Annotated in this window: 51 protein-coding genes, 5 tRNA genes and 1 pseudogene (1 of these 57 running past the window's edge); 16 read left to right on the top strand and 41 right to left on the bottom strand. The window is 73.7% G+C overall.

Features of this window, described 5'->3' with window-relative positions:
• From ACF053_RS28095 to ACF053_RS28085, 3 genes are all read right to left on the bottom strand, one after another.
• On the bottom strand, positions 1-65 hold the 5' end (the start) of the coding sequence (locus tag ACF053_RS28095) for an RNA-binding protein (RefSeq protein WP_003980229.1). 175 nt of this gene lie to the left of the window's left edge; only the first 65 of its 240 coding nucleotides appear in the window; the start codon lies at positions 63-65; its stop codon lies beyond the left edge, outside the window.
• A 2-nt stretch (positions 66-67) separates the two neighbouring features.
• Complete coding sequence (rpsP, locus tag ACF053_RS28090) at positions 68-511, bottom strand: 30S ribosomal protein S16 (protein WP_257375478.1); 444 nt, start codon at positions 509-511, stop codon at positions 68-70.
• Positions 512-694: 183 nt separating this feature from the next.
• A complete protein-coding gene (locus tag ACF053_RS28085; RefSeq protein ID WP_391956565.1) occupies positions 695-1288 on the bottom strand; it encodes a hypothetical protein in 594 nt (197 codons plus the stop codon).
• A gap of 522 nt (positions 1289-1810) precedes the next feature.
• On the opposite strand from ACF053_RS28085, the gene ACF053_RS28080 reads away from it, so the two are divergent.
• Positions 1811-2683, top strand: a complete 873-nt coding sequence (locus ACF053_RS28080; protein ID WP_391956564.1) for a methyltransferase domain-containing protein — start codon at positions 1811-1813, stop codon at positions 2681-2683.
• 374 nt (positions 2684-3057) lie between these two features.
• Here ACF053_RS28080 and ffh read toward each other — a convergent pair whose 3' ends face one another.
• The 5 genes from ffh to nsdA all read right to left on the bottom strand — a co-directional run bounded on the left by ffh (position 3058) and on the right by nsdA (position 10941).
• Positions 3058-4611 (bottom strand): signal recognition particle protein, encoded by a 1554-nt coding sequence (gene ffh, locus ACF053_RS28075; RefSeq protein ID WP_391956563.1) that lies wholly within the window; start codon positions 4609-4611, stop codon positions 3058-3060.
• Between the two features lie 289 nt (positions 4612-4900).
• A complete protein-coding gene (locus tag ACF053_RS28070; RefSeq protein WP_391956562.1) occupies positions 4901-7450 on the bottom strand; it encodes a [protein-PII] uridylyltransferase in 2550 nt (849 codons plus the stop codon).
• A gap of 12 nt (positions 7451-7462) precedes the next feature.
• The gene (locus tag ACF053_RS28065; protein ID WP_058944845.1) at positions 7463-7801 is read right to left on the bottom strand and encodes a P-II family nitrogen regulator; all 339 of its coding nucleotides are present in this window, start codon (positions 7799-7801) and stop codon (positions 7463-7465) included.
• Positions 7798-9159: an ammonium transporter gene (locus tag ACF053_RS28060; RefSeq protein WP_391956561.1), complete on the bottom strand. Its 1362-nt coding sequence runs from the start codon at positions 9157-9159 to the stop codon at positions 7798-7800. Before ACF053_RS28060 ends, ACF053_RS28065 begins: the two co-directional genes overlap by 4 nt.
• Before the next feature lie 306 nt (positions 9160-9465).
• On the bottom strand, positions 9466-10941 hold the full coding sequence (gene nsdA, locus ACF053_RS28055) for a transcriptional repressor NsdA (RefSeq protein ID WP_391956560.1): 1476 nt from the start codon (positions 10939-10941) through the stop codon (positions 9466-9468).
• A gap of 431 nt (positions 10942-11372) precedes the next feature.
• Here nsdA and ACF053_RS28050 point away from each other — a divergent pair, with 431 nt between their 5' ends.
• Positions 11373-12077, top strand: a complete 705-nt coding sequence (locus ACF053_RS28050) for a bifunctional DNA primase/polymerase (RefSeq protein WP_391956559.1) — start codon at positions 11373-11375, stop codon at positions 12075-12077.
• A 246-nt stretch (positions 12078-12323) separates the two neighbouring features.
• Here ACF053_RS28050 and ftsY read toward each other — a convergent pair whose 3' ends face one another.
• Positions 12324-13556 (bottom strand): signal recognition particle-docking protein FtsY, encoded by a 1233-nt coding sequence (gene ftsY / locus ACF053_RS28045; protein ID WP_391956558.1) that lies wholly within the window; start codon positions 13554-13556, stop codon positions 12324-12326.
• A gap of 73 nt (positions 13557-13629) precedes the next feature.
• Here ftsY and ACF053_RS28040 point away from each other — a divergent pair, with 73 nt between their 5' ends.
• Complete coding sequence (locus ACF053_RS28040) at positions 13630-15057, top strand: purine-cytosine permease family protein (RefSeq protein ID WP_391956557.1); 1428 nt, start codon at positions 13630-13632, stop codon at positions 15055-15057.
• On the opposite strand, the gene ACF053_RS28035 is transcribed toward ACF053_RS28040, so the two are convergent.
• From ACF053_RS28035 to ACF053_RS28020, 4 genes are all read right to left on the bottom strand, one after another.
• Positions 15054-16472 carry a sugar porter family MFS transporter gene (locus ACF053_RS28035; RefSeq protein ID WP_391956556.1) on the bottom strand — a complete coding sequence of 473 codons (1419 nt, stop codon included), beginning with the start codon at positions 16470-16472 and terminating at the stop codon, positions 15054-15056. The genes ACF053_RS28040 and ACF053_RS28035 overlap by 4 nt on opposite strands.
• Before the next feature lie 210 nt (positions 16473-16682).
• Entirely contained in the window at positions 16683-20522 is a 3840-nt protein-coding gene (locus tag ACF053_RS28030) for an AAA family ATPase (protein ID WP_391956555.1), read from the bottom strand.
• 244 nt (positions 20523-20766) lie between these two features.
• Positions 20767-20979 carry a hypothetical protein gene (locus ACF053_RS28025; protein ID WP_058942311.1) on the bottom strand — a complete coding sequence of 71 codons (213 nt, stop codon included), beginning with the start codon at positions 20977-20979 and terminating at the stop codon, positions 20767-20769.
• A 403-nt stretch (positions 20980-21382) separates the two neighbouring features.
• Entirely contained in the window at positions 21383-21664 is a 282-nt protein-coding gene (locus ACF053_RS28020; protein ID WP_058942310.1) for an acylphosphatase, read from the bottom strand.
• A gap of 174 nt (positions 21665-21838) precedes the next feature.
• Here ACF053_RS28020 and ACF053_RS28015 point away from each other — a divergent pair, with 174 nt between their 5' ends.
• The gene (locus ACF053_RS28015; RefSeq protein WP_391956554.1) at positions 21839-22801 is read left to right on the top strand and encodes a CAP domain-containing protein; all 963 of its coding nucleotides are present in this window, start codon (positions 21839-21841) and stop codon (positions 22799-22801) included.
• A 151-nt stretch (positions 22802-22952) separates the two neighbouring features.
• Positions 22953-23690 (top strand): hypothetical protein, encoded by a 738-nt coding sequence (locus ACF053_RS28010; protein ID WP_391956553.1) that lies wholly within the window; start codon positions 22953-22955, stop codon positions 23688-23690.
• Positions 23691-23928: 238 nt separating this feature from the next.
• Here ACF053_RS28010 and ACF053_RS28005 read toward each other — a convergent pair whose 3' ends face one another.
• The 10 genes from ACF053_RS28005 to ACF053_RS27960 form a co-directional block, all read right to left on the bottom strand.
• Positions 23929-24519 carry a flavodoxin family protein gene (locus ACF053_RS28005; protein ID WP_391956552.1) on the bottom strand — a complete coding sequence of 197 codons (591 nt, stop codon included), beginning with the start codon at positions 24517-24519 and terminating at the stop codon, positions 23929-23931.
• Between the two features lie 208 nt (positions 24520-24727).
• Complete coding sequence (gene mutM / locus ACF053_RS28000; protein ID WP_391956551.1) at positions 24728-25594, bottom strand: bifunctional DNA-formamidopyrimidine glycosylase/DNA-(apurinic or apyrimidinic site) lyase; 867 nt, start codon at positions 25592-25594, stop codon at positions 24728-24730.
• 146 nt (positions 25595-25740) lie between these two features.
• Positions 25741-26610, bottom strand: coding sequence for a ribonuclease III (gene rnc / locus ACF053_RS27995; RefSeq protein ID WP_391956550.1), 870 nt, complete (start codon positions 26608-26610; stop codon positions 25741-25743).
• A gap of 20 nt (positions 26611-26630) precedes the next feature.
• The gene (gene rpmF, locus ACF053_RS27990; RefSeq protein WP_015036448.1) at positions 26631-26804 is read right to left on the bottom strand and encodes a 50S ribosomal protein L32; all 174 of its coding nucleotides are present in this window, start codon (positions 26802-26804) and stop codon (positions 26631-26633) included.
• 2 nt (positions 26805-26806) lie between these two features.
• Positions 26807-27421 carry a YceD family protein gene (locus ACF053_RS27985; protein ID WP_391956549.1) on the bottom strand — a complete coding sequence of 205 codons (615 nt, stop codon included), beginning with the start codon at positions 27419-27421 and terminating at the stop codon, positions 26807-26809.
• 217 nt (positions 27422-27638) lie between these two features.
• Entirely contained in the window at positions 27639-28838 is a 1200-nt protein-coding gene (locus tag ACF053_RS27980; protein ID WP_391956548.1) for an ATP synthase F0 subunit B, read from the bottom strand.
• A 111-nt stretch (positions 28839-28949) separates the two neighbouring features.
• Positions 28950-29429: a pantetheine-phosphate adenylyltransferase gene (coaD, locus tag ACF053_RS27975; protein WP_391956592.1), complete on the bottom strand. Its 480-nt coding sequence runs from the start codon at positions 29427-29429 to the stop codon at positions 28950-28952.
• A gap of 26 nt (positions 29430-29455) precedes the next feature.
• Positions 29456-30040, bottom strand: coding sequence for a 16S rRNA (guanine(966)-N(2))-methyltransferase RsmD (gene rsmD / locus ACF053_RS27970; protein WP_391956547.1), 585 nt, complete (start codon positions 30038-30040; stop codon positions 29456-29458).
• Between the two features lie 213 nt (positions 30041-30253).
• On the bottom strand, positions 30254-32380 hold the full coding sequence (gene recG / locus ACF053_RS27965) for an ATP-dependent DNA helicase RecG (RefSeq protein WP_391956591.1): 2127 nt from the start codon (positions 32378-32380) through the stop codon (positions 30254-30256).
• 158 nt (positions 32381-32538) lie between these two features.
• Positions 32539-34230 carry a DAK2 domain-containing protein gene (locus ACF053_RS27960; RefSeq protein ID WP_391956546.1) on the bottom strand — a complete coding sequence of 564 codons (1692 nt, stop codon included), beginning with the start codon at positions 34228-34230 and terminating at the stop codon, positions 32539-32541.
• Positions 34231-34507: 277 nt separating this feature from the next.
• Between ACF053_RS27960 and rpmB the strand changes: the two genes are divergently transcribed.
• The gene (gene rpmB, locus ACF053_RS27955) at positions 34508-34693 is read left to right on the top strand and encodes a 50S ribosomal protein L28 (protein WP_003957616.1); all 186 of its coding nucleotides are present in this window, start codon (positions 34508-34510) and stop codon (positions 34691-34693) included.
• Between the two features lie 240 nt (positions 34694-34933).
• Here rpmB and thiD read toward each other — a convergent pair whose 3' ends face one another.
• Both thiD and ACF053_RS27945 read right to left on the bottom strand, forming a co-directional pair.
• Positions 34934-35743: a bifunctional hydroxymethylpyrimidine kinase/phosphomethylpyrimidine kinase gene (gene thiD / locus ACF053_RS27950; RefSeq protein ID WP_391956545.1), complete on the bottom strand. Its 810-nt coding sequence runs from the start codon at positions 35741-35743 to the stop codon at positions 34934-34936.
• Entirely contained in the window at positions 35740-36714 is a 975-nt protein-coding gene (locus tag ACF053_RS27945; protein ID WP_391956544.1) for a thiamine-phosphate kinase, read from the bottom strand. The genes thiD and ACF053_RS27945 overlap by 4 nt, the downstream gene beginning before the upstream one ends.
• A gap of 263 nt (positions 36715-36977) precedes the next feature.
• Between ACF053_RS27945 and ACF053_RS27940 the strand changes: the two genes are divergently transcribed.
• Together ACF053_RS27940 and ACF053_RS27935 are read left to right on the top strand one after the other, a co-directional pair.
• Positions 36978-37211, top strand: coding sequence for an Lrp/AsnC family transcriptional regulator (locus tag ACF053_RS27940; RefSeq protein ID WP_058942300.1), 234 nt, complete (start codon positions 36978-36980; stop codon positions 37209-37211).
• Positions 37212-37231: 20 nt separating this feature from the next.
• Positions 37232-37717: a DUF3515 domain-containing protein gene (locus ACF053_RS27935; protein WP_391956543.1), complete on the top strand. Its 486-nt coding sequence runs from the start codon at positions 37232-37234 to the stop codon at positions 37715-37717.
• 97 nt (positions 37718-37814) lie between these two features.
• On the opposite strand, the gene ACF053_RS27930 is transcribed toward ACF053_RS27935, so the two are convergent.
• The 3 genes from ACF053_RS27930 to ACF053_RS27920 are packed head-to-tail and all read right to left on the bottom strand — an operon-like array spanning position 37815 to position 40757.
• Positions 37815-38963, bottom strand: a complete 1149-nt coding sequence (locus tag ACF053_RS27930; protein WP_391956542.1) for a D-alanine--D-alanine ligase family protein — start codon at positions 38961-38963, stop codon at positions 37815-37817.
• Positions 38964-38997: 34 nt separating this feature from the next.
• Positions 38998-40008, bottom strand: a complete 1011-nt coding sequence (locus tag ACF053_RS27925) for an NAD(P)H-dependent glycerol-3-phosphate dehydrogenase (protein ID WP_391956541.1) — start codon at positions 40006-40008, stop codon at positions 38998-39000.
• Positions 40005-40757: a lysophospholipid acyltransferase family protein gene (locus ACF053_RS27920; RefSeq protein WP_391956540.1), complete on the bottom strand. Its 753-nt coding sequence runs from the start codon at positions 40755-40757 to the stop codon at positions 40005-40007. Before ACF053_RS27920 ends, ACF053_RS27925 begins: the two co-directional genes overlap by 4 nt.
• Positions 40758-40904: 147 nt before the next feature.
• On the opposite strand from ACF053_RS27920, the gene cofC reads away from it, so the two are divergent.
• Together cofC and ACF053_RS27910 are read left to right on the top strand one after the other, a co-directional pair.
• Entirely contained in the window at positions 40905-41639 is a 735-nt protein-coding gene (cofC, locus tag ACF053_RS27915; protein WP_391956539.1) for a 2-phospho-L-lactate guanylyltransferase, read from the top strand.
• A gap of 291 nt (positions 41640-41930) precedes the next feature.
• A complete protein-coding gene (locus tag ACF053_RS27910; protein ID WP_391956538.1) occupies positions 41931-42134 on the top strand; it encodes a hypothetical protein in 204 nt (67 codons plus the stop codon).
• A gap of 207 nt (positions 42135-42341) precedes the next feature.
• Here ACF053_RS27910 and ACF053_RS27905 read toward each other — a convergent pair whose 3' ends face one another.
• From ACF053_RS27905 to leuC, 4 genes are all read right to left on the bottom strand, one after another.
• Positions 42342-43019 (bottom strand): HU family DNA-binding protein, encoded by a 678-nt coding sequence (locus ACF053_RS27905; RefSeq protein WP_391956537.1) that lies wholly within the window; start codon positions 43017-43019, stop codon positions 42342-42344.
• Between the two features lie 142 nt (positions 43020-43161).
• Positions 43162-43389 carry an SCO5555 family protein gene (locus ACF053_RS27900; RefSeq protein ID WP_058942294.1) on the bottom strand — a complete coding sequence of 76 codons (228 nt, stop codon included), beginning with the start codon at positions 43387-43389 and terminating at the stop codon, positions 43162-43164.
• 478 nt (positions 43390-43867) lie between these two features.
• Positions 43868-44461: a 3-isopropylmalate dehydratase small subunit gene (gene leuD / locus ACF053_RS27895; protein ID WP_391956536.1), complete on the bottom strand. Its 594-nt coding sequence runs from the start codon at positions 44459-44461 to the stop codon at positions 43868-43870.
• Positions 44462-44467: 6 nt separating this feature from the next.
• Positions 44468-45898 carry a 3-isopropylmalate dehydratase large subunit gene (leuC, locus tag ACF053_RS27890; protein ID WP_058942292.1) on the bottom strand — a complete coding sequence of 477 codons (1431 nt, stop codon included), beginning with the start codon at positions 45896-45898 and terminating at the stop codon, positions 44468-44470.
• A 188-nt stretch (positions 45899-46086) separates the two neighbouring features.
• Between leuC and ndgR the strand changes: the two genes are divergently transcribed.
• Positions 46087-46803 (top strand): IclR family transcriptional regulator NdgR, encoded by a 717-nt coding sequence (ndgR, locus tag ACF053_RS27885; RefSeq protein ID WP_058942291.1) that lies wholly within the window; start codon positions 46087-46089, stop codon positions 46801-46803.
• A gap of 110 nt (positions 46804-46913) precedes the next feature.
• Complete coding sequence (locus tag ACF053_RS27880; RefSeq protein WP_391956535.1) at positions 46914-47207, top strand: hypothetical protein; 294 nt, start codon at positions 46914-46916, stop codon at positions 47205-47207.
• 412 nt (positions 47208-47619) lie between these two features.
• Here the strand turns inward: ACF053_RS27880 and ACF053_RS27875 are convergent.
• From ACF053_RS27875 to ACF053_RS27835, 9 genes are all read right to left on the bottom strand, one after another.
• Positions 47620-47692 (bottom strand) — tRNA-Glu (locus ACF053_RS27875).
• Positions 47693-47714: 22 nt separating this feature from the next.
• A tRNA-Gln gene (locus tag ACF053_RS27870) sits at positions 47715-47786 on the bottom strand.
• An 18-nt stretch (positions 47787-47804) separates the two neighbouring features.
• A tRNA-Glu gene (locus tag ACF053_RS27865) sits at positions 47805-47880 on the bottom strand.
• A gap of 61 nt (positions 47881-47941) precedes the next feature.
• Positions 47942-48014 (bottom strand) — tRNA-Glu (locus ACF053_RS27860).
• Positions 48015-48035: 21 nt separating this feature from the next.
• Positions 48036-48107, bottom strand: a tRNA-Gln gene (locus tag ACF053_RS27855).
• A gap of 89 nt (positions 48108-48196) precedes the next feature.
• On the bottom strand, positions 48197-48916 hold the full coding sequence (locus tag ACF053_RS27850) for an HAD family hydrolase (RefSeq protein ID WP_391956534.1): 720 nt from the start codon (positions 48914-48916) through the stop codon (positions 48197-48199).
• 483 nt (positions 48917-49399) lie between these two features.
• Positions 49400-50878: a glutamate--tRNA ligase gene (gltX, locus tag ACF053_RS27845; RefSeq protein WP_391956533.1), complete on the bottom strand. Its 1479-nt coding sequence runs from the start codon at positions 50876-50878 to the stop codon at positions 49400-49402.
• Positions 50871-51659, bottom strand: coding sequence for a fumarylacetoacetate hydrolase family protein (locus ACF053_RS27840; RefSeq protein ID WP_391956532.1), 789 nt, complete (start codon positions 51657-51659; stop codon positions 50871-50873). The genes gltX and ACF053_RS27840 overlap by 8 nt, the downstream gene beginning before the upstream one ends.
• Before the next feature lie 120 nt (positions 51660-51779).
• Entirely contained in the window at positions 51780-51962 is a 183-nt protein-coding gene (locus tag ACF053_RS27835) for a hypothetical protein (protein ID WP_391956531.1), read from the bottom strand.
• Positions 51963-52553: 591 nt separating this feature from the next.
• On the opposite strand from ACF053_RS27835, the gene ACF053_RS27830 reads away from it, so the two are divergent.
• The 4 genes and pseudogenes from ACF053_RS27830 to ACF053_RS27815 form a co-directional block, all read left to right on the top strand.
• Positions 52554-56516, top strand: a complete 3963-nt coding sequence (locus tag ACF053_RS27830) for a sensor histidine kinase (protein WP_391956530.1) — start codon at positions 52554-52556, stop codon at positions 56514-56516.
• A 5-nt stretch (positions 56517-56521) separates the two neighbouring features.
• Positions 56522-56935: a roadblock/LC7 domain-containing protein gene (locus ACF053_RS27825; protein ID WP_138057401.1), complete on the top strand. Its 414-nt coding sequence runs from the start codon at positions 56522-56524 to the stop codon at positions 56933-56935.
• Between the two features lie 132 nt (positions 56936-57067).
• Complete coding sequence (locus ACF053_RS27820) at positions 57068-57478, top strand: DUF742 domain-containing protein (protein WP_058942284.1); 411 nt, start codon at positions 57068-57070, stop codon at positions 57476-57478.
• Positions 57459-57671 (top strand): annotated as a pseudogene (locus ACF053_RS27815) (ATP-binding protein); the annotation flags it as partial. The gene ACF053_RS27820 and the pseudogene ACF053_RS27815, both read left to right, overlap by 20 nt.

Raw genomic sequence — 57671 nt, 5'->3', positions numbered from 1 at the left:
ACCTGCACGTCGTCGGGGTTGTCGACGATGCCCTTCACGAGGTGCTCGAGAGCCTCCTCGAGCATGCTCAGGCCTCGGTCGACTCGGTGGACGCGGCCTCGGCCTCGTCCGCCTTCTTGTCGGCCTTCTTCGCCTTCGGGGTGATGGCCTCACCCTTGTTGTCGTCGCCCTCGAGCGCCTTGGCGAAATCGTCGAAGGAACGACGCTTGTCTTCCTTCGTCGCCGGGGCGAGCAGCGGCTTCTCCGGGGCCGGGAGGCCCTTGACCTTCTGCCAGTCGCCGGTGAGCTTCAGGATGGCGAGGACCGGCTCGGTCGGCTGGGCGCCGACGGACAGCCAGTACTGCGCACGCTCCGAGTTGACCTCGATGCGCGAGGGGTTCTGCACCGGGTGGTACAGGCCGATCTCCTCGATCGCACGGCCGTCACGGCGGGTGCGGGAGTCGGCGACGACGATGCGGTAGTGAGGCGAACGGATCTTGCCCAGACGCTTCAGCTTGATCTTGACTGCCACGGGTGTGGTGTCTCCTGGTCTTGACGTGGTTGGGCACGACGACATGCCGCGTGGGGTTGCGGTACTCGAGTGCCCGATGGACGCGTCAGCCGTAGGAGAGAGGGGTCCTGTTCGACTGTCGAGTACAGCTAGCCATTGTGCCACACCCCGTACGGCCGTCGTGCCCCAGGTCCGCCCGGTGGATCACCGGGCGGCGCCCACCGCTTCCGGGATGCGGAAGGGCTTGCCGCAGCCGCCGCAGACGATCGGCGCCTGGGCGAGGACGGACGGGACGACCCGGACGTTGCGGCCGCAGTCGCACACCGCCTTGACCCGGACACCACCGCCCGACGAGCCGTGCCTGGCGGCGGGCCCGCGGAAGGAGCGCTTGGTGTCGGCCGCGGTGGCGGCGGTGTGCGCCTTGAGGGCGCGCTGCAGCCGCTCGATCGTCTGCCGGTATCGGCGCTTCGCCTCGGGGTTGAGCGTGACCAGGGAGAAGCCGCTGCTCGGGTGCGGCTCCTCGGAGTGGTCCAGGCCCATCTCCTCGGCGATCGCCAGGAACCGGCGGTTGTGGTACCGGCCGGCGCGCGAGGTGTCGCGAACACCCCGGGCGGCGGCGATGCCGTGGACTGCCTCATGCAGCAGTCGCTCGAAGGAGAGCTCGGCGCCGCAGGCGGACGACGACTCTCCGATCAGGGACTCGGGCGCAGCGAGATCGGGCAGCTCGGGGTGGTGCCGCTGAATGTCGGCCCACGCCTGTGCCAGTTCCGCGGCGAGGACAGGTGGTGTCGTGCTCACGTCGTGAACAACGAGCCGGGAAGCCGTCGGGTTCCATTCCGGGGCATCCCAAATATTTTGCACGTACCCGTCAGTTGCCATTGATGTGTCCTCACGAGGCCAGTGCGCTGATCTGCGGAGAAGCCACACAGCTCGCATCAAGGTGGTACGTAGTGGCGCGGTCCGCGGAGCTCCCCCCGCTGTGCGCGCCCCGGCGCTCGCACGTGCTCGTGCGCCGGTCGTGCTCACCGTGCGGCGGCGAAGGCGCATCGCCGCGGGCGACAGTACCCCCACGGCCGGGGCCGCGTGGCACCGACCCCGTTGCCATGGCGGGATTCGCACGGCGGCCCCACTATGGGAGTGGTTCGTGCCGGGCCAGGGGGCGCACGACCGGGGCACGCAAGCATTGCGGCCCAACCCCCTGGACGCCGGGGCGGAAGCGGTATTCCCTGGCTTACGGAACGTGCCGGCGCACGTACACGGGGGCTGTCCTTCAGGGCACGGACGCAGAGTTGAACCTCTCGGCTGATTGGGGCGCTTTCGATGACACCTATGCTCGTCCAGCACCACCCCCACCCGGCCTCGGCCCCTCCGGCCACGGACGCGCCACGGCGTGCCCGTGACTGGGCGGAGATCCAGGAGCGGATGCTGGTACCGCTCTACGAAGCGGTGTACGAGCACCTGGAGGTCGGAACCGGGACACGGCTCCTCGGTCTCGGCTGCGGCTCGGGGCTCGCCCTGCTCATGGCCGCCACACGCGGGGCCCGGGTGACGGGTGTCGACACCGACCGCGCGCGCGTGGACCTGGCGCGGGAGCGGCTCACGCCCGAGCCGCCCGGTCACGGACCGGGCGGGCACGGCGCGGCGCGCCCGGAGCCCAGACTCCTGTGCGGCTCCCCCGACATCGCCGCGGACCCGGCGGGCACGGCGTACAACCTGGTCACGGCGTTGCAGCCGATCGGTTGTACCGCGGGTGACTCCGACGGGCTCGTCCCCTCCCTGACCGCCGCCGTCCGGATGGCGGAGCGGGGCGGCGCCGTGGTCCTCACCGGCTGGGGTCCGCCCGAGCGGTGCGCGACGACGGCCGTGTTCCGCGTCGCGGGCCGGCTGACCGAGCGGTTGCGGGGCCGGGACGCCTGGCGGCCCGCCCTCCGCGACGACCTGGAGGAGGTGGCCGCGCGGGCCGGGCTGCGCCCGGACGGCTCCGGCCGCGTCTCCTGCCCGTTCGGGTACGCGGACACGGACAGCGCGGTGCGCGGACTGCTCTCCACCGGCCTGTTCGACGCGGCCGTGCGGGCCGCCGACCAGGCCACCGTGGAGAAGGAGATCACCGAGGCCCTGCACCCGTACGTCCGCCCGGACGGGACGGTGTGGATGCCGAACGTCTTCCGGTACCTGGTGGCCAGGATCCCCTAGCCGCCCCGCATCGCCGGAACGGTTCCGCCCGAGAAGGCACGCGGCATGAGGGAGGGGCACCCACCGCCCTGGTGGGTGCCCCTCGCCCCGTTCTCAGCACAGGCCCGCACGCAGTACACACCGGGCACGCCTCGGCGTTCAGACCGCGTACGGTCCGGGAGGGGCCGTGCGGGGGGGGCGCCCCCGCAGGGGTCGGCGGCGGCGGTCGGGCGCCGTTGTCCAGGACCCGAGGCCGCCGACCCCGAGGGGCGACCCCGCGCGGCACCGACCCCACCCACCGAGCTCCGGCCCCCGCCGCGGCGTTCAGGCCGCATACTCCGGGAGGGGCTCGGCCCGCACGGCAGCCCGCAGGGGCGCCCAGCCCCTGGGCCTGCTCAGCCCATGAACTTCTTGAACTCGTCCGGCAGCTCGAAGTCCTGGCCCGGCTGCCCGGCCGGGAGGCCGAACGCGCCGCCCTGCTGGGCCTGCTCCTCGCGGCGTGCGGCGGCGGCCTCCTCCTCGGCCTTCCGCTTCAGCGGGTTGCCGCTGCGCCGCTTGCCCTTGGCCTGCTTCTGCTGCTTCTTCTGGCGGCCCGCGCCGCCCCCCATGCCCGGGATCCCCGGCATGCCCGGCATGCCGCCGCCCTGCGCCATCCGCGACATCATCTTGCGGGCCTCGAAGAAGCGCTCCACCAGCGACTTCACCGCGCTGACGTCGACGCCCGAACCGCGCGCGATGCGGGCCCGGCGCGAGCCGTTGATGATCGTGGGGTCCTGGCGCTCGGCCGGGGTCATCGACTTGATGATGGCCGCCGTGCGGTCGACGTCCCGCTCGTCGATGTTGTTGATCTGGTCCCGCATCTGCGCCATGCCCGGCAGCATGCCGAGGAGCTTGGAGATGGAGCCCATCTTGCGGACCTGCTCCATCTGGGCCAGGAAGTCGTCGAGCGTGAAGTCCTTGCCCTTGCTGCTCGCCAGCTTGGAGGCCATCTTGGCGGCCTCTTCCTGGCTGAAGGTCTGCTCTGCCTTCTCGATCAGCGACATCACGTCGCCCATGCCGAGGATGCGCGACGCCATGCGGTCCGGGTGGAAGGCGTCGAAGTCGTCCAGCTTCTCGCCGTTGGAGGCGAACATGATCTGGCGGCCGGTGACGTGCGCGATGGACAGGGCGGCACCACCGCGGGCGTCGCCGTCGAGCTTCGACAGCACGACGCCGTCGAAGCCGACGCCGTCGCGGAACGCCTCGGCCGTGTTGACGGCGTCCTGGCCGATCATCGCGTCGACGACGAAGAGGATCTCGTCCGGGCGGACGGCGTCCCGGATGTCGGCGGCCTGCTGCATCATCTCCTGGTCGATGCCCAGGCGGCCGGCGGTGTCGACGATGACGATGTCGTACTGCTTGGTCCGCGCGTACTCGATCGAGTCCCTGGCGACCTGGACCGGGTCGCCGACGCCGTTGCCCGGCTCGGGCGCGTAGACGCCGACGCCGGCGCGCTCGGCGACGACGGAGAGCTGGTTGACGGCGTTGGGGCGCTGGAGGTCGCAGGCGACGAGCAGCGGGGCGTGGCCCTGGCCCTTGAGCCAGCGGCCGAGCTTGCCGGCGAGGGTGGTCTTGCCCGCACCCTGCAGACCGGCCAGCATGATCACGGTCGGGGCGGTCTTGGCGAAGCGCAGGCGGCGGGTCTCACCACCGAGGATGGAGACCAGCTCGTCATTGACGATCTTGATGACCTGCTGCGAGGGGTTGAGCGCCTTGGACACCTCGGCCCCGGACGCCCTCTCCTTCACGTTCTTGATGAACGCCCGGACCACCGGCAGGGCGACGTCCGCTTCCAGCAGGGCGATGCGGATCTCGCGGGCGGTGGCGTCGATGTCCGCCTCGGACAACCTGCCTTTGCCTCGCAGAGTCTTGAAAGTCGCGGAGAGGCGGTCGGAGAGGGTATCGAACACGGCGCTCGTCGGTCCTCGGGTCTCGGAAGCAGGCGGACAGTCGGAGTCAAGGGTATCCGCCCGCGCGACGGGGGCGCCCTCCCCTGCCGCATCCCGGCGGACGGGGACGCCGGACCACGCGCGCACCACGACCCGGGCACGGATGACACACCGGCACCGCCCCACCGCAGACGGCGGACGACGCGCCCACCCCCGACCCGCGCCCGACCCACCCCCCGACCGCGCTCGATGCGACCGGCACACGGTCGCGCGCGGTACCAGCCCGGTGCACCCGCGGCCATGCGGCGGGTCACGCCCGCAGGGCCTCCTCCAGCGCCCGCGCCACCTCCGCAGCCGCCCCGTCCGACAGCGGGGCGCCCCCGGTGTCCGTGACGTAGACCGTGTCCACAGCGTTCGCGCCGAGGGTGCTGACGTGGGCGCTGCGCACCCGTACGTCCGCGCCCTCCAGGGCCCGGCCGATGCGGTGGAGCAGGCCCGGGGCGTCCTGGGCGCGGACCTCCAGGACCGTGGCGCGCGCCGCCGAGCCCGCCGGGGCGACGGTGACGCGCGGCGGCGGGGCCTGGACACCGCGGCGCCGGGGGTAGGCGGCGTCGCGCTCGGCGAGCCGGGCGGCGACGTCGAGGGAGCCGTCCAGGGCCCGTACCAGGTCGGCGCGGAGCCGCGCGGCCTGCGGGAGGGAGCCGTACTCGGCCGCGACGCGCCAGTTGAGGACCAGGACCGGACCGGGCCCCCCCGGACCCGGCCCGCCGGACGGGTCGTGGGACCTGCCGACCGGCGGGTCGATGGGCGGGTCGATCGGCAGGTCGACGGCGCGCAGGTCGGCGGAGCGCACGGTGAGCCGGTGCAGGGCGAGGACCCCGGCGACGGCGGGCAGGACGCCCGACCGGTCCGGCAGGGCGACCAGCAGCTCGACGCCGACCGGCTCCGGCTCCCCGGCCGCGTCCTGCCCGTCGCCCCCGCCACTGCCTCCGCCCCCGCCGGCGTCGTCCTCGTGCTGAGCGTGGAGGGCCAGGACCGGTTCACCGGTGCGCAGCGCCTCGACGGCGAGGCGTTCCTCCTGCGCGCCGGGCGCGGCCGGTTCGGGCGCCACCGGGGCGTCGCCGGAGAGGGCGGCCGCCACCCGCGCGACGAGGTCCGCGACCAGCGCGGCCCGCCAGGACGACCAGGCGGCGGGCCCGGTGGCGAGGGCGTCGGCCTCGGTGAGGGCGTGCAGGAGCTCCAGGGTGGAGACGCTGCCGACGGCCTCGGCGACGGCGGTGACGGTGGCCGGGTCGTCGAGGTCGCGCCGGGTCGCGGTCTCGACGAGGAGCAGGTGGTGGCGGACGAGGGTGGCGAGGACGGCGGTGTCGGCCCGGTCGAAGCCGATGCGGGTGGCGACGTCGCGGGCGATGGTCCCGCCGGCGACGGAGTGGTCGCCGGGCCGGCCCTTGCCGAGGTCGTGCAGGAGCGCGGCGACGAGGAGCAGGTCGGGGCGGCCGACGCGGCGGGTGAGCGAGGAGGCGCGCACGGCGGTCTCGACGAGGTGCCGGTCGACGGTCCAGGTGTGGACGGGGTTGCGCTGCGGGCGGCAGCGGACGCGCTCCCAGTCCGGTACGAGGCGGGTGACGAGCCCCTCGGCCTCCAGCGCCTCCCACACGGCGACGGTGGGTTCGCCCGCGCCGAGGAGCGTGACGAGCTGTTCGCGGGCCTCGGCTGGCCAGGGCACGGGGAGGGGTTTCGCCGTGGCGGCGAGACGGCGCACGGCGTGCCGGGAGAGGGGGAGCCCGGCCTGGGCGGCGGCCGCGGCGGCGCGCAGCGGGAGGACCGGGTCGCGTTCGGGGCGGGCGGTGCGCGCGAGGACGGCCTCGCCGTCCATCTCGACGACGCCCTCGGCGAGCGGGGTGCGTTCCGGCTGGGTCCGGGGGGTCCTGCCGCCGCCGAGGAGGGCGCGCAGCCGCGGCCGGGCGGAGCGGGCGCGGAGCACGCGCTGGACCTCGCGCCAGGTGACGTCGGAGGCGTAGGCGATGGTGCGGGCGGCCTCGGAGACCTGGCGGAGCAGGGCGTCGGCGTCGGCCAGGCCGAGGGTGGCGGCGACCTGGTCCTGTTCCTGGAGGGCGAGCCGGTCTGTGGCGCGTCCGGTGGTGAGGTGGAGCGCGTCGCGGACGTCGAGGAGGGTGCGGGCCGCGTCGGCGAGGCCCTCGCGGGGGGCGTCGGCGAGCCAGGAGGCGGCGACGGCGCGCAGGGCGGTGGCGTCGCGCAGTCCGCCGCGGGCCTCCTTGAGGTCGCCTTCGAGCAGGTGGGGCAGCTCGCCCTGGCGCTCGGCCCGCTCCCGGCACAGCTCGTGCAGGGCGGGGAGGCGCGCGGGGGCCTGGTTGCGCCAGTCGGCGAGGACGGTGGTGCGCAGGGCGGCGACGAGCCCGACGTCCCCGGCGAGCGGGCGGGCGTCGAGGAGGCCGAGGTGGACCTTGAGGTCCTCGCCGGCGGTCCTGCGCGCCTCCCCGGGCGTGCGTACGGAGTGGTCGAGCGCGAGCCCGAGGTCCCACACGGGGTACCAGAGGCGGTCGGCGAGGGCGGCGACGGCGCCGGGCGCGGCCGAGCCGTCGTGGAGCAGGAGCAGGTCGAGGTCGCTGCGCGGGGAGAGTTCGCCGCGTCCGTAGCCGCCGACGGCGACGAGCGCGGTGCCGCGGGGCGGGTCGGCCGCCGCGTACAGGGCGGCGAGCCAGTCGTCGGTGAGCCGGGCCAGCGCGGCGCGGCGCGGCGGCCCGGGCCGGCCCTCCTGCCGGAGGAGGGCCAGCCGGGCCGCCGCGTAGCCGCCGGGTCCCGAGTCGTCGTCCTTCTCGTGCGTCGCGAGGCTCGTCACCCGGCAGCTCCCTTACAGCGCGTCGGGTCCGCGTTCGCCCGTGCGGACGCGGACGGCGGTCTCGACGGGGACGCTCCACACCTTGCCGTCACCGATCTTGCCGGTGCGGGCGGCCTTCACGACGACGTCGATGAGTTGTTCGGCGTCGTCGTCCTCGACGAGGACCTCGATGCGGATCTTCGGGACGAGGTCGACGGTGTACTCGGCGCCCCGGTAGACCTCGGTGTGGCCGCGCTGGCGCCCGTAGCCGCTGGCCTCCGTGACGGTCAGGCCGTGGACTCCGAAGGCCTGGAGGGCCTCCTTGATCTCGTCCAGCCGGTGCGGCTTGACGATCGCGGTGATGAGCTTCATGCGTCGACCTTCCTGGTGTGCTGGGCTGCTGCCGCGGTGTCGCCGGTGGCGGGCACGGACCTGCGGGGGGCGGTGCCGCCGCCGGCACCGCTGAAGTCGTAGGCGGTCTCGGCGTGCTCGCCCTGGTCGATGCCGACGACCTCGTCGTCCTCCGTGACGCGCATGCCGATCGTCCGGTGGATGACGAGGGCGAGGACCGCGGAGACGACGAAGGAGTAGGCGAGGACCGCGACGACCCCGGTGACCTGCTTGACCAGCTGTTCGGCGTCGCCGCCGTAGAAGAGGCCCCGGGCCTCGGACTGGACGCCACCGGTGGCGAAGAAGCCGACGAGGACGGAGCCGACGACACCGCCGACGAGGTGGACGCCGACGACGTCGAGGGAGTCGTCGTAGCCGAACTTGTACTTGAGGCCGACGGCCATGGCGCAGAGCAGACCGGCGACGGCGCCGATCGCGAGGGCGCCCAGCGGGGAGCAGGAGCCGCCGGAGGGGGTGATGGCGACGAGGCCGGCGACGGCGCCGGAGGCGGCACCGAGGGTGGTGCAGGCGCCGTGGCGGACCTTCTCGTACGCGAGCCAGGCGAGCAGCGCGGCGGCGGTGGCGACCTGCGTGTTGACGAACATCACGGCGCCGACGCCGTCGTCGTTGCCGAGCCAGGAGCCGGCGTTGAAGCCGAACCAGCCGAACCACAGCAGTCCGGCGCCGAGCATGACGAGGGGCAGGCTGTGCGGGCGCATCGGGTCCTTCTTGAAGCCGACGCGCTTGCCGATGACGAGGATCACGCCGAGGGCCGCGGCGCCGGCGTTGATGTGGACCGCGGTGCCGCCGGCGAAGTCGATGACGCCCATCTCGAAGAGCCAGCCGCCCGACCCCCACACCCAGTGGGCGACGGGGAAGTACACGATGGTGGCCCACAGGGTGATGAAGAGCACCCAGGCGCCGAACTTGACGCGGTCCGCGAGCGCGCCGCTGATCAGGGCGGGCGTGATGACCGCGAACATCAGCTGGAAGACGGCGAAGACGTAGACGGGGATGGTGTAGCCGTCCCACAGCTGGTCGCGGCCGATGCCGCTCAGGCCGACGTACTCGGAGGACCAGCCGACGACCGATCCGATGTCGCTGCCGAAGGCGATGCTGAAGCCGTAGAGCACCCAGAGGACCGTGACGATCCCGAGGCTGACGAAGCTCATCATCAACATGTTGAGCGTGCTCTTGACGCGGACCATGCCTCCGTAGAAGAAGGCCAGGCCCGGGGTCATGAGCATCACGAGGGCGGAGCAGATGAGCATGAAGCCGGTGTTGGCGGCAGAGAGCGTGGGTGCTTCCTCTGCGGCGAGCGTCAGGATGCCTGGGGGCATCGGCGTCTCCTCGTCGTCGGTCGGCCTGTGCGGGGTGCGGAGCCGGGGCTGCGCGGCTGTGAGAAGTGGCCGGTTATGACGCAGGAGATTCGCGCAGCGCCGTTTCCGCGGATGCCGCCCGATGTTTCGGCGCAGTGACGAAGGGGTGGGGTGTGTTACGTCGCCGTGAACCGTCGGATCACGGACGGGTCACGGCGGCGGTCGTCCCCGTCCGTCGAGGACCGGCCGCGGCGGCCGCGCCCGTCACCTGCGGTGGGGGAACCGAGTCGGGCTGTCGTGGGCGGCCGCCGCGACCGGGGTCCGCGGTCAGACGGCCTCGGCGGTCTCGGGGAGCTGTTCGGCGAGGAGCTCGGCGATCCGGGTGACCTCGGGTACGTCGCCGAAGTCGCGTACGGCGGTGTCGACGGTCTTGCGGAGCCGGGTGTTGACCCGCTCGGAGCGGACCCGCCGGGCCACCGCGAGGGCGTCCTCCGCGCGGGCGCCGGCCTGCTCGGGTTCGCGCTTGAGCAGGTGGACGGTGGCCATGCCCACGAGGTTGAGGGCGTAGGAGCGCTGGTGCTCCCGGTCCTCGGAGAAGAGGTCGACGGCGCGCCGCATCACGGGTTCGGCGAGGGAGGCGTAGGTGGGGCTGCGGCCGGCGACGTAGGCCAGGTCGCGGAAGGAATGGGAGTTCTCGCCGTTCAGCTCGGCCTCGGTGAAGAAGCGGATCCAGTCGGGCTCCGGCTCGTCGTCGAGGCCGGCGTCGACGAAGGTGTCCTCGGCCATCCGGACGGCCCGCTTGCACTTGCCCGGCTGGCCCATGTTGGCGTACGCCCGCGCCTCCATCGCATACAGCATGGCCTGGGTGCGGGCGGTCGCGCAGTCGCGGCTGCCGTACTGCGCGAGGTGGATGAGTTCAAGGGCGTCGTCCGGCCGTCCGAGGTGGATCATCTGACGGCTCATCGAGGACAGGACGTACGAGCCGAGCGGTTTGTCGCCCGCCTCCTTGGCGGCGTGCAGGGCGAGAACGAAGTACTTCTGGGCGGTGGGTTGGAGACCGACGTCGTAGCTCATCCATCCGGCGAGCTGGGCCAGTTCGGCCGCGCAGCGGAAGAGGCGGCGGCTGGTGTCGGCGGGCTGCGCCTCCTGGAGGAGGTCGGTCACCTCGTGCAGCTGCCCCACGACGGCCTTGCGGCGCAGTCCCCCGCCGCACTGCGCGTCCCACTTGCGGAACATCGCCGTGGTGGACTCCAGCATCTCCAGCTCCGCCCGGGAGAGCCGGTACGGGCGGCGGCCGGGCGCCGGCGGTTCCCCGCGGTCGGACCCGGAGGCCGGGGTGGGGACCAGCCAGCGCTGCATCGGCTCGATGAGGGAGGGGCCGGCGGCGAGGGAGAGCGACGTACCGAGGAAGCCGCGCCGGGCGAGCATGAGGTCGCTGCGGGAGAACTCGCTGAGCAGCGAGACGGTCTGGGGACCGGCCCAGGGCAGGTCCACGCCGGACACCGAGGGTGACTGGTGGGCGGTGCGCAGGCCGAGGTCCTCGACGGCGACGACGGAGCCGAAGCGCTCGGAGAACAGCTCGGAGAGGATGCGCGGGATGGGCTCGCGCGGCTGCTCGCCGTCGAGCCAACGGCGTACGCGGGAGGTGTCGGTGCTGATGTGGTGCGCGCCCATCTGGCGGGCCCGCCGGTTGACCTGGCGCGCCAGCTCGCCCTTCGACCAGCCACTGCGGACGAACCACGAGCCGAGCTGCTCGTTCGGGCGCTTGCCGGCATTCGTGCCGTCTGTGCCGCTGCCGCCCACTGGAAGGCCCCCATCCGCCGAATCACCGTGTTGCCCGAACCCTTGCCAGGATGCCGTCGGTCGCGGTCCGGCGTCCGGGGTTCGCATCCCTCCGGACGGGACGCCGCGTGCCTCCGGCATACCCATGGGCGGAGACGCTACCCGGGGTTCGTGCACCGAAAGTAATCCTACGATCACCGCCACCGCGAGGCCGATTCCTCAAACGCCACCATTCGCCACCCCTTCGAATGAACTCCCCCGGCGCCGGGCGCGATTCACTGGACGCATGACGATCGGGAGCCCGGCGCACTGAAGTGCAAGGCAGCGCGCGGACAGCACACGCACCACCCCACAGGCTGTCGAGCGCCACCCGAACGAGGGGCGAGACGACACAGCGTCACGACGGAACTCCAGGTCGTAACCACCGGCGAGTTCGGCGCGTTGGAGGAGACATGGGCTTCACGATCGGCGGCACGCGCATCCGCGAAATGCGGTCCGGATGGACGGGGTTCACCGGGCTCGCCGGGTTGACGCTGTCGGGCTCGCGCCGCCGCGCGACCCGCGCGGCGGAGTGGACGGCGGTGGCGGAGTACACCGGTCTGTGGGGCTGGGACGTGGTGCCGGGGGCACGGGCCGCGGCCGGCGCCTGCTCCTGTGGTGACGCGGCCTGCCCGGCGCCGGGCGCCCATCCGCTGGGCTTCGCGCCCGAGGTGCCCGCGGGTTCGTCGATGGACGCGGCGGCCGAGGCGTGGTCGCGGTGCCCGGGCGCCTCGATGCTGCTGCCCGTGGGGCGGTCCTTCGACGTGCTGGACGTCGCCGAGGCGGCGGGGCGACGGGCGCTGGTGCGGCTGGAGCGGATGGGGCTGCCGCTGGGGCCGGTCTGCGTGACGCCGACCGGCCGGGCGCAGTTCTTCGTGGCGACGGGGGCGTCGGCCGAGCTGCCGCGGCTGCTGTACCGGATGGGGTGGGATGACGCCCACCTCGACCTGCGGTGCCTGGGGCCGGGCTCCTGGATCACGGCGCCGCCGTCGGACCACGGCGGCCTCGGCCCGGTGCGGTGGCTGCGGGCGCCGTCCCTCGACGCGGGCCACGCGGCGCCCCAGGCGCGGCTGCTGCTCGGCACCCTGGCGTACATCTGCCACCGCTCGGCGGCCTGACCCCCGGCGTACGGAGGGGCACGGGCGCGTCGGCCACGGCGGCGCGCGCCGTACCTCGGTCCTGGCCCGCGCGTACGTCGGGTCCCGGCGCGCGCGTACGTCGGTGGTGGCCCGCGACGGGCGGCGGGTGGGCCGACCGTCCGGGGGTGTCCTGTCCGACGGCGGGCGCGCCGGCGGTGGGCGGGCGCGGTCGGGCCGGCCGGCGGGGTCAGGGCCCCGCGGGCGGCCGGCCCGGGAGCGTCACGGTCAGGCCGGTTCGCCGATCAGGGCGTCCACGAACGCCTCCGGCTCGAAGGGCGCCAGGTCGTCCGGGCCCTCGCCGAGGCCGACGAGCTTCACCGGGACGCCCAGTTCCCGCTGGACGGCGATGACGATGCCGCCCTTGGCGGTGCCGTCGAGCTTGGTGAGGACGATGCCCGTGATGTCGACGACCTCCGCGAAGACGCGCGCCTGCACCAGCCCGTTCTGACCCGTGGTGGCGTCCAGGACGAGGAGGACCTCGTCCAGGGGGCCGTGCTTCTCGACGACGCGCTTGACCTTGCCGAGCTCGTCCATGAGGCCGGTCTTGGTGTGCAGGCGGCCGGCGGTGTCGATGAGCACCACGTCGGCGCCCTCGGCGATGCCCTCCTTCACCGCGTCGAACGCGATGGACGCCGGGTCGCCGCCCTCGGGGCCGCGCACCGTGCGGGCGCCGACGCGCTCGCCCCAGGTCTGGAGCTGGTCGGCGGCGGCGGCGCGGAAGGTGTCGGCGGCGCCGAGCACCACGGAGCGGCCGTCGGCCACCAGGACGCGGGCGAGCTTGCCGGTCGTCGTGGTCTTGCCGGTGCCGTTGACGCCGACGACCATGACGACGCCGGGCGTCTCCACGCCGCCGTCCGTCTTCACGGAGCGGTCGAAGTCGCTGCCCAGCAGGGCGAGCAGCTCCTCGCGGAGCAGGGCGCGCAGCTCGTCGGGGGTACGCGTGCCGAGGACGCGGACCCGCTCCCGCAGGCGCTCGACGAGCTCCTGGGTCGGGGCGACGCCGACATCGGCGGTGAGGAGGGTGTCCTCGATCTCCTCCCAGGTGTCCTCGTCGAGGTTGTCGCGCGAGAGCAGCGTGAGCAGGCCCTTGCCGAGGGAGTTCTGGGAGCGGGCGAGCCGGGCGCGCAGCCGCACGAGGCGGCCCGCGGTGGGCTCGGGGACCTCGACCTCGCGGGCCGGGGGCTCCGCGACGACCGGGTCCTCGACGGCGGCCGGCGTCTCGACGGCCTCCTCCGCCGTCGGGAGGTCGACCTCCTCGATGGTCCGGCGCGGCTCTTCACGGGGTTTCTCCGCCTCCTCGCCGACCTGCGGCTCGGCGGGAGGGGCGGTGATGGTCGGCGTGGTCGACGGGGCCGCGGGCGGCGGCAGCTGCTTCTTCCGGCGGCCGCCGACGACGAGGCCGCTGATCACTCCGACCGCGACCAGGGCGATGACTACAGCAAGGATGACGAATTCCATGGTCCGACCAGTATGCGCGACGCCGCCGCCCCGCTCCTTGCCGCTATGCCCCGTTTAGGCAATGGTGCGGGGAATGTACGAGAGTCGGGGCCTTGAGCCCGTCCCCGCGGCCGAGCGGGTCGGCCGTGTCCGCGAGCTGTTCCCGACGTGGGTCACGGCCAACATCACGGTCCTGCTCCTGACCCTGGGCGCCGGCCTCGTGGTGCTGCACGGGCTGAACGTCTGGCAGGTGCTGGTCGTGGCGGTGACGGCGCCCGTCGTCTCGTACGGCGTCGTCGGGCTCGTGTCGGTGGCGGGCAAGCGCGGCGGCGCGCCGGGCATGGCGCTGTCACGGGCGGTCTTCGGGCAGCGCGGCAACCTGCTGCCCGGGGCGCTGATCTGGGCGGCCCGCTGGGGGTGGGAGACGGTCAACGCCGTGACGGGGGCGTACGCGCTGCTCACGCTGGTGGAGCTGGCGGGCGGGGTGCGCGTCGGCACGCCGGTGGCGGCGGTGGCGCTGGTGCTCTTCGTCGGGGCGACGTTCGCCGTGTCGGGGCTCGGCATCGGGGCGCTGCGGGTGTGCTGCCGCTGGGCCGCGTACCTGTTCGGGGCGTTCTCGGTGCTGGTCGGCGGGTACCTCGTGGCGCGGACCGACTGGGGCGCGGTGGCGGGCCGCCCGCCGGGGCCGGCGTCGATGGTGGCGGTGGGGGTCGGGACGCTGGCGGCCGGGGCGATCAGCTGGGCCCCGTCGGCGCCGGACTTCGCACGCTACCTGCCGCGGACGGCACGGGCCGGGGCGATGGTCGCGGTGACCGTGGCGGGGGCGGTGGTCGTGGTGGTGCCACTGGTGCTGATGGGGGCGGTGATGGCCGAGTCGACGCCGGGATTGGCGTCGACGGCGGACCCGGTGGGGTTCATCGGCGCCCGGCTGCCCCCGTGGCTCTCGGCGCCGTACCTGCTGATCGCGCTCATCGGCATGCTCCTGATCAACGCGATGTCGATGTACTCGGCCGGGTTCATGGCGCAGACGCTCGGGGTCGGGCTGCCGCGCGGATGGGCGGTGGGGGCGAACGCGGTCATCAGCCTGGTGCTGGGGCTGTGGCTGCTGGTGGCCGCTGCCGGGTTCCTCGGGACGTTCCTGTCGTTCCTGACGCTGCTCGGGGTGGCGTTCGCCGCGTGGGTCGGGGTGTTCGGCGTGGACCTGGCCCTGCGCGGGTCGTACGACGGGGCGGCGCTGCTGGACCGGGGGCCGTCGAGCGCGTACTGGTACCGGGGCGGGTTCGCGTGGCCGGCCGTGGCGGGGTGGGGCGCGGCGCTGGTGGCGGGGCTGCTGTTCACCCGGGTCGACTGGTTCGCCGGGCCGCTGGCCGGCAGCTGGCCGGGCCGCCACGGGCTGGGCTGGGTGGTGTCAGCGCTGGTGGCGGCCGCGGTGTACGGCGTCCTGCGGCCGACTGCCCCGGCCCGCGCGCTGGGCGCGGGCCGGGGCAGTCGGAAGGTCGAGGAGAGGGGCAGCGGGGATTAGCCCATCTCCTCCAACGCCTTGCCCTTGGTCTCCTTCACGAACTTGAGCACGAAGGGGATGGAGAGCACGGCGAAGACCGTGTAGATGACGTACGTACCGGAGAGGTTCCAGTCCGCCAGGGACGGGAAGCTCGCGGTGATGGCCCAGTTGGCGATCCACTGGGCGGACGCGGCGACACCGAGGGCGGCGGCGCGGATCCGGTTGGGGAACATCTCGCCGAGGAAGACCCAGACCACCACGCCCCAGGAGAGGGCGAAGAAGAGCACGAAGAGGTGGGCGGCGACGAGGGCGACGACGCCCTGCGTCTCGGGCAGCTTGCCGTCGACGAGGTCGGCGGAGAAGGCCCACGCCTCGAAGGCGAGGGCGAGCGCCATGCCGGCGGAGCCGACGAGGGCCAGCGGCCTGCGGCCGACGCGGTCCACGAGGACCATCGCGATCACGGTGCCGACGATGTTGATGATCGACGTGGTGAACGAGTAGAAGAACGAGCTGGACGGGTTGATGCCGACCGACTGCCACAGCGTCGAGGAGTAGTAGAAGGCGACGTTGATGCCGACGAGCTGCTGGAAGACCGACAGGCCGATGCCGACCCAGACGATCGGGAGGAAGCCGAAGCGGCTGCCGAGCAGGTCCCGGAAGGTGGACTTGTGCTCGCGGTGCATGGCGTGCTCGATCTCGGCGACGCGCGCGTCCAGGTCGATGCCCGTGCCCTCGACCTCGGCGAGGACCTCCTTGGCCTTCTCCTTGCGGCCGACGGAGATCAGGAAGCGGGGCGACTCGGGGATGGCGAAGGAGAGCAGGCCGTAGAGCACGGCCGGCAGGACCATGACGCCGAGCATCCACTGCCAGGCCTCCAGGCCGGCGATCTCGCCGCGCTGGTCGCCGCCGGCCATGTTCAGGATGGCCCAGTTGACGAGCTGGGAGACGGCGATGCCCACGACGATGGCGGCCTGCTGGAAGGAGCCGAGCCGGCCGCGGTAGGCGGCGGGCGCGACCTCGGCGATGTACGCGGGGCCGATCACCGAGGCCATGCCGATGGCGAAGCCGCCGACGACCCGCCACAGGGCGAGGTCCCACAGCGCGAACGGCAGGGCGGAGCCGATGGCGCTGATGGTGAACAGGACGGCGGCGATCTGCATGCAGCGGATGCGGCCGATGCGGTCGGCGATCCGCCCCGCGGTGGCGGCGCCGACGGCGCAGCCGATCAGGGCGATGGCGATGACCTGGGCGAGGGTGCCGGAGCCGATCTCGTACCGGTGGCGGATGGCCTCGACGGCGCCGTTGATGACGGAGCTGTCGTAGCCGAAGAGGAATCCGCCCATCGCGGCGGCGGCCGTGATGAAGATGACATGGCCCAGGTGGTCGGGGTGGGCCTGTCGGGCCCCCGACGCCGATGGCTGCGCGGTGCTGGTCACGTGAACTCCTGGTACCCGGCGCCGTCGCCGGGCATGGGGGGCGAGCCCTTCCAGTGGCGCACAACCTCTCGCGGCCCACCACTTGAAGGTAAAAGCAACGCTGCAGACCCTATGCCTTCAAGTTCCGAAGTCAAGAGGTCGAGTCGTGTGACTTGAAGCGCACCACTTGGCCAGATGTGTTCAGTACTTGAAGTCGATCTTGGGGGTCTGTCAGTGCAGCCTCTGACTTACGACCTTCGATACCCCGTCGCCCTGCATCGACACGCCGTACAGCGCGTCCGCGACCTCCATGGTCCGCTTCTGGTGCGTGATGACGATGAGCTGCGAACTCTCCTGGAGTTCGCGCATGATCCGGATGAGTCGTCGGAGGTTGGTGTCGTCCAGCGCCGCCTCCACCTCGTCCATCACGTAGAACGGGCTCGGCCGGGCCTTGAAGATCGCCACCAGCATCGCGACGGCCGTCAGGGAACGCTCGCCACCGGACAGCAGCGACAGCCGCTTGACCTTCTTGCCCGGCGGCCGGGCCTCCACCTCGACGCCCGTGCCGAGCAGATCGCCCGGATCGGTCAGGACCAGCCGCCCCTCACCGCCGGGGAACAGCCGCGAGAAGACGCCCTCGAACTCACGGGCCGTGTCCCGGAACGCCTCCGCGAAGACCTGCTGGACGCGCTCGTCGACCTCCTTCACGACCTGAAGCAGGTCGGCACGGGTCCGCTTGAGGTCCTCCAGCTGCTCGGAGAGGAACCGGTGGCGCTCCTCCAGCGCGGCGAACTCCTCCAGGGCGAGCGGGTTCACCTTTCCGAGCTGCTGGTACGCCCGTTCGGCCGCCTTGAGCCGCTTCTCCTGCTCGGCGCGGACGAAGGGCCGCAGCGCGTCGCCCGCCCGCCCGGGGTCGTCGGGCCGGTCCCCGCCGGGGGTGGGCTCCCGCCGGCTCGCGGCGGACCCGTCCTCGGCGGCTGTGGGCTCCTGCCGGCCCGCGGCGGACGCGTCCTCGCCGGGGGCCGGGCGCTGCTCCCCCGGGGTGGGCGGCGAGGCCGGCACGGGCTGGTCGGGGCCGTACTCGGCGACGAGCGCGGCCGGGTCGACGCCCAGCTCCTCCAGCGCGCGGGTCTCCAGCTGCTCGATCCGCAGCCGCTTCTCGGCGCCGAGCACCTCGCCGCGGTGAACGGAGTCGGTGAGCTTGTCCAGCTCCGCCTTCAGCTCCCGGCCGCGGGCGCGCGCGGCGGCCAGCTCGCGTTCGCGGACGGCCCGGCCCTCCTCGGCGGCGGACCGCTCCGCCTCGGCGCGCACCAGGGACACCTCGACGTGCGCGAGGAGCTGCCGGGCACCGGAGGCGACGGCCGCGGCGACCTCCGCCTCGTGCCGCAGCCGGGCGCGCCGGCGCTCGGCGCGCGCCCGGGCCTCGCGCTCGGCGCGGGCGGCGCGGTCCAGGGAGTCGGCCCGGCCGGCGAGGGCCTTCACCCGCTCCTCGTGCGTACGGGCCTGGAGGCGCGCCTCCATCTCCGTCTGGCGGGCGTTGGCACCGTCGGCGGCGAGCCGGTCCCGTACGGACGTGTCCGGTTCGTCCTCGGTCGGGGCCTCCTGGGCGACGAGGAGCCGCTCGGCCAGCTCCTCCGCCTCCTGCGTCGCCCGCTCCAGGGCCTCCTGGGCGCGGGCGACCGCGGCGCCGGCCCGCTCGGCCTCGCCCGCGGCGCCCTTGGCCTGCCCGGCGAGACCGCCGAGCCGCTGGGCGACGGCCGACTTCTCCCGGTCGGCGGCGCGACGCCGCTGCCCCAGTTCCTCGACGCGGTCCGCGCACGCCCGCCGCCGTTCGGCGGCCTCCTCCTGCGCCGCGGCCAGCTCCCGGCACCGTACGGCCAGCTCGGCGAGGTCGGCGGCGGCCTCGTCGACGGACGCCCGGACCTCCAGCAGACTGGGCGCCCCGGCGGAGCCGCCCTGCGCGAAGTGGGCGCCCAGCAGGTCGCCGTCGGCGGTGACGGCCGTCAGGGCGGGGCGCGCATACACCAGCGCCTCGGCCTCCTCAAGTGTCCCGACGACCACGACGTCGCGCAGCAGGCGCCGGACGGCCGGCATCAGCTCGTCGGGGCCGCTCACCAGGCCGGCGGCGGGCAGCGCCCCACCCGGGAGGCCGGGGCGCCCCGCGTCGACGGACGGCACGGCGGCGGAGGGCACGGCGGCGGGCGGCGGCTGTCGTGCCGCCCGGCCGTCAGGACCCGCTGACAACGGCTCCTGCGCGCCCGCACCCGCCAGGGGTGCGGGTTCCCGCACGTCGGGACCCGCCACCGGTGACGGCTCCCGCGCGTCGGGGCCCACCGGCGGGGGTGGTTCGGTCGCACCGGCCACGAGCAGGGCCGCACGGCCGGCGTCCTCCTTGCGCAGCAGGCGGATCGCCTCGGCGGCGGTCGCGGGGCCGCTCACGGCGAGCGCGTCGGCGGCCGCGCCGAGAGCCGCGGCGATCGGCACCTCGTGGCCGGGGGTGACGGTGAGCAGTCCGGCGGCCGGGCCGAGGAGGCCGGTGAGCCGGCCGGCCGCGTCGAGCAGGGCGCCGGTGCCGTCCTTGCGGCGCAGGCCGAGGGAGAGCGCCTCGTGCCGGGCCTGGGTGGCGGCACGCCGGCGTTCGGCGGAGGTGAGCGCCTCGCGGGTGGAGGCGAGCTCGGCCTCGGCGTCGGCGAGGTCGCGCGTGGCGGCGTCGTGGGCCGCGGCGAGGTCGGCGTCGCCGGCGTCGAGGCCTTCGACCTCGGCGCGCAACGCCTCGTACTCCTCGTGCGCCACGGCGGCGCGTTCGCGTGCCTCGTCGCGGGCGGCGGTCAGCCGGTCGATCTCGGCCTGGGCGGCGCCGGCGCGGGAGCGGGCGGCGCCGGCCTGACCGCTCAGCCGGGCGAGCCCCTCGCGGCGGTCGGCGATGGCGCGGGCGACGTCCCGCAGCCGGCGCTCCTCGACGGCGAGGGCCTGCTCCAGTTCGGCCCGGTGGGCGACGGTGTCCTCCAGAGCCCGTTCGGCGGCCTCCAGGGCGGCCGTCAGCTCCGCCTCCTGCTCGCGGACGCGGGCGGCCTCGCGCTCCAGCTCCTCCGGGTCGCGGCCGCGCCGCTCCTCGACGGGCCCGGCGGTGGCGCTGGTCACCCGGGCGTCGGCCAGCGAGACGGTGCCGCGCACGCGCTCGGCCAGCCGGGACAGCTCGTACCAGGTGTGCTGCGCGCGTTCCAGGCGCGGGGCGAGGCGGCGCACCTCGTCCTCCAGGGCGGACTCGCGGGCCGCGGCGGCGTTCAGGTCGGCCTCGGCGCGTTCCTTGCGCTCGCGCAGCGCCGCCTCGTCGGCGACCTCGGCGTCGAGCGCTTCCCGGAGGCGTACGAGGTCGTCGGCGAGGAGCCGCAGGCGGGCGTCGCGCAGCTCGGCCTGGATCACGGCGGCGCGGCGGGCGACGGCGGCCTGCCGGCCGAGCGGCTTGAGCTGGCGACGCAGTTCGTCGGTGAGGTCCTGGACGCGGGCGAGGTTGGCGCGCATCGCGTCGAGCTTCCGCAGCGCCTTCTCCTTGCGCTTGCGGTGCTTGAGGACGCCGGCGGCCTCCTCGATGAACGCGCGGCGGCCCATGGGGTCGGCGTGCAGGACGGAGTCGAGTTGGCCCTGGCCGACGATCACGTGCATCTCGCGGCCGATTCCGGAGTCGCTCAGCAGTTCCTGGATGTCGAGAAGCCGGCAGGTGTCGCCGTTGATCTGGTATTCGCTGCCGCCGTTGCGGAACATGATCCGCGTGATGGTGACCTCGGCGTAGTCGATGGGGAGCGCGCCGTCGGAGTTGTCGATCGTGAGGGAGACCTCGGCGCGTCCCAGGGGCGGCCGGCCGGTCGTCCCGGCGAAGATCACGTCTTCCATCTTGCCGCCGCGCAGGGATTTCGCGCCCTGTTCGCCCATGACCCAGGAAAGCGCGTCCACGACGTTCGACTTGCCGGATCCGTTGGGGCCGACGACGCAGGTGATGCCCGGTTCGAACCGCAGCGTGGTGGCGGAGGCGAACGATTTGAAACCACGGAGGGTCAGGGCCTTGAGGTGCACGGTCCGGGACTCTACCCGGCGCGTTTCGTTTGGCCCGTGAACGAGGAGGGCAGATCAGTCGATAAGCGAGGGGGTACGGCTGTCGACGCTCCGGTGAACGGGTCGGGTGTGACGTCCGGGGACTTCTGAGGAAGCGGGGGCGGGAAAAGAAAGAAGGGACGCCGAAGCGTCCCTTGCATATCTGTTCGCGAGAGTGTTTCTCACCTTCCCGAGCGTGCCGTGTGCCTCGGGTGTCCCTGTGGGGTCAGGTGAGCGCAGGCTCGCCCTTGGGAACGTCCATGTCGATGCCGTCGAGCAACGGCTCGCGGTGAGCGGCGGCAGCGGCGAGCGCGTCCTTCTCGGACTGGATCCGTACCAGCTCGGATTCCAGGTCCTGGACGCGCTGCTGAAGCCGTCGCATCTCGGCGAGCAGTCGCGGGTCGGTACCGCCGACGTAACCGAGAAGCGCCTTTGCCATGATGGATGGTCCTCCACACTGAGTGACCGACCGAAGCGGTTGGGTCGTCGAGGGAATCGCACCCGCGGTGCTCGGCGGTACGTGGTGCCGCTGCGGTTCTCACCGCCGAACAACCAGGGTGCGCGGGGCTTCCAGAGTCTCACCAAAAAGTTTGACGGTCAACACGATCACGCCCCGCATCGACGGGCAACCGGGGGGTCTCAGGCCGCCGAACCTGCGGCGGCGCCTCGCGCACGGTGCCCGATGGGGCGTGGAGATCATCCTTGCGCGCCGGGGCCGCCATCACAACCCTTTCTCGGCAATCACCTGGTCATTTCTGTTTCACGAGGCCGCGCGCCCGCCCCGCCGAACACCCTCCGGAAGTCTTCCGCGCCTCTCGGTGCGGAGGGACGCGGGTCGATCGTCAGCGGATCGCGAATCCCTCGTATCCCCCGCGTGGCGTGTCCCAGATCTCGGTGACACCGTCGACGCGGCCGGGTGTGTCGCCGGAGCGCAGCCATTCCAGCAGACGGTGGCAATTCTCACTCGGACCTTCGGCGACGACCTGGACCCGGCCGTCGTCGAGGTTCAGGGCGAAACCGGTGAGGCCCCCGATCTCCAGGGCATTCGCCCTGGTGAACCAGCGGAAGCCCACTCCCTGCACTCGTCCGCGTACCCATGCCGTGAACCTCGCCTCGTCGTTCATGGCTGCACGCTAACCGGCCGCCGCCGGGCGGAGCACCTGCCCTCCGTGTGCCGGTGGCGTACAGTCCCGACCCAGCGAGCCTCACCCGTTCGGCCGTGCCCCACCGGCACCTCCGGGCCCCGGGGCCGCGGGACGAACGACAGGACCAGCAGCTGAAGGCAGGAGGCAGAGCAGATGGGACGCCATCGACGCTCCGGCGCCGCGCCCGTACCCGCGCCGGACGGGCAGGAGACGTACGGCCCGACCGCCGCCGACTCCCCCCGGGGGCGCCGGGCCGACCGGCGGCGCAGGCGGGGGCTCCCGCTGCGCGGCGGGCTGCTCGGCGCGTCGGCCGCCATGGCGGTGGGCGCCGTCGCCGTCACGTCGGGGCTGCTGCCCGGCGGCGCCACCTTCACCCTCGGCAGCGGCACCACCGGCACGCCCGCCGAGCACATACGCTCGGGCAGCGCCCCGGACCTGGGCACCCAGGGCCGCACCGCCTCCGCTCCCGCCCCCACGACGGCACCCGCCTCGCGTACGTCGGCCCCGTCGGCCCCGCCGTCGACGCGCAGCGCCCCGCGCCCCTCGGCCACCCCGCCCCGGACGGCCGCGCCGAAGCCCCCCGTCCCGAAGGCCCCCGCGCCGTCGCCGACCCGCACGAAGACCCCGTCGCCGGCCCCCGAGCGCACCACGATCCCGCCGGCGCCGCGCCCCACGCCGACCAAGCCCGCCCCGGAGCGCACGACCGCGCCGCCCGCCCCGCAGACCCCGACCAGCCGCGCCATGGCGGCCGAGGCGGCGGTCCTCGCCCTGGTCAACCAGGAGCGGGCGGCGTTCGGCTGCAGCCCCCTGCGCGCCTCGACGGACCTCGGCGACCTGGCTCGGGCGTACAGCCAGGACATGGCGGAGCGCGCGTTCTTCGACCACACGGACCCCGACGGCGACGACCCGTGGGCACGGGCGTCCCAGGCGGGCGTCGAAGGACTGGGCGGCGAGAACATCGCCCGCGGCCAGGCCGACGCGAAGGCCGTCATGGAGGGGTGGATGAACAGCGAGGGGCACCGCGCGAACATCCTGAACTGCGACTTCAAGCGGCTCGGCGTCGGCGTCCACTTCGGCCCCGGCGGCCCGTGGTGGACGCAGAACTTCGGCTTCTGAGATTTCCCGCGCAGCCCCTCGGGCGCGAGCCCCGAGCAGCCGCTCGCGGGGCCGTGCTCCCTCGCGCCGAAGCGGCTCCGGCACGCAACCGCTCCACCGCCCGCGCTGATACCCTCCCCGTCGTCGCGCAGGGTTCCTCCAGGGGAGACGAGTGGACACCCTCCTCATCAGTACGGTCAGCGTTCTGCTCACTCTGCTCGTCACGGCGGTCTTCCATCCGTTGGCGAGCAGGCTGAGCACGGTTTCCCGGCGGATCACCCGGATCAAGCCGCTGACCGTCCACGTGGAGACGGACCCGTCCCTCGTGTGGGCGGGATTCCCGAACTGGGTTCCCGCGTTCGTCTGGCTGCCCGACCCGCCCACCGGTACCCCGCCGGAGCACCCCACGGACTGGTACGCGTGGGCACGTGCGCGAGGTGGGGCGGACGCCGCCCAGACGGTCCTGAAGGTCACGGTCACGGCCCGTGAACTCGCGTCCGTGGTGATCGAGTGCCCCAAGCTGCGCCACGAATTCGAACCCCTCGACGACCCACCCGCCGGATGCGTCGCCTGCTGTCCGACGGGAGGCGCCGCTGTCACGCCGAGGCGCATCCAGGTCGACCTGGGACTGGGGACGACGACGTGGGTGGATGACGGCGGATCCCCGATCGGCCCCGTCACTCTCACCTTGTCACCGGGCGAGACCGAGCAGTTCCTCGTCTTCGTGCATGCTCACTCCGGGCGCAACGAGTGGCACCTGGAACTCCCGGTCCTCGTCGACGGGAAACGGCAGATGATTCCCCTCAGGGACAAGGGCGAGCGCTTCGTCACCTACGGGCCGGAAGGGTTCGACGAGTACCGCTGGTCCGACGGCGGGTGGGAGCGCCACCACCAGGGTCTGTCTTGTTGATCAGGCCGGATCGGGGAGCGGTGCCGGACGTCGCGAGCCCGGCACGATCCGAAGGACAGGACCCGGCTCCGGAGCGTGCCGACCCCGAGTGAGGCGCACCCGCCCGTGGCCGCCTCCGGGCCGTCGGCGGCCCGGTCACCCGTCCGTCTCGCCGGCCTCGGGCTTCGGAACCTCGGAGCTCGGCCCTGCCCCGCTCCCGGCGGTCCGGTCCCCCGGCGTCGGCTCGTCGGGGGCGGCATCAGGGGGTGAGGGTGGTGCGGCCCCTGGTGAAGGTGTGAGCCGTGGAGGCCACGCGCCGGCCGAGGTGTTCCGCCGTGGCGATGTCCGCCTTGTGGACGGCCTCGGGGCCCTGGTCGTTGTTGGTCTGGGCGCTCGCGCCGGCGAAGATGCCGAGGCGGTTGAGGTCGTTCTCGGAGCCGGTGCTGGAGTTCCAGCCCGGCTTCAGGCCGAGGTTGATCCAGTGCATCCCGTGCTGGGCGGCGAGGGTCTGGAAGTAGTACAGGGTGTGCGGCTTGTCGCCGCTCTTGGAAGCGGAGTTGGTGAACCCGGCCGCCAGTTTGTCCTGCCAGGCTCCGGCGAACCAGCGCCCGGACGTGGCCTCCGCGAAGGCGTGGAAGGCGCCGGAGGCCGTGCCCATGTAGGTGGGCGAGCCGAAGACGATCGCGTCCGAGGCGTCCAGCAGGGCCCAGCCGGACTCGGTCAGTTCGTCGACCCTCAGGAGGTGGGCGGTGGCGCCGGCGTCGGCCGCGCCGTTCCGGACGGCCTCGGCGAGGACGGTGGTGTGGCCGTAGCCGGAGTGGTAGGCGATCGAAACGACGGGCGTGCTCATACGGGTCTCCTGGTTCGGCGTGGTGCGCGCCGCGCGCCGTGTGCCGGCGGTGCTGCGGTGGCGGCTCTCCCCGTCTTCAACGAGCCACGGCGGCGTGCGGCGACGTCAGCGAGTAGGCATTCCCGTACATATGTGTGCCCCGGAGCGCGTCCCGTAGTGGTGCGGGCGGGGTGGGGGCCGTCACACGTGCGGGGCCGGGCGGGGGGCGTCACACGTGCGGAGCCGGGCGGGGGGCGCGCTGGCAGCGGGGGCAGAAGTAGCTGGACCGGTTCATCCACGGGCGGCGGCGGATCGGCGTGCCGCACCGCCGGCAGGGCTCGTCCTCGCGCCCGTAGGCGTCGAGCGACCGGTCGAAGTAGCCGGACTCGCCGTTGACGTTGACGTACAGGCTGTCGAAGCTGGTGCCGCCGACCGCCAGCGCGGCGGTCATGACGTCCCGGACGTGGCCGAGCAGCTCGTACGAGCGCGGCCGGGTGAGGGCGGCGGTGGGGCGGTCGTAGTGCAGGCGGCTGCGCCACAGCGCCTCGTCGGCGTAGATGTTGCCGACGCCGCTGATGAGGCTCTGGTCGAGCAGGGCCCGCTTGACGGTGGTGCGGCGCAACCGCAGGGCGGCGTGGAAGGCGGCGTCGTCGAAGGCCGGGTCCAGGGGATCGCGGGCGATGTGCGCGATGACGTCGGGCAGCCCCTCCCGGTCGGTCTCGTGGAGGGAGAGCCCGCCGAAGGTGCGCTGGTCGACGAAGCGCAGCTCGGTGCCGAGGGTGTCGTCGAAGCGTATGCGGACGCGCAGGTGCCGCTCGTCGGGGGCGTCCTCCGGCTGGACGAGGAGCTGACCGCTCATGCCGAGGTGTCCGAGGACCGCGGCGTCGGCGTCGTCCAGCGGCAGCCACAGGTACTTGCCGCGCCGCCGGGCCACGCCGACGCGGTGGCCGACGAGGCGGGCGGCGAAGTCCTCGCCACCGCCGGCGTGCCGCCGGACGGCACGCGGGTGGAGCACGTCCACGGCGGCGACGGTGCGGCCGCTCACCCAGCGTTCGAGGCCCCGTCGGACGACTTCGACCTCGGGCAGCTCGGGCACGGCACTCCTGGGAGGGGGAGGACGGGGAACGGGGGAAGCCCCGCCGTACCGGAAGGCCGGTGCGACGGGGCGGAAGCGGGACAGGAGCCGGACGGGCCCGGCCGGGCCGGTGGGTCCGGCCGGGCCTCAGGCCGTCCGGCCGTGCCTCAGGCCGAGGCCGGGTCGGCCGCGGCCGTCGCCTCGGGGCTGCCGGCGGGGCCCGCCGGCTCGGGAACGGGAGAGGGAGAGGGGTCGGCGACCTCTCCGGCCTCGGCTGCGGCCTTCGCCGCCGCCTCCCGCTCGTCCGCGGCGGCACGGATGGCCCGCCAGGCGGACTCCGCGGCCTGCTGCTCCGCTTCCTTCTTGCTGCGGCCGGTGCCGGTGCCGTACGAGACACCACCGACGCGGGCAGCAGCAGTGAAGGTCTTCTCGTGGTCCGGACCGGTCTCGGTGACCAGGTACTCCGGGACGCCGAGACCCTCGGCCGCGGTCAGCTCCTGGAGGCTGGTCTTCCAGTCCAGGCCGGCGCCGAGGTTCGAGGACTTCTCGATCAGCGGGTCGAAGAGCCGGTGCACCAGCTCGGACGCCGCGTCGAGGCCCTGGTCGAGGTAGACCGCGCCGATCACCGCTTCGAGGGTGTCGGCGAGGATGGACGCCTTGTCCCGGCCGCCCGTGCCCTCTTCACCGCGGCCGAGCCGGATGAAGGAGCCCAGGTCGAGGCCGCGGCCGACCTCCGCCAGCGCACGCGAGTTGACCACCGCGGCCCGCAACTTGGCCAGCTGGCCTTCGGGCAGGTCGGGGTGGGTGCGGTACAGCGTGTCCGTGACCACCAGGCCGAGCACGGAGTCCCCGAGGAACTCCAGTCGCTCGTTGGTGGGCAGACCGCCGTTCTCGTACGCGTACGAACGGTGGGTCAGCGCACGCACCAGAAGGGCGGACTCGAGTCGATACCCGAGCCGCCCTTCCAGAAGCGTGTGGGACGAGGCCGTGTTGTCCGCCTGCTTCTTGGCGTCATCCGCCGTTTCGTGGCTAGACACGGTGCCTCTCACCAGCCCGCTCAGACCGAGAGGACCTGGCGCTTGTTGTACGTGCCGCAGCTGGGGCACGCGATGTGCTGCAGCTTCGGCTCCTGGCAACGCTCGCACGAAACCAGGGTGGGGACCGCAGCCTTCCACTGCGACCGGCGGTGGCGCGTGTTGCTGCGCGACATCTTCCGCTTCGGAACAGCCACGGCTACTTCTCCTGCTTCTCGTCGACGCCCGCTTCGGCGCCGCTCATGTCGTCCTTCTCGTCGGTTCCGAGTGAACCAGCGAGTCCCTGCAGTGCCGCCCAACGGATGTCGACGGCGTCATGGTGGTGGTCCGGGTTCTCGTTCAGGTCCGCGCCACATTCGGCGCAGAGCCCGGCACAGTCCTCCCGGCACACCGGCTGCATCGGCAGTGCGAGCACCACCGCATCACGCAGCACGGGCTCGAGGTCGAACATGCCGTCCTCGAGGGGGGTGACGTCCTCGTCCTCCTCGACATCGTCGTCCGCGGCCGCCTTGCGGTGGCCCCGGGCATCGCCGCTGTCGGGGTGGGGGTACGAGAACATCTCCTGGTAGTCCGCCGCGACCTCTCGGCGCAGCGGCACCAGACACCTTACGCACTCCCCCTCGGCGGTCGCACGGGCGGTGCCCGTGACGAGCACCCCTTCCATGACCGACTCGAGGCGGAGGTCGAGCTCGACGGGCGAGCCCTCCGGTACGCCGATGACTCCGTCGATGCCGAGGTCGGCGGGTGCCGCCACCTCGCGGGTGATCCGCTGGAGGGCACCAGGACGCCGCCCCAGCTCGTGTGTGTCGAACACGAGGGGGTTGCGGTGGTCGAGGCGCGTGCTCAGGGTTCTTCCTGCTTTCGGAATCGGGAGGGGGCCGCCCTGCTCGCGCTGCGGGGCCGAGTGGGCAGCCGGGATCGCGGACGTACTCGCGACCGAAGAGCCAGGATACTGGACGCTTCGCCCAGGGCCCAATCGGGCGGTCGCCGCCGGCCCGCGGCCGGCTCGGCGACGCCCGGTCGCGGCCGTGTCAGCGGCCCTGGTCGTGGCCCTGCTCGTAGCGGCGCAGCTGTTCCAGGTCGATCATGCCCGTGTCGAAGAAGCTCGTCTCGTCCAGTGCGGCGCCCTGCTGCGCCGGCGGGAGCGGCGGCGCCGGGGGCTGCTGCGGGTAGGCGTAGGGGTCGGGGCCGCCGCCGTAGCCCTGGGGCTGGGCGTAGCCGCCCTGGTCGTACCCCTGGGCACCGCCCTGGTCGTACCCCTGCGGGCCCTGGCCGTAGCCCTGGGGGGCCTGGTCGTAACCCTGGGGGGCCTCGTAGCCCTGGGGGGCCTGGTCGTAGCCCTGCTGGGGGTAGGCGTAGGGGTCCTGCTGGTACGCGTAGGCGTCCTGGGGCTGCTGGGGCTGCTGGGCCGGGTAGCCGTACGGGTCGGGCTGCCGTGCGGGTGGCGGCGGGACCTGCTGCGGTACGGCACCGGGGGCGGGCGTCGCGGTCGGTGCCGGGTCGGCCGGCTCGGCGAGGCCGGCGAGGTAGTCGGCGTCGCTGGTGTGCAGCTGCCCGGGGCCCGCGGCGTCCTGGGCGGCCATGTGCTCGCCGAGGGCGTCGGCCTCGGAGCGGCCGTGGAGCTTCTGGCGGCCGCGGCCGACCGCTTCCAGGGTCTTGCTGAGGACGGCCTCGAAGGCGCTCAGCTTGGCGTCGACGTAGGCGTCGGCCCGCTGGACGAGGGTCTGCGGGTCGGAGCTGTACTCGGGGGCGTCCTCGTCGGCGAACCCCTGCTCGTCCAGGCCCGGGCCGCGGCCGAGGAGCTTCTCGCGCCCGCGGTCGACGGAGCCGATGGTCTTGGTGAGGACCACCTCGAAGTTGGCGAGCTTGGAGTCGACGTAGTCGTCGGCCTCGGCACGGATCTCCTCGGCCTCGCGGCGGGCCTCGGCGAGGATGCGGTCGGCCTCCTCCTGGGACCTGCGGGCCACCTGGCTGTCGGAGATGAGGGAGCCGCGCTCGGCGTGGGCCGCCTCGATGATCCGCTCGGCCTCCCGGCGGGCCTGCTCGACCAGCTGCTCACGGCCGCCGATGAGCTCCTCGGCCTGGGCGAGGGAGCCCGGCAGGGCCTGGCGCACCTCGTCCAGCAGTGCGAGCAGTTCCGCGCGGTTCACCACGCAGGAGGCCGACATGGGCATGGAGCGCGCGCTCCCGACCGCCTCGACGATGTCGTCGAGCTTCTTCTGCACGTCCACCGTGTGCTCGCCACTCTCTACAGCCGGATGGGAAGACGGACGCCACGACTGTACGGCCAGCGGGGGCCCGCCGGAGACCATCTGACGAGCCGTCAGACGATCACTCGGGGGTCACTTCTCGCGCAGCCGCGCGACCAGTGCCGCGTGGACCGCCGGCGGCAGCAGGTGCGAGACGTCGCCGCCCCACGCCGCCACCTCCTTGACCAAGGAGGAGGAGAGGAAGCTGTAGGTGGGGTTGGTCGGCACGAAGAGGGTCTCGACACCGGTGAGGCCGTTGTTCATCTGCGCCATCTGCAACTCGTAGTCGAAGTCGCTGACCGCGCGCAGCCCCTTGACGATGGCCGGGATGCCGCGGTCCTTGCAGAAGTCGACCAGCAGGCCGTGGTGGGCCTCGACCTCGACGTTGTCGTACTCGCGGGTCACCTCGCGGATGAGGTCCATCCGCTCCTCGACGGTGAACAGGCCCTGCTTCGACTTGTTGATCATCACGGCCACGTGCACGACGTCGTACAGCTTGGAGGCGCGGGCGATGATGTCGAGGTGTCCGTTGGTGATGGGGTCGAACGACCCCGGACAGACTGCTCGGCGCAACTGAAGTCCCTCGCTCTCCGGTCCGGTCATGGTGCGTCTTCGCACGTAGAGGCGGCGCGACCGTACCAAAACGTTCCCTCGCCGTAGCGACGGGCCCGTAGCGGCTCGAACCCTTCCGGCCAGTCGAATGCCCCACCCCTGGTGCTGCGCTCCACGGTGACGAGCGCGTCCTGCGCGAGCCAGCCCTGGGAGCGGAGTGTGAGGAGTATCTCGCGAAGATCGTCGTCCGGGACGGCGTACGGCGGGTCGAGGAAGACCGCGTCGTACGGCTCGGCCGGCGCGGGGCCCGCGGCGGCCTGCTCGGCCCGGCCGGTGCGGACCTCGGCGCCCGGCAGGCCGAGGGCGCGGACGTTCTCCCGGACGGTGCGGGCGGCGCGGGCGTCGGCCTCGACGAGCAGGACGTGCGAGGCGCCGCGGGACAGGGCCTCCAGGCCGACGGCGCCCGACCCGGCGTACAGGTCGGCGACGCGGATGCCGTCGAGGGTGCCGAGGAGCGACTCCCAGGTGGAGAACAGGCCCTCGCGCGCCCGGTCCGAGGTGGGTCGGGTGCCGTTGCCCGGCGGTACGGCCAGGCGGCGTCCGCCGGCCGCGCCGGCGATCACGCGGGTCATGTCAGTCCTTGTCTCGGTCGTCCGCGGGCTCCGGAGCCCGCGGGCGTCGGCCGCCCACGGGCTCCGGTCGGCCGCGGGCTGCGACCTCGGGTCGTCCGCGGGCGGGTCGTCCGCGGGCCGTCGGCCGTCGTCCGCAGGCGTCGGTCGGCCGCGGGCGGGTTCGGCTCCCGCGGTCTCGCTCCCACGATATGGGCAGACCGGCCCCGGCGTGCGTCAGCCCTTCTCCAGGTACTGCTCCCGCTCCTCGTCGAGGAGGGCGGCCAGGGCGGTGCGCAGCTCCGGGAGGCGCTCCAGTTCGGGGTCGGCGGCGACGACGGCCACCGCCTCCTCGCGGGCGGCGGCGATGACCTCCTCGTCCTCGATGACGGCGAGCACCCGCAGGGAGGAGCGGACACCGGACTGGGCCTGGCCGAGCACGTCGCCCTCGCGGCGCTGTTCCAGGTCGATGCGGGAGAGCTCGAAGCCGTCGAGGGTGGCGGCGACGGCGGCCAGGCGCCCGCGGGCCGGGCTCGCCTCGGGCATCTCGGTGACCAGCAGGCAGAGCCCCGGGGCGGAGCCGCGGCCCACGCGACCGCGCAGCTGGTGGAGCTGGGAGACGCCGAACCGGTCCGCGTCCATGATCACCATCGCCGTGGCGTTCGGGACGTTCACGCCGACCTCGATGACGGTCGTCGCGACCAGGACATCCGCCTCGCCCGCGGCGAAGCGGCGCATGACGGCGTCCTTGTCGTCGGGGGGCATCCTGCCGTGCAGGACCTCGACGCGCAGGCCCGCGAGCGGGCCCTTCGCCAGGTGGTCGGCGACGTCCAGGACGGCGAGCGGGGGCCGCTTGTCCGCCCCGTCGTCCTTGGCGGCCTTCCCCTTCCGTTCGTCCTCCTCGTCGCCGATGCGGGGGCAGACGACGTACGCCTGGTGGCCGTTCTCCACCTCCTCGCGGACCCGCTCCCAGGCGCGGGCCAGGAAGTGCGGCTTGTCGGCGGCCGGCACGACGTGGCTGGCGATCGGGGAGCGGCCGGCGGGCAGCTGGTCCAGGACGGAGGTCTCCAGGTCACCGAAGACGGTCATCGCGACCGTGCGCGGGATGGGCGTGGCCGTCATGACGAGCAGGTGCGGCGGCTGCTTCCCCTTGCCGCGCAGGGCGTCGCGCTGCTCGACGCCGAAGCGGTGCTGCTCGTCGACGACCACCAGGCCGAGGTCGTGGAACTTGACCTTGTCCTCGATCAGCGCGTGCGTGCCGATGACGATGCCCGCCTCGCCGGTGACCAGGTCGAGCAGGGCGCTGCGGCGGGCGGAGGCGCTCATGGAGCCGGTGAGCAGCACGACCTTGGTGGCGTGCTCGGCGCCGCCCAGCATGCCGCCCTGGGCGAGCTCGCCCATCATCTCGGTGACGGAGCGGTGGTGCTGCTGGGCGAGGACCTCGGTGGGGGCGAGCATCGCGGCCTGCCCGCCCGCGTCCACGACGGCGAGCATCGCCCGGAGGGCGACCAGCGTCTTTCCGCTGCCGACCTCGCCCTGGAGGAGGCGGTGCATGGGGTGTTCGGTGGCCAGGTCGTCGAAGATCTCCTTCGACACCTTCTCCTGGCCTCCGGTGAGGGTGAACGGCAGCTTGGCGTCGAAGGCGTCCAGCAGTCCGCCCGGGACCGGCCGGCGCGCCACCGCGGGCAGTTGGGCGTCGGCGTACCGCCGGCGGGCGAGGGCGACCTGCAGGACGAACGCCTCGTCCCACTTGAGCCGTTCGCGCGCGTCGGCGACGTCGGCCTTGGTGCGCGGGCGGTGGATCCTGTGCAGGGCGTCGGGGAGGTCGGTGAGGCCACGGCCCTCGCGCAGGGCGGGCGGCAGCGGGTCGAGGGCGTCCGCCGCGCGGGGCAGCACCGCGTCGACCGCCTTGGCGATCTTCCAGGACTCCAGCTTGGTCGTGGCGGGGTAGATCGGGATGAGCGCCCCGGCCCAGCTGTCGACGGCGCCGTCGCCCTCCTCGCCGCGCAGCAGCTCGTACGCGGGGTGGGCGAGCTGCGTCTTGCGGTTGAAGACGGAGACCTTGCCGGAGAACATCGCGCGGGTGCCGGGCAGGAGGTCCTTGTGCGGCTTGTGGACGCCCTTGCCGAAGAAGACCAGTTGCAGCCGGCCGCTCCCGTCGGTGATGGTCACCTCCAGCCGCTGGCCTCGCCCCCGGGCGCCGTTGAACGTCAGGACGCGCGCGTCCGCGACACGGGCCACCACCGTGACGTGCTCGTCGAGCGGCAGGTCGGCGAGCGTGGTCAGCTCGCCCCGCTCGGCGTACCGCCGCGGGTAGTGGTGCAGGAGGTCGCCGACGGTGTGCAGGTCGAGGGCCTCGGCCATCACCTTGGCCGTGGCCGGACCGAGCACCTTCTTCAGCGGCTCACCGAGCACAGCGGTCTCTCCCTCGTGGTCGGAACTCCTCCCATTCCACACCACGCCGCTGACAGCGGGCGGCAGCCCCGCGGCCGGGACCCGTCACCGCGCCCCGGGCGCGGGCGTCACTCGACGCCGATGAGCAGCGGCGCGTGCAGGCGGCCGCCGTGGTGGACGCAGGTGTCGACGGCGAGGTGGCGGGCGCGCACGTGCGCCTCCAGGCCGGCCGCGAGGGACGGCGGGGCGTCCGCGGCGAGGACCAGGGTGACCAGTTCGCCGCCGCCCGACAGCATCCGGTCCAGGACGTCCCGGGCCGTCCGCGCGAGGTCCTGGCCGATCACGGCGACGTCGCCGTCGATGAGACCGAGGACGTCGCCGGCCTGGCACACGCCGGCGGAGGTGAACGACTGGTGTTCCGCGAGCGCCACCTCGCCGTACCTGGTGGCTCCGGCCGCCGCGGTCATGGCGACCACGTCCTCGTCGAAGCGGCGCCCCGGCTCGTGGACGGCGAGCGCGGCGATGCCCTGGACGGCGGCCCGGGTGGGGATGAGGGCGACGCGGACGCCCTCGGTGCGGGCCTGCTGGGCGGCCGCGGCGGCGGTGTGGCGCAGCTCGGTCGCGTTCGGCAGGAGGACCACCTCACGCGCGTGGGCGCGGCGGATCGCGTCGACCAGCTCGCCGCTGCCCGGGGCTTCGCCGGGCCGGGCGAGCACGGTGGTGGCGCCGGCCCGCGCGCACAGCTCGGCGAGGCCCTCGCCCGGTACGACGGCGACGACGGCGCGCTGCACCGGCTCGGCCGGTCCGGCGGCGGCCTTCGCGGCGTCGCCGGCGAAGTGCGCGACGCGGATCCGGTGGGGCCGGCCCGCCTCGATGCCCGCCTCGACGGCGGCGCCCGCGTCGTCGACGTGGACGTGGACGTTCCACAGCCCGTCCCCGCCGACGACGACCAGCGAGTCCCCGAGGGCGTCCAGGCGGGCGCGCAGCCGGGCCACGGCGTCGTCGTCGGCCTCCAGCAGGTAGATGACCTCGTACGCGGGCCCGTCCACCGCGCAGGGCTCTCCGGGGGCGGGTGCGGGAGCGGCGGTGGTCTGGCGCGGGGCGTCGGTGGTGCGGCGGCGCCGGGTACGGGCGGGCGCCTCGCCGGAGACGGCCTCCAAGAGGGCGCCGAGCACGGTGACGAGGCCGCGGCCGCCCGCGTCCACGACCCCGGCGCGGGCCAGCACGGCGAGCTGGGCCGGCGTCTCCTCCAGCGCGGCGCGTGCTCCCTCGTACGCGGCGCGGGCGACGGCCTCCAGCGACGGTCCGGCCGCCGGGGCGGGGCCCACGTCACCGGCCGCGCGGGCAGGGCCCACGTCACCGGCCGCCCGGGCGGCGGCCGCGGCGACGCTCAGGATCGTTCCCTCCACGGGGTGGGCGACGGCCTGGCGGGCGGCGGCGGACGCGGTGTCCAGCGCCTCCACCAGGTGGAGTGCGTCACATCCGCGGGCCAGGACCCCGGCCATGCCGCGCAGCAGCTGCGCCAGGATGGTGCCGGAGTTGCCGCGGGCGCCGATGAGCGCGCCGTGGGCCAGTGCCCGTACGACGTCGGCCGGACCCGGGGTCGTGCCGCCCGCGGCGTGCGCCGTGAAGACGGCCTCCACGGCCTGCCCGGCGGCCTCGACGGTCAGGTAGAGGTTGGTGCCGGTGTCCCCGTCGGCGACCGGGTAGACGTTGATCGCGTCGATCTCCTCGCGCTCCCGGCCGAGGGCGTCGAGGGCCAGCGCGCACCAGGCACGGATCGCTGCGGGGTCGAGGTCCCGCCCCAACTTGTCCGGCACCTGGTGATCCTCCTCGGGGGTCCCCCACGGCCCGGGCACCGGGTGTGGGCTGCACCGCAGGGTAGACCCCGGTCGGGTCCGGGGCCGGGTCGGGTGCCGGGCCGACCGTGGTAGTTTCGTTCTACCGAAGTGGCCGTTGTATGCTGCTCCGGTTGCCCGATGAAAGTCGGGCCACCCCCCGGCAACGCCACTTCAGTCACCGACCTCTCACGTCACCGACCTGATTCCGGCTCGCCGGATTTCACTGTAAGTGCATCTGAAGTCTTTGGAGTGACCCGTGGCTGCCAACTGCGACGTCTGCGGCAAGGGGCCGGGCTTCGGCAACAACATTTCGCACTCGCACCGCCGTACGTCCCGTCGCTGGAACCCGAACATCCAGCGCGTGCGTGCCGTGGTCGGTCGGACGCCGAAGCGGCTCAACGTCTGCACCTCGTGCATCAAGGCCGGCAAGGTCTCGCGCTAATCACGGTTTTCCCCGCGTGAGCGGGGGTGATCCGCGGCGACGTTTCGTCGTAGCGCAGCCTCTGCGGTTGCCTTGGAAGCCGGTCCACCTTCGGGTGGGCCGGCTTCTTGCTGTGCCCGGTCGCCGTACCCCACGCGCCCGCCCGGGGCCTTCGGCCCCCTGACCGGCGCGCGGGGCGGGCGCGGGCCGGTCAGGGGGTGCGGACCGCTGGTGGGGGCGGGCCGTGGACGTGCGGGCCGTTCAGGGGGTGCGGAACCGCCAGCCGTGGTCGACCGGGCCGATGCCGCCGCCCAGGGCGAAGCCGGCCGCGATGGCCCCGGTGACGTACTCCTTGGCGCCGCGCACCGCGTCCGGCACGGCGAGGCCCTTCGCCAGGCCCGCGGCGACCGCGGAGGCGAGGGTGCAGCCCGTGCCGTGGGTGTGCCGGTTGTCGTGGCGGGGGGCCCGCAGCCAGTGCTCCTCACGGCCGTCGGTCAGCAGGTCGACCGCCTCGGCGCCGTCGGGCAGGTGCCCGCCCTTGATCAGCGCCCAGCGGGGCCCGAACTCCAGCACGGCGCCGGCCGCCCGCCGCAGGTCGCCCTCCGCCGTCACGCGCACCCCGGTGAGCTGGGCCACCTCGTCGAGGTTCGGCGTCGCCACCGTCGCCACCGGCAGCAGCCGCTCCCGCACGGAGTCGAGGGCGGACTCCGCGAGCAGGGGGTCGCCGTGCTTGGAGACGCCGACCGGGTCCACGACCGCGGGGGCGTCCGTCCCGGCCAGCAACTCGGCCACCGCCTCGACGAGCGCCGCCGAGGCGAGCATGCCGGTCTTCACGGCCTGCACGCCGATGTCGTCGACGACGCTGCGGTACTGCGCCCGCACCGCCTCCTCCGGCAGCTCCCAGGCGCCCTGGACGCCCAGCGAGTTCTGCGCGGTGACGGCGGTGAGCACGCTCATGCCGTGGACGCCCAGGGCGAGCATCGTCTTCAGGTCGGCCTGGACGCCGGCGCCGCCCCCGGAGTCGGACCCGGCGACGGTCAGCACCCGCGGGGGTGCCGTGCGGGGGCTCACTCCCCGGCCCCGTACGGGCCGCCGAAGTGGTCCCAGCCGCCCGCGCTGTGCCAGGGGGCGCCGTCGACGGTGACCTGGGGCAGCGCCGAGGGGTTGAGGACGCCGCCGATGACCTTCCAGCGGGCGGGCAGCTTCACGTCCGGCGGGAACGTGGCCACGATGGCGTGGTCCTCTCCCCCGGTGAGGACCCACTGGATCGGGTCGACCCCGACGGCCTGGCCGATGTCGTTCATCTGCGTGGGGATGTCGATGGCGGCCGAGCGCAGGTCGATGCGGACCTTGCTGGCCTCGGCGATGTGCCCGAGGTCGGCGATCAGACCGTCGCTGACGTCGCACATCGCGGTCGCGCCCAGGGCGGCCGCCGCGGGACCCGCGTGGTACGGGGGCTCCGGGCGGCGGTGGGCCTCGACGAAGGCGCGGGGGGAGCGGAAGCCGCGGGAGAGGACCGCGTAGCCGGCGGCGGACCAGCCGAGCCAGCCGGTGTAGGCCACGACGTCGCCGGGCTGGGCGCCGCCGCGGGTGACCGGTTCGTGGTTGCGCAGGTCGCCGAGGGCGGTGATGGAGACCGTGATGGTCTCGCCGCGCACCACGTCGCCGCCGACCACGGCCGCCCCCGCGACCTGGCACTCGTCGCGCAGCCCGTCCATCAGCTCGGTGGGCCAGGTGGCGGGGAGCTCGGCGGGGACGACCAGGCCGAGGAGGAGCGCGGTGGGGACGGCGCCCATGGCGGCGATGTCGGCGAGGTTCTGCGCGGCGGCCTTCCGCCCGACGTCGTACGCGGTGGACCAGTCGCGCCGGAAGTGGCGGCCCTCCAGCAGGATGTCCGTGCTGGCGACCACGCGCCGGTCGGGCGCGGCCACGACGGCGGCGTCGTCCCCGGGACCGACCCGGACCGCCGGGGTGGTGGTGAGCCGGGAGGTGAGCTCCCTGATGAGCCCGAACTCCCCGAGCTCGCCGACAGTGCCCTTCACCGAGGTCCACCTCTCCATGTCGTCGTCGGCTCACCGTACGACCGACTGGTCATCGTGCGGTTGCGGTCGCGAGCCGTCACTGCTGTGGTTACGGTCATCGAGACGGCCGAAGCCGTCAACTTCTGTCTGTCACGCGCCACACCGTGGACGCGTCCGGACCCGCGGGTCTCCCCGCGGCGCGCGGGGACGCGGTACCGTGGCGTCCCTTTCTCCCCTGGGCCCTCGCAGTCCAGGATGATCCCCGCGGCCACCCTGGAGGTTTCGTGGTACAGGCGTACATCCTGATTCAGACCGAGGTGGGCAAGGCGTCGCTGGTCGCCGACACCATCGCGAAGATCCCCGGCGTGCTCCAGGCCGAGGACGTCACGGGCCCGTACGACGTGATCGTGCGCGCCCAGGCCGACACCGTCGACGAGCTCGGCCGCATGGTCGTCGCCAAGGTCCAGCAGGTGGAGGGCATCACCCGTACGCTGACCTGCCCGGTCGTCCACCTGTAGCCCCCGTCTACCCTGAGCCGGTGAAGTCCTCCCACCGGTACCTCCGCCCGTCCGCCGCGGCCGGCGCCGCCGCCGTGCTGCTGGCGACGGCCGCGGGCTGTTCCACGACGGGCGCCGGGGCGCCGGTCCCGGTCCCCCGCCCGGCCGCGGAGGAGGCCGCTGCCTGCCGGGCCCTGCACGCGGAGCTTCCGGACACGGTCGCGGGCCTGGACCGGACCGGCACGGAGCCGCGTTCCGAACTGACCGCCGCGTGGGGGGACGGGGCGATCGTACTGCGCTGCGGGGTCCCCCGGCCCGCCAGGATGAGCGATCCGCAGGCCGAGGCGATCGAGGCGGACGGCGTGGGCTGGCTGGTCGAGCAGCGGGAGGGCGACGGCCCGCGCTTCACCACCACGTACCGCAAGGCGTACGTGGAGGTGTCGCTGGACGAGCGGTTCGCGCATGACACGGGGCCGCTCGTGGCGTTCGCCGGGCCCGTGAGCAGGACCGTCCCGCCGAGCGTGTGACACCCGGGCCGCGGGCCCGGCGCCCCCGGGTGCCGGGCCCGCGGCGCGTCACGGGCCGGTCGGGGCCGCGCCGGCCGGGGCCGGCGCGGGCCCGGGGTCAGCGCAGGCCGGTCGGGCGGCGCAGGGCGGCCTGGACGAGCCGGTCGACCAGCTCCGGGTAGTCGACGCCGCTCGCCTCCCACATGCGCGGGTACATCGAGATCGGGGTGAAGCCCGGCATGGTGTTGATCTCGTTGATGACGAACTCGCCCTCGTCGGTGAGGAAGAAGTCCGCGCGGACCAGGCCCTCGCAGGACGCCGCCTCGAACGCGGCGACGGCGAGCCGCTGCACCTCGGCGGTCTGCTCCGGGGTGATGGGGGCGGGCACGACGCCGGACGCCGAGTCGATGTACTTGGCCTCGAAGTCGTAGAAGTCGTGGTCGCCGACGGGCGGGATCCAGGCGGGGGCGCTGGCGCGCGGCCCGTCCTCGAACTCCAGCACGCCGCACTCGATCTCACGGCCGGTGAGCAGCGACTCGACGATGACCTTCGGGTCGTGGCGGCGGGCCTCGGCGATGGCCGCGTCGAGGCCGGACTCGTCCACGACCTTGGTGATGCCGATGGAGGAGCCGGCGCGGGCCGGCTTCACGAACAGCGGCCAGCCGTGCTCGGCGGCGAAGTCGACGATCCGCCGGCGGGCGCCGGCCGGGTCGCCGTCCCACTCGCGGGGGCGGACCACCGCGTACGGGCCGACGGGCAGGCCGAAGGAGGTGAAGACGCGCTTCATGTACTCCTTGTCCTGGCCGACCGCCGAGGCGAGGACGCCGGCGCCGACGTAGGGCACCCCGGCGAGTTCCAGCAGGCCCTGCAGGGTGCCGTCCTCGCCGTACGGGCCGTGCAGCACCGGGAAGACCACGTCGACCTCGCCGAGGGCCTTCGGCACGGAGCTGGGCTCCGTGTAGACGATCTCGCGGCTGGTGGGGTCGGCGGAGAGCACGACGCTGCCCTCGGCGGACTCGGCGAGGCCGTCGACGCTGGGCAGCGCCCGGTCGGTGATGGCCATCCGCTCCGGGGCGTCGGCCGTCAGCACCCAGCGGCCGTCGCCGGCGATGCCGATGGGCAGCACGTCGTACTTCGTCCGGTCGATGGCGCGCAGGACGGCGCCGGCCGTGACGACGGAGATGGCGTGCTCGGAGCTGCGTCCGCCGAAGACGACGGCCACGCGCGGCTTACGCCCGGGGCTGGTGGGGAGGTTCTCGCTGCTCATATCGCGATGAGCGTACCCGCTCGTAGGGACGGCGTCAGCGCCGCTCGGGCTTGGCGCTGCGCGACATCAGCTCCTTGAGGGCCACCATCGGCGGCTTTCCCTCGTGGACGATGCCGACGACGGTCTCGGTGATCGGCATGTCGACACCGTGCCGGCGCGCCAGGTCCAGGACCGACTGGCAGGACTTGACCCCCTCGGCGGTCTGGCGGGTGACCGCGATCGTCTCCTGGAGGGTCATGCCCTTGCCGAGGTTGGTGCCGAAGGTGTGGTTCCGGGAGAGCGGCGAGGAACAGGTGGCGACGAGGTCGCCGAGTCCGGCCAGGCCGGAGAAGGTGAGCGGGTCGGCGCCCATGGCGAGGCCGAGGCGGGTGGTCTCGGCGAGGCCGCGGGTGATGAGGGAGCCCTTGGCGTTGTCGCCGAGGCCCATGCCGTCCGCGATGCCGACGGCGAGGCCGATGACGTTCTTGACGGCGCCGCCCAGTTCGCAGCCGACGACGTCGGTGTTGGTGTACGGGCGGAAGTAGGGGGTGTGGCAGGCGGCCTGGAGCCGCCGGGCGACGGCCTCGTCACCGCAGGCCACGACCGCGGCGGCCGGCATGCGGGCCACGATCTCCTTGGCGAGGTTGGGGCCGGTGACGACGGCGACGCGGTCGGCGCCGACGCCGGCGACCTCCTGCACGACCTCGCTCATCCGCTTGCAGGTGCCGAGTTCGACGCCCTTCATCAGCGACACGAGGACGGTGTCGGGGGCGAGCGCCGGCGCCCACGCCGCGAGATTGCCGCGCAGCGTCTGGGACGGGATGGCCAGCACCGTGAAGTCGGCGCCGGCGGCGGCCTCCGCGGGGTCGCAGGTGGCGCGGAGGTTGGCGGGCAGTTCGACGCCGGGGAAGTAGTCCGGGTTGGTCCGCGTGGTGTTGACGGCGTCGGCCACCTCGGGGCGGCGTCCCCAGAGGGTGACGTCGCAGCCGGCGTCGGCGAGGACCATGCCGAAGGCCGTGCCCCACGAGCCGGTGCCGAAGACGGCTGCCTTGACGGGGCGTGTCACTTGGCTTCCTCCCCTGCGGCCCGGTGGCGCTGCGCCAGGCGGGCCCTGCGGTGGTCGTACGGTTCGTCGGGTGCCTTCTCGCCGCGGATGTCCTCCAGGAGCGCGGTGATGGCCCGCATGATCTCCTCGGTGGCCTCGCGCAGCACCTCGTTGGTGGGCTCCACGTCGTGGAAGCGTGACAGGTCGACGGGCGGGCCGGCCACCACGGTCAGCGTCTTGCGCGGGAACAGGCGCAACTTGTCCCGCTTGGCGTAGGGCGGCATGGCCAGGTTGGCGCCCCACTGGGCGACGGGGATGACGGGCACCTTGGTGAGCAGGGCGACGCGGGCGGCGCCGGTCTTGCCGGCCATGGGCCACATGTCGGGGTCGCGGGTGAGGGTGCCCTCCGGGTAGAAGGCCACGCACTCGCCGCGCTCGATGGCCGCGACGGCGGCGCGGAAGGCGTCCAGGGCGTTGGTGGTCTCGCGGTAGACGGGGATCTGGCCCGTGCCGCGGAGCATCATGCCGACGAAGGCGCCTTTGAACAGCCCGGCCTTCGCGAGGAACCGCGGCACGCGTCCGGTGTTGTACTGGTAATGCGCGTACGACAACGGGTCGAGGTACGAGTTGTGGTTGACGACCGTGATGAATCCGCCGTCGGCCGGGATGTTCTCCGCTCCACGCCAGTCCCGCTTGAACAGAACCACCAGCGGCGGTTTTGCGATGACCGCCGCCAGGCGGTACCAGAAGCCGATTCTGCGGCGGGACACGCGGACACCTTCCTGCGGGACTGCTGGGAACTCGCTCTGGCCGGGGGTCAAGTGTCGCCCCGGGCCCCTGCTCTGTCGAGAACACGGTACGCCCCGCCTTCCGGGCGGGCTCTTCGGGTCGTGACCGGTCGCGCGACAATGGGCCGGATGGAAACGGACGGAGAGCCGGCGGCGCGGGCCGGGGCGGAGCGCGGCGCGGCGGGGCCCTGGTCGGTCGTGGTGCCGCTGAAGCCCCTCGCGCTGGCGAAGAGCAGGCTCGCGGACGCCGTCGGCCCGGCGGAGCGGCGGGGGCTCGCGCTGGCGTTCGCTCAGGACACGGTGGCGGCGGTGCTGGCCTGCCCGGCGGTACGGGATGTGGTGGTCGTCACGGACGACCGGCCGGCCGCGCGGGCCCTGGAGGCGCTCGGCGCGCGGGTGCTGCCCGACCGGCCGGGGGCGGGGCTCAACGCCGCACTGTCCTACGGCGCCCGGGCGGTACGGGAGCGACGGCCGCGGGCGCCGGTGGCGGCGCTCAACGCCGACCTGCCGGCGTTGCGTCCGGCGGAGCTGGCGCGGGTGCTGGCGGTGGCGGCGGAATTTCCGCGGGCCTTTCTGGCGGATGCCGCGGATATCGGCACCACTTTCCTGTCGGCGGGGCCGGGAATGCAATTGCGGCCGGCTTTCGGGGGCGCCTCGCGGAGTCGGCATTCGTCGTCGGGCGCGGTGGAAATCCGGCTCGGCGGCGTGCCCTCCGTGCGCCGGGACGTGGACACGGAGGCGGACCTGCGGGCGGCGCTGGAGCTGGGCGTGGGGCGGTGGACGGCTGCACGCTGCCGGGCGGTGACACGGACGGCGGGCGGGACGGCCGGGCACGGCGCCGAGCGCGGCACGGCGGCGGGCTGAGCGGGCGGGGCGGCCGGGGACGATGCCGAGCGCGGCACGGCGGCGGACCGTGCGGGCGTGCGGGCGCCTGGGGACACGGCGCGGTGCGGGCGGCGGGGCGGGTGGCGGGGCGGCGGCGCGGCGCGGACGTGCGGGGACCCGGCGCGGTGAGGCGGTTGCACGGCGCGGGCGGCGGGGCGGGGGTGGCGGGCCCCGGCGCGGGCGTACGAGGGGTCCGGACAGGTTTTGGAGGGTCCCGCAGGGCGTGGAGCGGCGGCGCGGGGCCACGGCCGGTTGGATAGGCTGCCGGGCATGCAGGCGACCGCGTACACGTACGACCCCGAGACCCGCAGCGGCAGTGTGCTGCTGGACGACGGCACCCCGGTGAAGTTCGGTGCGGAGGCGTTCGACGCGGGCGGGTTGCTGCTCCTGCGGCCCGGGCAGCGCGTGCGGATCGAGACGGAGGGGCGCGGTGACGCCCTGCGGATCACACTGGTGACGCTGCAGACGTTCTGACCCGCGCGGTACGGGACCGGCGGGGGCCCGCACGGCGCCCGGGCGGCGGCCGGGCGGCGGCCGGGGGGCGCGGCGGCCGGCGGGGACGACACGGCGGGCCGGGCTCCCGGGAGGGAACCCGGCCCCGCGTGCGAGTGGTCCGGTGGGTGGCGCGGCCCGGTGTGGCGGCCCGTGGCCGCCGGCGGATGGTCCGTGGGGTGACGCCGGCTACTTGCTCCTGGCGGCGGACTTCTTGGCGGTGGTGGTCTTGCGCGCGGTGGTCTTCTTGGCCGGGGCCTTCTTGGCGGTGGCCTTCTTCGCCGGCGCGGTCTTCTTCGCCGTGGTCTTCTTGGCGGCGCCGTTGGCGGTGGTGGCCTTCTTCGCCGGGGTCGCCTTCTTGGCGGTGGTGGCCGAGGTGCTCTTCTTGGCGGCGGCCGTGGTGGTCTTCTTCGCCGGGGTCGCCTTCTTCGTGGCGGCGGCGGTGGTCTTCTTGGCGGGCGCCGTCTTCTTGGCGGCGGCCTTCTTGGTCGCGGCCTTCTTCGCGGCGGTCTTGGCGATGGTGGGCGGCGGGCCCGAAAGGCTGCCCTTCGGAGCCTTCTTGACGGCGACCTCACCACCCTTGGGGAGCTTCTTCGAGCCGCTGACCAGGTCCTTGAAGCCCTGACCGGCGCGGAAGCGCGGAACCGAGGTCTTCTTCACCCGCACGCGCTCGCCGGTCTGCGGGTTGCGGGCGTAACGGGCCGGACGCTCGACCTTCTCGAACGAGCCGAAGCCGGTGACCGAGACCCGGTCGCCGGCGACGACCGCACGGACGATCGCGTCGAGTACCGCGTCGACGGCGTCGGCGGCCTGCTGCCGGCCGCCCATCTTGTCGGCAATCGCTTCTACGAGCTGCGCCTTGTTCACGTCTTCCCCTTCGGAGACCTCGCCGGAACGAAAGTGTTCAAGCTTTTTCGCACGTTAGGCAGATATATACCGCAAATCAAACACGAAACGGGCTAATCACCCTTGTGCCGCAACGCAGTAGCGCTCCGCGGACTTCGGGTGATCAGTCCCCTTCAGGGAATCGGCCCTCGTCGAGGTCCTTCATCAGCCGGTCGAGACGCCTTGCCGCGTCCGCGAGATCGTGCTTCGCCGCGGCCGTGACGACCAGCAGCTTCCGGGACAGCGCCATCCTTACGCCCTCCGGGACTTGCAGTGCGCGCACCCGGGAGTGCGCTTCTTTCAGCCGGGCCGCGACCGCCTCGTAGAGCTCGAGTTGGCTGTCGCGGTCCATGCGCCGATTGTGCCATCTGGGGCGAGTTGTCGCCTCCGTAGGGGGTAACTGGCCTGTTCCAGCGGCCTTTCGGGGCGTGCCCCGGCACGACCGGCGCGATGAGGTCCGTCTGCCCAACATCGCTGGTCACAAACGTGGTTGGCGCTTTGATGGGCCGCTTTGCGGCGACGTTCCGCGAGGTTGGGGCGGGCCCGCGCGGCGGCGCGTGGCGTCAGCCGGATGGCCGCGCGTGCAGCCTCCGGCGGGACCGGAGGGGCGTTTTCACGCCAGTGCCGGCCGCGACGGTGCCGGACCCGCCGGCACCGGAAGCGACGGCGCGGGACGGGGCCCCGTGCCGAAGCGGTGGTGCCGGCGGGCACCCCGGGGCCGGACGCGACAGGGCCGGACGGATCGCCCCGGGCCGAGCGCGACGGTGCCCCCGGCCGTGGTCGGCCGGGGGCACCGGGCGGTTCGCGCGGGGCTCGGCGCCCCGGGCGGGTCAGGACTGCAGGGTGCGCGGCTTGTACGCCGGGCGCTTCGCCTCGTACGCGGCGATGTCCGCCTCGTTCTGCAGCGTGATGCTGATGTCGTCGAGGCCGTTGAGCAGCCGCCAGCGGGCGTTCTCGTCGAGCTCGAAGGGGGCGGTCACGCCCTCGGCGCGGACCTCGCGGGCGACGAGGTCGACCGTGACCTCGGCCTGCGGGTCGGCCTCGGTGAGCTCCCACAGCCGGTCCACGACCTCCTGGTCCAGGACCACCGTGAGCAGGCCGTTCTTCAGCGAGTTGCCGCGGAAGATGTCGGCGAAGCGGGAGGAGACGACGGCCTTGAAGCCGTAGTTCTGCAGCGCCCACACGGCGTGCTCGCGCGAGGAGCCGGTACCGAAGTCGGGGCCGGCGACCAGGACGGTCGCGCCCTGTCGCTCGGGGCGGTTGAGGACGAACTCCGGGTCCTTGCGCCAGGCCTCGAACAGCCCGTCCTCGAAACCGTCACGCGTGACCTTCTTCAGCCAGTGCGCCGGGATGATCTGGTCGGTGTCGACGTTGCTGCGGCGCAGCGGGACGGCCCGGCCGGTGTGCGCGGTGAATGCTTCCATGGCTGATCAGACTCCAGCGGGCGTACGGGTTGCGGCGTCGGACAGGTCGGCCGGGGAGGCCAGGTGACCCAGGACCGCCGAGGCGGCGGCGACCTGCGGGGACACCAGGTGCGTACGGCCGCCCTTGCCCTGCCGGCCTTCGAAGTTGCGGTTGGACGTGGACGCGGAGCGCTCGCCGGGCGCGAGTTGGTCGGGGTTCATGCCCAGGCACATGGAGCAGCCGGCGTGCCGCCACTCGGCGCCCGCCTCCTTGAAGACGCGGTCCAGGCCCTCGTCGACGGCCTGGAGGCCGACCCGGGCGGAACCGGGGACGACCAGCATGCGGACGCCGTCGGCGACCTTGCGGCCCTCGATGACGGCGGCGGCGGCGCGCAGGTCCTCGATGCGGCCGTTGGTGCAGGAGCCGACGAAGACGGTGTCGACCTTGATGTCGCGCAGGGGCTGCCCGGCGGTCAGGCCCATGTACTCCAGCGCTTTCTCGGCGGCGAACCGCTCCGAAGCGTCTTCGTACGAAGCGGGGTCGGGGACGGACGCCGAAAGCGGAGCGCCCTGGCCGGGGTTGGTGCCCCAGGTGACGAACGGGGACAGCTCGGTGGCGTCGATGACGACCTCCGCGTCGAAGACGGCGTCGTCGTCGGTCCGCAGGGTCTTCCAGTAGGCGACGGCCTCGTCCCAGTCGGCGCCCTGGGGGGCGTGGGCGCGGCCCCGGAGGTAGGCGAAGGTCGTCTCGTCGGGGGCGATCATCCCCGCGCGGGCGCCGGCCTCGATGGACATGTTGCAGATGGTCATGCGGGCCTCCATCGAGAGCTTCTCGATGGCGGGGCCCCGGTACTCCAGGACGTACCCCTGGCCGCCGCCGGTGCCGATGCGGGCGATGATCGCCAGGATGAGGTCCTTGGCGGTGACGCCCTCGGGCAGTTCGCCCTCGACGGTGATGGCCATGGTCCTGGGGCGGGCCATGGGCAGCGTCTGCGTGGCCAGCACGTGCTCGACCTGCGAGGTGCCGATACCGAAGGCCAGCGCGCCGAAGGCACCGTGGGTGGAGGTGTGGGAGTCGCCGCAGACGACCGTCATGCCGGGCTGGGTCAGTCCCAGCTGGGGGCCCACGACGTGGACGACACCCTGCTCGACGTCGCCCAGCGGGTGCAGGCGGACGCCGAACTCCGCGCAGTTCCTGCGCAGGGTCTCCAGCTGGGCGCGGGAGACGGGGTCGGCGATGGGCTTGTCGATGTCGAGGGTCGGGGTGTTGTGGTCCTCGGTGGCGATGGTCAGGTCGAGCCTGCGCACCGGGCGGCCGCCCTTGCGCAGGCCGTCGAAGGCCTGGGGGCTGGTCACCTCGTGCAGCAGGTGCAGATCGATGAAGAGGAGGTCGGGCTCGCCCTCGGCGCGCCGGACGACGTGGTCGTCCCAGACCTTCTCCGCGAGTGTCCTACCCATCGCTTTCCCTCCGGCCGGCGTGGTGTGCCGGCGATCTAGAGAACGTGCGCCCACGCCCGTTCCACCCCGTGATCGCACGCGCTGGACGCCGGCAGCGGACCCGTGGATCCCGGACCGCCCCTCCAGGTTGGCAAGATCTCGGGAAAATTGAACTTGCGTTTCACAGAGTGAGACGTGAGTATCGTTGCATGGACAACTCTAGCGGCGTCGGCGTTCTCGACAAGGCAGCTCTGGTTCTGAGCGCTCTGGAGTCCGGTCCGGCCACCCTCGCCGGGCTGGTCGCGGCGACCGGGCTCGCACGACCCACGGCCCACCGCCTGGCCGTGGCACTGGAACACCACCGGATGGTGGCGAGGGACATGCAGGGCAGGTTCATCCTGGGCCCGCGGCTGGCCGAGCTCGCCGCCGCGGCCGGTGAGGACCGCCTGCTGGCCACGGCGGGGCCCGTGCTCACGCACCTGCGCGACGTGACCGGGGAGAGCGCGCAGCTCTACCGGCGCCAGGGCGACATGCGGATCTGCGTGGCGGCCGCCGAGCGGCTGTCCGGGCTGCGGGACACGGTCCCGGTGGGCTCGACCCTGACGATGAAGGCCGGCTCGTCGGCGCAGATCCTCATGGCCTGGGAGGAGCCCGAGCGGCTGCACCGGGGCCTGCAGGGGGCCCGCTTCACGGCGACGGCCCTGTCGGGCGTGCGGCGCCGCGGCTGGGCCCAGTCGATCGGCGAGCGGGAGCCGGGCGTCGCGTCCGTCTCCGCGCCCGTGCGCGGCCCGTCCAACCGCGTGGTGGCCGCTGTCTCCGTCTCCGGCCCGATCGAGCGCCTGACGCGCCACCCGGGCCGGATGCACGCCCAGGCGGTCATCGACGCCGCCGGCCGCCTCTCGGAGGCCCTGCGCCGCTCGGGCTGACCCGCGGGAAGCCCTCCTGTCCATACCGCTCACGTCCGACCGCGTACCGGCCGGCCCCTCCGACGCCGCAGGGGCCGGCCGGCCGCGCGTCCGGGGCCGGGAACCGGCCCGTGGAGCGGGGTCTGCCTGGCGTCGATCGGGACGACGTGCGCGAGGGGCCGCCGCCGCCGGGCCCGCGCGTCACGGTGACGCCGGCGGAGTGTGACGAGGGGCACCTTCGGCGGCTGCGCCTGGTCCGGGCGGTGCTCCCCGTCGGCTGGGGTCCGCGGGGTGCTGGGTACGGGGACGACGAGTCGCCGGGGCGGACGATCCGGCTCGGCGCCGCGGCGTGGGCCCTGGAGCGGGATCCTCAGCCGCCCGCGGACGACCCGGCGGTGGAGCGGGCGCGCGAGGAGGCCGAGTGACTGCCGGCGGAGCCGGGCCGGGACTCGGTGCGGGATTCGGCGCCCTCTCCCCCGTGTACCGGCGCTGGTGGCGTCGCCGGCCACCCCGCACCGGCTGGGGTGTCCGCTGCCGGAGGCGGAACTGGCGCCGCGCGCACGGCAGGTGGAGCGGCCGGCGGTACCGGAACCGGACCGGCTGGACGGCTTCCCGACGGGCCGCGAGCAAGTGGAGCGACCGTGGCGGCAGGTGCTGCTGTACGCCCCGCTGCTGCTGGGGCTGGGCAGTTCGGCCCGGGAGGTGGCGTCGGCCCGCCGGTACGGCATCGGGCGAGTGGGGCCGCCCCCGATCGGCCGGCCGGTAGGACGCGGTCGCGGGATGCGCGCCCGGGACACGCCGAAGGGGCCTTCCGCATGGAAGGCCCCTTCGGACTCGTACCCCCGACCGGATTCGAACCGGCGCTACCGCCTTGAGAGGGCGGCGTGCTAGGCCGCTACACAACGGGGGCGTGGATCACTTGCGCGATCCCGCTGGCCTACCTGGACTCGAACCAAGACTAACTGAACCAGAATCAGTCGTGCTGCCAATTACACCATAGGCCACTGGTGGTCTAGACCAGTTGGTACCCCCGACCGGATTCGAACCGGCGCTACCGCCTTGAGAGGGCGGCGTGCTAGGCCGCTACACAACGGGGGCCCTAGCGATCCTGCATCGGGTTCATCGGGTGCGACCCTGATGATCCCGCGGGAAGGATCTGTACCCCCGACCGGATTCGAACCGGCGCTACTGCCTTGAGAGGGCAGCGTGCTAGGCCGCTACACAACGGGGGCTTTGCAGATGAGCTCTGCGAGCTGGCCTACCTGGACTCGAACCAAGACTAACTGAACCAGAATCAGTCGTGCTGCCAATTACACCATAGGCCACCGGAACGCAACCCCCGAAGGAGATCTTGTTCGGCTTGCGCTCCGGGGTTCCGGCCTTTCGGCCCGCTTCCCTCGGCGCAGGAAGAACATTACCCGAAGGTCTGCGGCGCTCCAAAACGGGTATCACCGCGCAGCAGCGCCGGGAGCTGGTCGAGGCCCGTGATGCGGGGCAGCTCGGGGCGGCCGCCGGAGCCGGAGCGGTCGAGCCAGACGCCCAGGAGGCCGGCCTCGGCGGCGCCCCGGGCGTCGATGTCGGGCTGGTCCCCGACATAGGCGACCTCCGCCGGCGGCAGGCCCAGGGCGTCGCAGGCGGCGTGGAAGGCGGCGGCCTCGGGCTTGGAGACGCCGATGTCGGCGGCGCACAGCACCGCCTCGAACCGGTCGCGCACGCCGAGGACGCGCAGCTTGCGGTCCTGGTTGAGCAGGGAGGAGTTCGACAGCACGGCGTGGCGGTAGTCGGCCGCGAGGAGGTCCAGGACGGGGACGGTGTCCGGGAACAGTTCCCAGGCGGCCTCGTAGTGCGCGAGGTACCGCGCGAACCAGGCGTCCGCCTCGTCGTCGTCGAGGGAGGCGCCGAGGAAGGTACGCACCCGGTCGCGCCGCTGCTGCTCCCAGGTCACCTCGCCGGCGGAGAACCGCTGCCAGTGGGCGAGGGTGGCCTCCCGCCAGTGTTCGAGGGCCTCCTCGACGCAGGCGTACGCGGCACCGAGGCCCTCGTCGCGCAGGTGGCGCCGCATGCCGGCGCGGTCGGCGCGGGCGTAGTCGAAGATCGTGTCGTCGATGTCCCACAGGACGGCGCGGATGGCCATGCCCCCGACCGTACCGCCGCGGGGCGCCCACGGTGCCGGGCTCGGGGGGGGGCGGCCGCGGGACGGCCCGGTGGAGTCCCCGTCGCCACGGGACGCCGGGGGGCGGCGGGGGCGGTCCCCCCGGGGGCGCGCGCCGTGCGCGGTGCCGGGACGTCGTAGGGGTGGTTCGGGCCCAGGGGCGGTCCGGGGGCGGGCTTGCCGTGGGGCGCCGTGGGGTGACCGGGGCGGTGGGCGGTTCGGGGTCGGCGTGAGACGCCGCGGGGCGGCGGGAGCGGTCCGGCCGCCGCCTGTGGGTGGTACCGGGACGTCACAGGGGCGGCGAGGGCGGTCCGGGGCGCGTCCCGCCGCGGGGCGGCGGGGGCGGTGCCGGGGCGATCATGTGGGGCGGTGCCGGGACGCCATGGGGGCGGGACGCCGTGGGCCGGGACGCCGTGGGGGCGGTGGCCGGGGTGGCCGCCGCCCCCGGGGGCGTACCGGTGGTGGCTAGGCGGCGCTCAGCCTGGCCAGCGCCGCGTCGATGCGGGCGAGGGTGCGCTCCTTGCCGAGGATCTCCAGCGACTCGAAGAGCGGCAGGCCCACCGTGCGGCCGGTGACGGCGACGCGGACGGGGGCCTGGGCCTTGCCGAGCTTGAGGCCGTGCTGCTCGCCGGCGGCGAGGACGGCGTCCTTGAGGGACTCGGGGCTGGTCCAGTCCGCGGCCTCCAGCGTGGCGCGGGCCGTGCGCAGCAGGGCGTCGGAGCCCTCCTTCATCGCCTTCTGCCAGGACGCCTCGTCCTCGACCGGCTGCGCCAGGAAGAGGAAGTCGACGTTGGCCGTGATGTCGGAGAGGACCGTCAGGCGGGTCTGGGCGTGCGGCGCGATGGCCTCCCAGGCGGCCTGGTCGAAGTCCTCCGGCGCCCAGGGGGCGTGCGGGGCGCGCAGCCAGGGCTCGCAGGCGGCGGCGAACGCCTTCACGTCCAGCATGCGGATGTGGTCGGCGTTGATCGACTCGGCCTTCTTGAGGTCGAAGCGCGCCGGGTTGGCGTTGACGTCCGCGATGTCGAACCGCTCGACCATCTGCGGGACGGTGAAGACGTCCTGGTCGGCGGAGAACGACCAGCCCAGCAGGGAGAGGTAGTTGAGCAGGCCCTCGGGGAGGAAACCGCGCTCGCGGTAGACGTTGAGGGACGCCTGGGGGTCGCGCTTGGAGAGCTTCTTGTTGCCCTCGCCCATCACGTACGGCAGGTGGCCGAACTCCGGGACGGTCTTGGCGACGCCGAGCTCGATCAGCGCCTTGTACAGGGCGATCTGGCGCGGGGTGGAGGACAGCAGGTCCTCGCCGCGCAGCACGTGCGTGATCTCCATCAGCGCGTCGTCGACCGGGTTGACCAGGGTGTACAGCGGCGCGCCGTTGGCGCGGACGATGCCGTAGTCCGGGACGTTGTCCGGGGTGAAGGTCAGCTCGCCGCGGACCAGGTCGCGGAAGGTGATCGGCTCGTCCGGCATGCGGAAGCGGACGATGGCGCTGCGGCCCTCCGCCTCGTACGCGGCGACCTGCTCGGCGGTGAGCTCGCGGCAGTGGCCGTCGTAGCCCGAGGGCTTGCCGGCGGCGCGGGCGGCCTCGCGGCGCTCGTCCAGTTCCTCGGTGGTGCAGTAGCAGTGGTAGGCGTGGCCGCCGTCGAGGAGCTTGCCCGCGACCTCGCGGTACACGTCCATGCGCTGCGACTGCCGGTACGGGGCGTGGGGACCGCCGACCTCGGGGCCCTCGTCCCAGTCGAGGCCGAGCCAGCGCAGCGAGTCCAGGAGCTGGCGGTACGACTCCTCCGAGTCGCGGGCCGCGTCGGTGTCCTCGATGCGGAAGACCATGGTGCCGCCGTGGTGCCGGGCGAAGGCCCAGTTGAACAGGGCGGTGCGGACCAGGCCCACGTGGGGGTTGCCGGTCGGCGAGGGACAGAAACGGACGCGGATGGACGCGTTAGCCACGCTTGATCACCTTGTTGGTGAGAGTGCCGATGCCTTCGATGGTGACGGCGACCTCGTCGCCGACGCTGAGGGGGCCGACCCCGGCCGGGGTGCCGGTGAGGATGACGTCGCCGGGGAGCAGTGTCATGGCCTCGGAGATGTGGACGACCAGGTCCTCGACGGAGCGGAGCATGTCGCTCGTGCGGCCGAGCTGGCGCTGCGCGCCGTTGACCGTGCACTGGATGGTGAGGTCGCCCGGGTCGAGGTCGGTCTCCACCCACGGGCCCAGCGGGCAGGCAGTGTCGAAGCCCTTGGCGCGGGCCCACTGGCTCTCGCGCCGCTGGACGTCGCGCGCGGTGACGTCGTTGGCGCAGGTGTAGCCGAGGACGACGTCCTTGACGCGTTCGCGCGGGACCTCGCGGCACATGCGGCCGATGACGACGGCGAGCTCGGCCTCGTGGTGGAGCTCGTCCGAGAAGGAGGGGTACTCGATGGCGTCGCCGGAGCCGATCACCGAGGTGGTGGGCTTGAAGAAGGCGACGGGGGCGTCCGGGACCTCGTTGCCGAGTTCCGCGGCGTGCTCCGCGTAGTTGCGGCCGATGGCCACGACCTTGTTGGGCAGCACGGGCGGCAGGAGCCGGACCTTGGCGAGCGGGATCTTGGTGCCGCTCAGCTCGAAGTCGGTGTACGGGATGCCCCGGATGACGTCGAGGACGAGGTCGCCCTCCGCGCCGGGGGCGGCGTCACCCTCGACCGCGCCGAAGGCGACGTTGCCGTCGATGGAGAACCTGGCGATGCGCACGGATGCCTGTGCCCCTCACTGAGCTGGCTGGAGTCTGACGCTCCAGGCTAACGCCCGGGGGACGCGCGGCCGGTCCGGTGTGGTGCGCGCTCCCCGCAGCGGGTCGCGCGCACCGGCCGTTCAGCGCCCGGCGGGGACGGGGGCGTCCATGAGGACGGTGCGCCGGGGGTTGGCCGTGGCGGCGGGCAGCGCGGCCGACTGCTCCGGCACCACGCCCCGGCCCAGCGCGGCCGCGTCGGCGAGGTGGGCGAGGGTGGTGCGGCGGGGGTTGGCGGTCGTGCGGATCGTCATGGTCGTCTTCACGGTGTCTTCGGACCTCGTTGCTCGGCTCGGGCGGACGGCTGGGCGGGGGCTGGGCGCGCTTGACGGCCGGCCCATCCCTGTAAAGCGTCAGGCTAAACATCGTCGTTCCCGCCAATACCGCGCAGAGCACGCGAGTGGCATGTGAGTTTCCTCACCAGCGACCGGGCATTTACGTCATTTCCGACACCCGAACGGTCTGACGAAAACGGACATCACCTGACCGAATGCGCCATTCCGCCGCTGATCATGTCGACTGGGGCAGCCTCCACGCGTAAGCGACTCGTTCGAAATCGTCCGATTCCTCCCTGATCGCTTTCCACGGCACGTGAGCGCGTGATCACATGCCGTGACCCACCCCACCGGGCCGGCTGCCGCCCTTGTTGGAGATCCTGCACTGTGCTGGAATTCCACGCACCGCCGCATGGAGACCGGCGAGCTGGGGCGCAAAGGCAGCGCCGAGCGGCGGTGGGGAAGGGGGGATTCCGCGCCGGTCACCGACGACCACCGAGGGGCGCACTCGCGCTCCCACGACGCCGACACCGTCTCGTCCGTTCGCGCGGAGGGACGCCTGGTCCAGAGGTTGCGACGCTAGTGCAGGGACGTTTCAAGAGGGATGGCAGCGCTGCGGCGGAACAGGAGCCGCGCGGCGGGACCGACCGCGGCTCCTCGCCCCAGCACACCCAGAACCCGGGACCGGCGGCCGCCGGCGACGGCGACCACGCCGGCCGTACGGCGGGCGCGGCGGGGACGGCCCCGACCGGGTCCGACGCGGGTGCGGCGGGCGGCGGCAAGGGCGTGAAGCCCGGACGGCGCGACAAGTCGGGCAGGTCCGCCAAGGCGGGCAGGTCGGCGAAGGAACCCAAGGAGTCGAAGGAGCCTAAGGCGGTCACGCCCGGCGACACCGGCTCCCGAATAGCCCTGCGCAACTGGCGCATCAGCACGCGACTGGTCTCCCTGCTCGCCCTCCCCGTGGTCGCCGCGACCTCGCTGGGCGGACTCCGCATCCAGGAGTCGATGGAGAACATGGAGCAGCTGGACCACATGCAGCTGCTCACCAAGCTCACCCGCGAGGCGCACCACCTCGCACAGGCGCTCCAGGAGGAGCGCGACCTCACGGCCGGCCCGATCGCGAACGCCGCGAAGGACGACAACTTCCAGATCAAGAACCCGCGTGACAAGACCGACTCGGCCCAGCGGGCGTTCCTCAACGCCACCGACGAGATCGGCGACACGCAGGAGGACGAGGCGCTCGCGAGCATCCGCGCCAACGTCACCCAGATCGCCAACCAGGTCATCAGCCTCGGGGTCATCCGCAAGGGTGCCTACCAGGGGCAGATGAACTCCGCGACGGTCGGCAAGTACAACCGGCTGATCGAGTCGCTGCTGACCCTGTCGCAGGACATGGCGCAGGCCACCAGCAACCCCGACATGATCAAGCGCACCCGCGCGCTGGCGGCGTTCTCCTCCGCCAAGGAGTACGCCTCCATGCAGCGGGCCGTCATCGCCGCCGCGCTGCCGAAGACGACGGCCGGCAAGACCCGGCTGAACGAGAACGACCGCCAGTACGCCGAGGACGCCCGCGTCAACGAGAACGCGGCGCTCAAGTCGTTCCACTCCATCTACGAGTCGGCCGGCGGCGACGCCACCGAGCTGCTCGCCCCGCTGAACTCCGGCAACCCCTCGATCCAGGCCGCCGACCAGTACGCCGGTCGCGTGCTGCGCGAGCCGAACGGCCTGAGCAACGCCCAGCGGCGCACGTACCTCGACTGGACCGACGAGGCGGAGACCAAGCTCCGCGCCATGGAGACCATCGAGGCCACGCTGCTGGGCGAGATGGAGAGCAAGGCCCGCGACCTGCGCCAGGAGGCGCAGCGCGAGGCGATCATCAACGGCGCCCTGATCATCCTGGTCCTCGGCGTCTCGCTGGTCGGCGCCTTCGTGGTGGCCCGCTCCATGATCCAGTCGCTGCGCCGGCTCCAGAACACCGCCACCAAGGTCGCCCAGGAGCGGCTGCCCCAGCTGGTCGCGCAGCTCTCCGAGGCCGACCCCCAGGACGTCGACACGTCCGTGGAGTCCGTCGGCGTCCACTCGCGCGACGAGATCGGCAAGGTGGCCGCGGCCTTCGACGACGTGCACCGCGAGGCGGTCCGCCTCGCCGCCGAGCAGGCCCTCCTGCGGGGCAACGTCAACGCGATGTTCACCAACCTCTCGCGCCGCTCCCAGGGCCTGATCCAGCGTCAGCTCTCGCTCATCTCCGAGCTGGAGTCCCGCGAGGCCGACCCGGACCAGCTGTCCTCGCTCTTCAAGCTCGACCACCTCGCCACCCGCATGCGCCGTAACGGCGAGAACCTCCTCGTCCTCGCCGGCGAGGAGCCGGGCCGCCGGTGGACCCGGCCCGTGCCCCTCGTCGACGTGCTCCGCGCCGCCGCCTCCGAGGTGGAGCAGTACGAGCGCATCGAGCTCGCGTCCGTGCCGGGCACCGAGGTCGCCGGCCGCGTCGTCAACGACCTCGTGCACCTCCTCGCCGAGCTGCTGGAGAACGCCACGTCGTTCTCCTCGCCGCAGACCAAGGTGCGCGTCACCGGTCACGCGCTGCCCGACGGCCGCGTGCTGGTCGAGATCCACGACACCGGCATCGGCCTCTCCCCCGAGGACCTCGCGGCGATCAACGAGCGGCTGGCGTCGCCGCCGACCGTGGACGTCTCCGTCTCCCGCCGCATGGGCCTGTTCGTGGTCGGCCGCCTGTCGCTGCGCCACGGCATCCGGATCCAGCTGCGCCCGTCCGACTCGGGCGGTACCACCGCGCTCGTCATGCTCCCCGTCGACGTCACCCAGGGCGGGCGCAAGCCCGCGCCCGGCGGCCAGGGCGGCCAGGGCGGTCTGCCGCAGGGCGGCTCCGCCGCGGGCGGCCGGCCGGCCGGCGCCCCGGGCGGTCTGCCCGGCGGCGGGCGTCCCGGTCTGCCGGGCGGCTCCGGCGGCACCCCGCAGAACCGGCTCGCCGCCGGCCTGGGCGCCCGCGCCCAGGCGGGCACGCGCCCCGCGCTCCCCGGCCGTGACGACCAGGGCGGACGCCCGGGTGGCGCCCCGCAGGGCGGCGGCCTCCTCGGCGGACCGCAGGGCGGCCGGCCCGGCCGCGGCGACGAGCAGGGCGGTCGGCGCCAGGGCGGGCCCGCCGGTGCGTTCGGCGGCCAGGGCGACGGGCGCGAGCGTCCCGGCGGCCCGGCGGCGGCGCAGGGCGGCATCCCGACCCGCTCCGACGTGTGGCAGGGCGCCCAGGGCGCTCCCGCCGGCGGGCAGCCCCCGCAGGGCGGCGACCAGGGCCGGCACCGGCAGCAGCTGCCGGCGTCCGACGGTCCGCGCCCCGAGCTCCCCGGCGGCCCGCAGCGCCCCGCGCGCCCGCAGGGACCGCAGGGTCCCGGCTGGGGCGACCAGGGCGCCCCGGGCGGCCGCACCCCGCTGGACGCGCCGCGCGGCCACGAGGAGCCCGAGACGACGGGGCAGTACCCCCGTCCGTCGGCGGACCAGCAGGGCCCCGGCTCCACGGCCGAGTTCCCGCGCCCGGACTTCGACGGTCCGCGGCCGGACCTCGCCGGTCCGCAGGGCGGACCGGCCGGGCTCGACCCCGCCTCCACCACCGCGATCCCGCGCCCCGACTTCGGCGCCCCGCGCCAGCCGGCCGGGAGCCTGCCGCCGGCCGGTGGTTCCGGCGACGGCCGGACGCCGCTGTACGACACGCTGGAGACCAACTGGAACCACGGCCGCCAGGGTGCCGACGACGGCGCCCAGCAGGGCCGTCAGGACCAGAGCCAGGGCCGTCAGGACCAGGGCCGTCAGGACCAGGGCCAGCAGGGCCAGGGGGGGCAGCAGCCGGGTCAGTGGCAGCAGGCGCCGGCCCCGCGTGGCCCCGGCCGGCCCCAGGGCCACCGTCGGCAGGACCGGTTCCCGGACCAGGGCTCCTTCCAGGGCCAGGGCCAGGGCCAGGCACCGCAGGGCGGGCAGGGGCAGTACCCCGGCCAGACCCCGCAGCAGCCGCAGACCCAGGCGCCGTACCAGCCGCAGGAGCAGGGCCGTCAGGGCGGCGAGCGCTACCCGGCGCACGACCAGACGATGCCCACCCCGGCCGTGCCGCAGCAGTCGCACCGGCCCCAGCGCCCGGCGCAGGGCCGTCCGGCCCCGGCGGCACCGCAGCGGGCCGTGCCGGCACCGGGCCAGGGCGGCCAGGACCAGGGCCGCGGGGCCGACCCGGCCGCGGCGGGCTGGCGTCCGACGCCCAACGACGAGCTGGTGCGCCAGGCCGAGCGGGTGCGCAAGCCCGCGGCCGGCGGCGTCACCACCTCCGGTCTGCCCCGCCGGGTGCCGCGCGCCAACCTGGTGCCGGGCACGGCGCAGGAGCAGCCGCTCCAGACCGGCCCGCAGGTCTCCCGGGCACCCGACGACGTCCGTGGCCGCCTCACGAACCTGCGGCGCGGCATCCAGCAGGGGCGTCAGGCCGGTTCCGGCAACACCGGCAGCTTCCAGGTCGGTCCCACTCACCAGCAGGAGCGTGAGTTTTGAGCGCGATGAGCCAGGCGGCGCAGAATCTGAACTGGTTGATCACCAACTTCGTGGACAACACCCCCGGGGTGTCCCACACGGTGGTGGTCTCCGCCGACGGCCTGCTGCTGGCGATGTCCGAGGGTTTCCCCCGCGACCGCGCCGACCAGCTGGCGGCCGTCGCGTCCGGGCTGACCTCGCTGACCGCGGGCGCGTCCCGCATCTTCGAGGGGGGTCCCGTCAACCAGACGGTGGTGGAGATGGAGCGCGGCTTCCTCTTCATCATGTCCATCTCGGACGGCTCCTCGCTGGCCGTACTCGCCCACCCCGACGCCGACATCGGGCTGGTCGGCTACGAGATGGCGCTGCTGGTCGACCGGGCCGGCACCGTCCTCACCCCGGATCTCCGCGCGGAGCTCCAGGGAAGCCTGCTCCACTGATCGACCAGGCGGGTACGCCCCTCCGTACCCGCCTCCCGCTTTTGCCAGACACACCGTCGGCCGCCCCATCCGGCCCCCCACCGGCCCAGTCAGACGGCACGCAGACCACCTGCTGTCCCGACCGGAGGATCCATGACCCCGCCCCCCGCCTCTCACGATCCTTACGGCGCGTCGCTCGACGACGCCTCGTACGGGTATGAAGGCGATCAGCCGCTGGTCCGCCCCTACGCGATGACCGGCGGCCGGACCCGGCCCCGCTACCAGCTCGCCATCGAGGCACTGGTGTCGACCACGGCCGACCCGGCACACCTCGCCGGGCTGCTCCCCGAGCACCAGAGGATCTGCCACCTCTGCCGTGAGGTGAAGTCCGTGGCCGAGGTCTCGGCGCTGCTGTCGATGCCGCTCGGGGTGGCCCGGATCCTCGTCGCCGACCTGGCGGAGGCCGGCATGGTGGCGATCCACCAGCCAGGAAACGGAGAGACCGGCGGTACGCCGGATGTGACGCTGCTCGAAAGGGTGCTCAGTGGACTTCGCAAGCTCTAGCGGCGGTGCGACCCGCTCAACCACCAGCGCGAAGATCGTGGTGGCGGGCGGCTTCGGCGTGGGCAAGACCACGTTCGTCGGCGCCGTGTCCGAGATCGACCCGCTGCGTACCGAGGCCGTCATGACGTCCGCCTCCGCCGGAATCGACGACCTCACCCACACCGGGGACAAGACCACCACCACGGTGGCCATG

The sequence above is a fragment of the Streptomyces kanasensis genome (assembly GCF_043077165.1).
GTDB classification, from domain to species: Bacteria; Actinomycetota; Actinomycetes; order Streptomycetales; family Streptomycetaceae; genus Streptomyces; species Streptomyces changanensis.
Note: the sequence above shows the minus strand (reverse complement) of the source record. Positions and strands in the feature narration are given on the sequence as shown.

Coding starts and splice junctions, on each gene's coding strand:
- ACF053_RS28080 (WP_391956564.1), top strand. CDS start 1,811: ATGACACCTATGCTCGTCCAGCACCACCCCCACCCGGCCTCGGCCCCT.
- ACF053_RS28065 (WP_058944845.1), bottom strand. CDS start 7,801: ATGAAGCTCATCACCGCGATCGTCAAGCCGCACCGGCTGGACGAGATC.
- ACF053_RS28060 (WP_391956561.1), bottom strand. CDS start 9,159: ATGCCCCCAGGCATCCTGACGCTCGCCGCAGAGGAAGCACCCACGCTC.
- ACF053_RS28050 (WP_391956559.1), top strand. CDS start 11,373: ATGGGCTTCACGATCGGCGGCACGCGCATCCGCGAAATGCGGTCCGGA.
- ftsY (WP_391956558.1), bottom strand. CDS start 13,556: ATGGAATTCGTCATCCTTGCTGTAGTCATCGCCCTGGTCGCGGTCGGA.
- ACF053_RS28040 (WP_391956557.1), top strand. CDS start 13,630: ATGTACGAGAGTCGGGGCCTTGAGCCCGTCCCCGCGGCCGAGCGGGTC.
- ACF053_RS28025 (WP_058942311.1), bottom strand. CDS start 20,979: ATGGCAAAGGCGCTTCTCGGTTACGTCGGCGGTACCGACCCGCGACTG.
- ACF053_RS28020 (WP_058942310.1), bottom strand. CDS start 21,664: ATGAACGACGAGGCGAGGTTCACGGCATGGGTACGCGGACGAGTGCAG.
- ACF053_RS28015 (WP_391956554.1), top strand. CDS start 21,839: ATGGGACGCCATCGACGCTCCGGCGCCGCGCCCGTACCCGCGCCGGAC.
- ACF053_RS28005 (WP_391956552.1), bottom strand. CDS start 24,519: ATGAGCACGCCCGTCGTTTCGATCGCCTACCACTCCGGCTACGGCCAC.
- rsmD (WP_391956547.1), bottom strand. CDS start 30,040: ATGACCCGCGTGATCGCCGGCGCGGCCGGCGGACGCCGCCTGGCCGTA.
- recG (WP_391956591.1), bottom strand. CDS start 32,380: ATGGCCGAGGCCCTCGACCTGCACACCGTCGGCGACCTCCTGCACCAC.
- ACF053_RS27930 (WP_391956542.1), bottom strand. CDS start 38,963: ATGAGCAGCGAGAACCTCCCCACCAGCCCCGGGCGTAAGCCGCGCGTG.
- cofC (WP_391956539.1), top strand. CDS start 40,905: ATGGAAACGGACGGAGAGCCGGCGGCGCGGGCCGGGGCGGAGCGCGGC.
- ACF053_RS27910 (WP_391956538.1), top strand. CDS start 41,931: ATGCAGGCGACCGCGTACACGTACGACCCCGAGACCCGCAGCGGCAGT.
- ACF053_RS27900 (WP_058942294.1), bottom strand. CDS start 43,389: ATGGACCGCGACAGCCAACTCGAGCTCTACGAGGCGGTCGCGGCCCGG.
- leuD (WP_391956536.1), bottom strand. CDS start 44,461: ATGGAAGCATTCACCGCGCACACCGGCCGGGCCGTCCCGCTGCGCCGC.
- leuC (WP_058942292.1), bottom strand. CDS start 45,898: ATGGGTAGGACACTCGCGGAGAAGGTCTGGGACGACCACGTCGTCCGG.
- ndgR (WP_058942291.1), top strand. CDS start 46,087: ATGGACAACTCTAGCGGCGTCGGCGTTCTCGACAAGGCAGCTCTGGTT.
- ACF053_RS27850 (WP_391956534.1), bottom strand. CDS start 48,916: ATGGCCATCCGCGCCGTCCTGTGGGACATCGACGACACGATCTTCGAC.
- ACF053_RS27825 (WP_138057401.1), top strand. CDS start 56,522: ATGAGCCAGGCGGCGCAGAATCTGAACTGGTTGATCACCAACTTCGTG.
- ACF053_RS27820 (WP_058942284.1), top strand. CDS start 57,068: ATGACCCCGCCCCCCGCCTCTCACGATCCTTACGGCGCGTCGCTCGAC.